Source organism: Nostoc sp., assembly GCF_036918015.1.
Taxonomy (GTDB): Bacteria; Cyanobacteriota; Cyanobacteriia; order Cyanobacteriales; family Nostocaceae; genus Nostoc.
Genome location: NZ_JBALEO010000067.1, coordinates 1 through 57,671 on the forward strand (window position 1 = coordinate 1; position 57,671 = coordinate 57,671).

The following is a 57,671-nucleotide window of genomic DNA, read 5'->3' on the forward strand; positions in this document are numbered from 1 at the left end:
AACCAATCAATCATTGACTCTGAAGGTCGTGTGATTGCAACTTGGGCGGATGTAATCAACCGCGCTAACCTGGGTATGGAAGTAATGCACGAGCGTAACGCTCACAACTTCCCTCTAGATTTGGCTGCTGGCGATTCTGCTCCTGTAGCTCTTACTGCTCCTGCTATCAACGGTTAATTCTGAAGTTTAGCTAAATGAGAGAGCGCCCTCTGGTAACGGAGGGCGCTTTCTCATTTGTACAGGTAAAAGATAGGTTAGATAGCAATCCTAAATGAGTTGTGAAAAATAGTTTTCTAATCGAACCACAGAGGCGCAGAGAACACGGAGAGATAAGAAATAGAGGTTTTAACAAATAATTTAGGAATGCTATACGTCAAACATTCGCAGTGCCAAAGCATATAAATTAACTTTTGCACAAACTCTAGGTAAAATACATAAGCCTCATCCTTTTTCTTTAAGATCATGGGCAACACTTTTGGTCATCTATTTCGCATCACTACTTTTGGCGAATCTCACGGCGGCGGTGTGGGGGTTGTGATTGATGGTTGTCCTCCACAACTAGAAATTTCGGCGGAAGAAATTCAAGTAGAATTAGATAGAAGGCGTCCGGGACAAAGTAAAATTACGACCCCTCGCAAAGAAGCGGATACCTGCGAGATTTTATCAGGTGTATTTGAAGGCAAAACCTTGGGAACGCCTATAGGGATTTTGGTACGGAACAAAGATGCTCGTTCGCAAGATTACGACGAGATGGCCGAGAAGTATCGCCCTTCTCATGCGGATGCAACTTATGATGCAAAATATGGGATTCGCAATTGGCAAGGCGGGGGTAGATCGTCAGCACGTGAGACAATTGGCAGAGTAGCAGCTGGTGCGATCGCAAAAAAAATTCTCCGTCAAGTTGCCAATGTTGAAGTTATCGCTTACGTCAAGCGCATCAAAGACTTGGAAGGTGTAGTCGATCCAAATACTGTCACCTTAGAACAAGTAGAAAGCAACATCGTTCGCTGTCCCGATGCTGAATGTAGCGATCGCATGATTGAATTAATTGAGCAAGTTGGTAGACAAGGTGATTCTATCGGCGGTGTCGTAGAATGTGTAGCGCGTAACGTGCCGAAAGGTTTAGGCGAACCAGTATTTGATAAATTGGAAGCTGATATCGCTAAAGGTGTGATGTCTCTCCCTGCTAGCAAAGGCTTTGAAATCGGTTCCGGTTTTGGGGGGACGGTGTTAACGGGAATTGAGCATAACGACGAATATTATATTGATGAAAATGGTGAAATTCGCACTGTAACTAACCGTTCTGGTGGTATTCAGGGGGGAATTTCCAACGGGGAAAATATAATTTTACGAGTTGCATTTAAGCCGACGGCGACAATTAGAAAAGAGCAAAAGACAGTAACTCGTGAAGGTGAAGAAACCCTATTGGCTGCAAAAGGACGACACGATCCTTGTGTGTTACCTCGCGCAGTTCCAATGGTTGAGGCGATGGTGGCGCTGGTGTTGTGTGACCATTTATTACGGCATCATGGACAGTGTAAGGTGTTGTAGGGATTATACTTGGACTTTCATAAAATATTTATGCTTCGAGGGTGAGTGTCTGACTCGCCCTTTTTTATCTGTATTGCTATAGTAGCGGATAACACATTTAACTACGTGCGATCGCATCTACTATCAATATGGATAAAGAGTCTCAAAATCGCTTAGAACACTTTGCTGCTTTAAAGTCCAAATACCAAGCAACTCAATATGAGGATTCATTACCCCCTAGTTTGCTGTATCTCATACTACGAAAACTTGACTTAGGAATTGAACTCCTTGACTTAGAATCTAATTGGTTGGGAGAATCTCGGCTTGAGGAGACCTTAGAAGCTATCAAGCAAAAGCAGAAATATAAAGTACAAGAATTCGGAAATTTAGAATTTGAATTCTCCAAGTTGAAGTCTAAGTATAAAGCTACAAATTATCACGGTTCCTGGCAATCTAGTCATCTCTATTTCATTCTTTTGAAACTGGAGTCAGGAAATTTCCTTGCTGATTCAGAAGTTCAATGGCTGAGAGGAACTGGTTTATATGAAACAAATCAAATTGCTCAAGAAGTAAAGCGATTTACTCAACTTAAATCTCAGTACAAAGCTACTCAATATCAAGACTCATATCCTGATAGTTTCCTGTATCAAATACTAAAAAAGTTAGAGGTTACAGAACGTTTAAGTAATTCTGAATATAATTGGCTGATCAATAACGAACTATTTGAAACAGCAGAGATTTTTCAACAACAAGAGTCAGTAAAAGAAACTCACTTTGCTCAATTACGAGATAAATACCAAGCTAATAAACACCTGGAATTATCATTGTCGAGTCCACTATATCCAATACTGCAAAACATTGACGCAAAAGATAATTTGAGTGAGTCAGAAATTAACTGGCTAGAACAGCAAGGACTTAACGAAACAATTATCATTGCTCAAGAATTGGAACAAACACGAGAATTTGCTGCCTTGAGAGTTAAGTATAAAGTAACTCATTATGAGGATTCATCGCCTAAAAGTCACCTGTATAAAATTCTCAAAAGGCTTGATTTTTCTAATCAGTTAGGCGAGCAGGATATTAACTTCCTCAAAAAACGCAAGCTGACTGAGATTATAGAAATTGCAAATGAAAAATACGCCTCTACCCTAAAATCTAAGATCGATTTAGGAGAACTACTTAATGAATCAGAAATTGATTGGCTACAAAATAATAGACGTGAAGATATTATTATTCTCGCTCAACAAAAGCACTTCGCTATTCTCAAGAGAAAATATGGATTGATAGATCCTTCACTTCCGCTAGAGCCATTTTACGCGATCATGGTCAAATTAGAGAAAAAAGAACGGCTAGATCCTAAGTTGGTTTTGCAGCTTATGGAAGAGAAACTATTATCTCCTGACGGGAAAATTGCTCTTGCGTATTACAGGCTAGAAGCAGAGTTTTATGAGCAGGAATTTCACCGCACTGGAAATAAATGGGATATTCCCACCGCTAGTAGTTATTGGCGCAAAGCGGATGAACCTGAACAGGCATTAAAACTTACTAACTTAGACTTAAGCCAAATTAGAGACAGCAAGCTAAAGTCAGCAATTTCAGTTACTAGAGGTGCAGCATTCAGAGATAAGGATAACTTAGCTGATGCAGAGATTTGTGCGACAAAAGCTATGGAGTATCACTCTGATAGTCATCAACCTTATACCTTAATGGGTGCTATATATTATGACAAAAGTGACTATCCAAAAGGAGATTATTGGTATGAACAAGCAATAAAACGCGGTGCTAAACCTGAAGATATAGATGATGATAGAAAACGAGTAGTCAGGAGTACAAAAGATGAGAATAAACGACATGAAGCAGCAGAATATTTACTGAAAAAAGATTCACAACGATATGCTTGGGCTAAGTCTTATCTCAAAAAATCGTCAGACAATCGTAAATAAACTGGTTTGCATCATCAAACTACCAACATGACCAGATTCATCCATGACCAATTTGCCAAAGACTACCTCGAACAATTACTCACTCCTTACGGCGAAGTCCAAGCAGCTAGACGAGTCGCAGGAGAAGTTAGACAGATTGATGTTTATTTCATTCCCAAACCACAACCAAGAGACATACCAGGAACACTGGGATTATTAGGTCAAATTATCACTACCCCTTCTCTACTCGAACCATTTCGTAACGCAGCCTCAGCTACAGAAATTTGCGATTGTCTCTTAAAATTATTAGAGGTGCGTGGCGATTTACAACGACAAGCAAATCGGAATAAAACTCGTATTTTAGAATCTGATTTACCAAAATTATGGATTCTTACCCCCACAGCATCAGCGCACCTCTTATCAGGATTTGGTGCTAACCCAAAAGATGACTACCTGCCTGGAATATACTTCATGCCAGAATATTTGCGTACCGCGATAGTAACAATTCATCAGTTGCCATCTATCTCAGAAACCTTATGGCTGAGAATCATCGGTAGGGGAAACGTTCAAAAGCAAGCAATTGACGAACTAGAAGCACTTACTCCTGATAATCCTTTCCGAAAAGCAGCGTTATAATTGCTGTACAACTTGCAACAAAACTTACAAGTCACTCAAAATCAAGACGAGGAAGATAGGGAATTACTTATGCGATTAGCACCACTTTACCAACAAGATCGAGAACAGGCTAAACAACAAGGAATTCAGCAGGGAGAACGCTTGGTGGTAGAAAACTTGCTCAAAGTTCGCTTTGGTGAAATAGATAATGAGCTTCAAGCAATTATTGAACCTTTATTATCGTTACCGCCAGAAGAGTTTACGCCTTTACTGTTGCAGTTGTCTCGTGAAGAATTAATTCATCGGTTTTGCTAGTGTTTATCACATATCCTTTAATGAGTTTTATTTTGTCATGCTAATTGCATTTATAATCGGTTTTTTTGGGGGTTAATATACATAAATTACAATTGTCACCGATTATTCTTGCTAAGAGTGCGATCCATTTTTAGATTAGCGACTTATTCAATAAGTCGCTAATCTTGTTGTTAAGGTATTGTAGCGATCGCTCAACACTGTAAAATGTCTAGTATAGCGTTGCGTTAAGCAGATAAGGGCGATCGCTAATGTATAATATTGCAACTTAATATAAATAATTAAATATGGACTTTCTGACAGTTTTAGGATTAGCTGCCGCCACAATAACCACAATCTCTTTTTTGCCACAGATGTTTAAAACTTGGCAAACAAAATCAGCAAAAGATGTTTCTTTAGTTACGTTAATTACATTCATAAGTGGTATTTTTTTGTGGCTAATCTATGGAATTTATTTACAATCCTTGCCAATTATTCTTGCTAACGCCGTAACATTGGTTTTTAACTTAATTATTCTATGGCTTAAAATTAAATATAGATAAACTTGCCTCTAACAAACACCTGTGACATCATCTGTATTTGACTCTGAACGCCTTCTATTTACACCTACCACCCCAGATACCAATGCTATCCCCATAATCTTCGCTTTTCCCAACGAGTACAGCATAGGTATCACAAGCCTTGGCTATCAGGTAGTGTGGGCAAATTTTGCAATGCGTGATGATGTGCAGGTGAGTCGCCTGTTTACTGATATTCACGAACAACTCCCCAGAACACCGGAAATTGTGGGATTTTCGATTTCGTGGGAACTGGATTATGTGAATATTTTAAATTTGCTGGAATCTTTAGAAATCCCTATTCGGGCAACCTCTCGTGATGATTCTCATCCGATAATTTTTGGTGGTGGCCCCGTTCTTACTGCTAACCCCGAACCTTTTGCAGATTTTTTTGATGTCGTTTTACTGGGAGATGGTGAAATCTTGTTAGGGAATTTTATTGAGGCTTATAAAGAAGTCAGAAATGCCTCAAGACAAACTCAACTAAAAAGACTTGCACAAATACCAGGAATTTATGTACCCAGTTTGTATGAGGTGCAATATCACACAAGAGATGGTGAAGTAAAGTCAATTAAACCAATTTCTCCCGAAATTCCCGCAGTGGTGCAAAAGCAAACTTACCGGGGAAATACTCTATCGGCATCGACTGTAGTCACCGAAAAAGCTGCATGGGAAAATATCTACATGGTGGAAGTGGTGAGAAGTTGTCCAGAAATGTGCCGCTTTTGTTTGGCGAGTTATCTCACACTGCCTTTTAGAACAGCCAGTCTGGAAGATTCATTAATTCCAGCGATCGCAAAAGGTTTAGAAGTCACAAATCGGTTAGGATTATTAGGGGCTTCAGTTACTCAACATCCAGAATTTGAGACTTTGCTAGATTATATTAGTCAGCCAAAGTATGATGATGTCCGTCTCAGTATTGCCTCAGTGCGAACTAATACTGTAACAGTCCAGTTAGCAGAAACTTTGACGAAACGAGACACGCGATCGCTTACCATTGCTGTAGAGAGTGGTTCCGAAAAAATCCGCCAAATCGTCAATAAAAAGCTGCATAACGATGAAATTATTCAAGCAGCCATAAATGCCAAAGCTGGCGGATTAAAAAGCTTGAAACTCTACGGAATGGCAGGAATTCCTGGTGAAGAAGCAGAAGATTTAGAGCAAACCGTGGCGATGATGCGTAATATCAAAAAAGCTGCACCGGGATTGCGCTTAACATACGGATGCAGCACCTTTGTACCCAAAGCACACACACCGTTTCAATGGTTTGGGGTGAATCGCCAAGCCGAAAAGCGGTTGCAGTTTTTGCAAAAACAGCTAAAACCACAGGGGATAGAGTTTCGCCCAGAAAGCTATAATTGGTCAATTATACAGGCTTTATTGTCGAGAGGCGATCGCAGACTCTCCCAACTTCTCGAACTTACTCGTGACTTTGGCGATTCCTTGGGTAGCTACAAACGTGCTTTCAAGCAACTCAAAGGACAAATCCCCGATTTAGATTTCTACGTCCACGCCGAATGGTCAACAGAACAAGTATTACCCTGGAGCCACTTGCAAGGGCCTCTGCCACAGTCTACACTACTAAAGCATTTGGCTGATGCTAAGAGTTATATCAACCCATCTCCAAAGGAATTACAGCCATTGAATTCATAGCTGAAAACTTGATGCAAAACACAGCCGAGTATTACTGCGCCTATTGCGGCGAACCGAACTTAACTTTTATTGATTTGAGTGCTGGAGGACAGCAATCTTACGTTGAAGATTGTCAAGTTTGTTGTAACCCAAATATTTTGTATGTGCGGGTTGATGAAGATACCCTAGATATCGAAATTGATACCGAATCCGAAAGTTGAATTTTAGGTTTTTCTTTCCATGCTGCACTTTAAACATTCCTCAATCATTAACGCCTCACCAGAAGTAGTTTGGAAATTTCACGAAAGGCCAGATATTTTGCAACTGTTGAATCCACCTTGGCAGCCAGTCCAAGTGGTTCGTCGTGAAGGAGGGCTGAACGTGGGCGCTATCACCGAATTTCGCTTGTTTCTCGGCCCATTACCCTTAACTTGGTTAGCGCGTCATACTGAATGTGAAAAATATCGCCTGTTTACCGACGAACAGATATCTGGCCCCTTTGAATCGTGGGTACATCGACATGAATTTGAATCAGAAAATGGCAAAACCAGATTAACTGACGCTATTTCCTTTTCTATGCCTGGTGGAGGAACTGTTGAATTTGTCAGTGGTTGGCTAGTACAAGCGCAATTAGAAGCGATGTTTCGTTACCGCCACTATGTGACTAAACGAGAATGCGAGTAATTATGAGCATTCTCTTGTAGTAAGTGGCTCCAGATTTTGAGCTTACTAGGAGCCATACTTATTATTTTATCTTTGTTAGTTTGGATAATAAAAATCAGTAAATTTTCTAATTGACATTATAAATACTATTTCGCTAACTTCAAAGTGTTTCCTGAAAAACTTGGAAATCTTATCCTTAGAGTTAAAGTTTAATCCTCAGTCTGAACTTTGGAGCGATCGCTTGGCAAAGATCGGTTTTTAGCCTACATTAGTTTGGGATCTCAACGGCTACAGCATCATGCACGAATTACTCCACTTCATTCCCTACTCTTGCCGCTAATTATGTGACCGCCTTTTTCCCAGACTTCGGCTGTTTAAAAAGCCCCATTTTAAAAACACTAGTTATTATAATCACCAAAGCTATCAGTACTATAACTTACATAATCCAACCGCTATACCAAAAACAGTTGTTGGTATGGCGGTTGTATGTGTAATAATAGTTAAAGTATCTTAATATTTCTAAATGTATTAAGTATTGGCACTATCCAATGCAAAACACTGACCACTAATAAAGTTTTCTGGCTGGTGGTTAGTGCTTTTTGTTGTGGCTTATTTTACGAATTTTCACTGGAATACTAGGCGGAGTAAAAGCGTGATTCAATTAGAACAACCACCCAGTCATCAAACAAAACTGACTCCAGTAGTGAAAAGTAAATCTCAGTTTAAAGGACTTTTCATTGCTATTGTCATTGTTAGTGTATGGGTCATTAGCTTGAGTTTATTACTTCCCCTTGACATCTCCAAGTTAAAACTTTGGATGCTATTGCCTAGCATAGCTTGGCAAACATTTTTATATACAGGATTATTTATTACATCTCATGATGCTATGCATGGGGTAGTGTTTCCCCAAAACAGCAAAATTAATCATCTCATTGGGACATTAACCCTATCTCTTTATGGTCTTTTACCATATAAAAAATTATTGAAAAAGCATTGGTTACACCACCACAATCCAGCAACTCAAATAGACCCAGATTTTCATAATGGTAAATACAAAAACTTCTTTGCTTGGTATTTACATTTTATGAAAGGTTACTGGAGTTGGGGACAAATAATTGCTCTTTCCATTATTTATAACTTTGCAAAACATATACTCCATATACCCAGTGATAATTTAAATTATTTCTGGGTATTTCCTTCAATTTTAAGTTCATTCCAATTATTTTATTTTGGTACTTTCCTCCCACATAGTGAACCCAGCGAAGGCTATATTCAGCCTCATTGTGCCCAAACGATTAGCCGTCCAATTTGGTGGTCATTTATTACGTGTTATCATTTCGGCTATCACGAAGAACATCACGAGTATCCTCATATTCCTTGGTGGCAGTTACCAGAAATTTACAAAGCAAAATAGTTTCTGTTTATCTAATAAATAAGTGGGCATGAATAATTAAAGGTTTGTAGTCAGTGTCTCCAGCCCTTAAAATAAATCTTGGGCTGCTTACTAAGAGCAAATTTATTCTGCTTATGCCAATTAATAATTCTCGTCTTGTCACTTATAGCCCTGCTTATACAATCGTTCCCACTTACGAGTGCTTTAATCGGTGTAGTTACTGTAACTTTCGCAGCGAACCGGGTAAAAGTCCCTGGATGAGTCTTTCAGATGCAGACAGTATTTTAAAACCACTTCAAAACGAAAAAGTCTGTGAAATTCTCATACTTAGTGGTGAAGTACATCCCCATTCGCCAAAGCGTCAGGCGTGGTTTGAGCGAATTTATGATTTGTGTGAATTAGCGCTTTCAATGGGGTTTTTACCTCACACAAATGTGGGGCCACTGAGTTTTGAAGAAATGCAAAAGCTCAAGCGTGTAAATGTTTCGATGGGGCTGATGTTGGAACAGTTAACGCCAAGATTGTTAAATAGTGTACATCGGCACGCACCGAGTAAATTACCAGAAGTTCGTTTACAACAATTGCAATGGGCGGGAGAGTTGCAGATTCCCTTTACAACTGGGTTGCTGTTGGGAATTGGGGAAACTGTAGATGATTGGTGGGAAACGTTAACAGCTATATCTCAACTACATCAACGTTATCACCACATTCAAGAAGTTATCTTACAACCTCATAGCCCAGGATATCAGCAAACTTTTGATGCACCACCTTTTGACCCTCATCAGCTACCAGAAGTAATTGCTAAAGCACGTCAGATTTTACCACCAGATATTACTATTCAAATTCCGCCAAATTTAGTTAAAGATGACCGATGGTTACTCGCTTGTATCGAAGCTGGTGCGAGAGATTTAGGTGGAATTGGGCCAAAAGATGAGGTGAATCCTGATTATCCTCATGTTCAGGAACAGGCATTAAGAGAAATTTTACAACCTGCGGGGTGGGAATTGGTAGCCCGTTTGCCAGTTTATCCACAATTTGACAGCTGGTTGTCGGGAGAATTACAAACAGCGGTGAAGCGCTGGCGCAAGACTCTAACCCCAGTTTCTCTTTTGTAAGAATAGGGAAGTAGAGATTTTCCCATCTCGTAGTAGTTTTTTTGCTGACGAGTATTTGAACTGGATGAATCCACCTCTGAACTCCGTTAACGAGTCTTTGAACTGGATTAATCCACCTCTGAACTCCGTTAACGAGTGTTTGAACTGGATTAATCCACCTCTGAACTCCGTTAACGAGTGTTTGAACTGGATGAATCCACCTTTGAACTCCGTTGACGAGTATTTGAACTGGATGAATCCACCTTTGAACTCCGTTGACGAGTATTTGAACTGGATGAATCCACCTTTTATCTCCGTTAACGAGTATTTGAACTGGATGAATCCACCTTTTATCTCCGTTGACGAGTGTTTGAACTGGATGAATCCACCTTTGAACTCCGTTAACGAGTCTTTGAACTGGATTCATCCACCTTTGAACTCCGTTAACGAGTATTTGAACTGGATTCATCTACCTCAATTCTGTATGATCTCAATTATTATGAGCATCATTGCTATATTTTTTACCTATGGTTTATAGTACTGACTTACTTGCAAACCTCTACAACGCCTTTAACCCCTTTGAACCCTTACCCGCAGGTGATCCAAAATATGTAGATTGTCAGGATGTGCGGGGAGATGCCGATATTTTGCAAGAGTTGGGAAATCGGATGCAACTGGCAAATACAAATACTTGCCAATTGTATTCTGGTCATCGGGGTGCGGGGAAGTCTACAGAATTACTTAGGTTAAAGAAATATTTAGAAAATCGGAAATTTTATGTAGTCTATTTTGCGGCTGATGAAGAGGATATCGATTCTGAAGATGCCCAATATACAGATATTCTCCTCGCCTGTACCCGCCGTTTGCTCAAAGATTTAAAAGGAATTGCTAGTCCTCGTCCGATACTCAACTGGTTGAAAGATCGTTGGGTAGATTTAAAAGATTTGGCACTGACTCCTATAGAGTTTGAGAAGATGGCTGTAGAAGTGCAGCTTGCTCAATTCGCCAAGTTGACTGCAAATTTAAGAGCTGTTCCAGAATTACGCCAGAAGATTCGCCAGAAAATCGATCCTCACACCGTCACTTTAATTCAGGTGTTAAATGAGTTTCTGGTGGATGCAAAACAGCACTTACCTAATGGCTACAATAAACTGGCGGTAATTGTCGATAATTTAGACCGGATGGTGTTAGTTAAAGACGGCGACGGCCGCACCAACTATGAGGAAGTCTTTTTAGACCGTAGCGAACAACTCCAAGCTTTAGATTGCCATTTGATTTACACTGTCCCCATTTCAATGGTCTATTCTACCAGGGCAACAGACCTCAGAGATATCTACGGCGACCCCCAAATTTTGCCGATGATTATGGTAAACACTCTCAAGGGGGAAGTTTATCAGCCAGGACTCAAGAAAGTTAAGGAAGTAATTAACAAGCGAGTCCGGCAAATTGCACCGGAACTATCACTAGAAAAGGAAATTTTCGACAGTCCCCAAACCTTAGACAGACTTTGTTTAATGAGTGGAGGTCATGTGAGGAATTTGCTATTGTTAACTCAAGATGCTTTTGGACGCACTGAAGAATTACCTGTTTCAGAAAAGGCGGTACGACGAGCAATTACTCAAGCCAGAGATACCTATCGCCGCGCTGTGGAAAATCATCAATGGTGTCTGTTAGCGGAAGTGTCTTGTTCTAAGCGGATTATTAATGATGACTTGTATCGGAGTTTGATGTATAACCGTTGTCTTTTAGAATACCGCTATTTGGATGATGATGGAGAGATGCAGCGTTGGTATGATATTCATCCATTGATTCAAGGAATTCCAGAATTTAAAGAAGCCGTAGCGAAACTTTCATGAACCCAAATTTAAGTGATTGGGATGATGATTTACCCCCAGAACCAGAAGAAGCTTATCAAGACTTACTTCGCGCACTGAAGCGTAAATCAGGATTTGGTTTATTTTTTGTCCAATGTACACCTGGGGAAGCAGACAAGTTTATTGTCAAACTTCCCCAGGAGATTCCCCAGAAGAAGATTGCAGTTTTGCGCTTTGTTGAGGCGATTGATAATTTATATCAGCCAGTAGCAGAGTTTGTTAAAGACAAGCAAATTGATATTTTATTAATTAAAGGTTTGGAATATTCTTTATATAAATATGAGAAAAGAAATTTTGGGGAAATTACCGAAGGACAATTTAGTAATTTAACCAGTGTACCGCATATTCTAAATCATTTAAACCAGCAGCGAGAACGCTTTAGAGATGATTTCCCGATCACCTTTGTTTTCCTTCTGCGTTCATTTTCAATCAACTATTTTATTCATCGCGCTCCAGATTTTTTTGATTGGCGTTCTGGGGTGTTTGAATTACCCACAACACTAGAGGTGGTAATTGAAGAATCATATCGTATACTTTATGAAGGAGAGGATGAAGAATATGAGCAACTCAATTTGGAACAAAAAATAGAGAAACTTCTGGAGATTCAAGACCTGCTACAACCAAAATTTCAGACCGAAACTCGAAAATCGATTTTACTACTTGAACTCGGAAAATTATTGGTTACTATTAATGAATATGAGGCAGCACTTGCATCTTATAATAAAGCTCTAATAATTCAACCAGATTTCTACAAAGTTTGGCAAGAAAGAGCTTATATTTTTATATTTTTTGCTCGTTATGAAGAAGCAATTATTAACTATAAAAAAGCTTTGGAAATCAACTCTGATTCCTGCGAAGCTTGGTTCTATTGCGGCTTTGCGTTACAAAATTTAGGAAGCCATCAAGAGGCAGCAAAATCCTACTTGCAAGCAGTGAAAATTAAACCTAATTCCTACAAAGCTTGGTACTATCGAGCCTTAGCTCTAATGAGTTTGGGAAACTATAAAAAAGCATTAGTATCCTTGGAGCAAGTTTTGAAAATTAAACCTAATTTTTACAAAGCTTGGTATTCTCGGGGCTTATTGCTAGAGAGATTAGGACAATTTGAAGAAGCGCTTGTGTCCTACGACCAAGCTGTGAAAATTAAACCTAATTTTCTATTAGCTTGGTACTACAAGGGTATTGTACTACGGAATTTAGGACGCTATGAAGACGTACTCATATTTTATGATCGAGCTGCGAAAATCAAACCTAATAACTACGATGATTGGTACTGCCAAGGCATTATACTAGGGAAGTTAGGACGTTATAGAGAAGCGATCACATCCTACAACCAAGCCTTGAAAATTAAACCTACTTCACACGAAGCTTGGTACGAAAGTAGCCATGTACTACGCAAGTTAGGACATTATCAAGAAGCAATCAACTCCTTTGCTCAAGCTGTGAAAAACGACCCTAATTTCTACAAAACTAATTATATCAAAATTATTATATTCCAAATATGCAAATTACTATTAATAGTAGTAAAAATTTTACCTAAACTAATTAATTATTTTAAAATCTTGTTAAAGTTGATGATTTTGAGACGTTGATTTAACAACTTACTATCAGTGTCTGCTATTTAGTTAATATTGAGTAATTTCTTAGTAGCGATCATCGTTACATTTTCAGATTAAATAATAAATTAAACTAAAAGCAATGCCGATAGATACATTACTAAATATAAAGAAAACCCATCTTCAAGAACATAAATACAATGTCAGAAAATGCCAAAGAGCAAAAAAAGCTATCTCTCAAAGAAACTGCTAGCCTATCTTTGGCAGAACGTCACAAAATACTAGAACCTTTCATCGCCGCCACAGCCAAAGATTTTTTAAACGACCCGAAATTAACAGAATTTTCAGTTTTAGATGGTGAAGAGTGGGAAACCGAGAATGACAACATAATTTATATAGAAGAACCCGAAAGCACCCACAGCCATGAGGCTTTTTTAAATGGCTACGCACCAGAAGATGAAGGGCTTTATGACAACTGAAAATTAAATGCGATTATCTTGATAAAAATTATGTCACAACTTAAAATTGACTATCCAGACACTTTACCAGATGCCTTACAGCAAACGCGAGAACAGTTTGAACAAGAAGCAAAAATGGCGATGGCAGTTAAATTATTTGAAACGAAACGTATTTCTTCTGATTTAGCTGCACAATTAGCAGGTATAGATAGGGTAACTTTTTTACTTAATTTACACCGTTATGGTATAGCGATGATTGATTTAACAGAAGAGGAACTTATGTCTGATTTAGCAAATGCTTGAAAGTAATATACTCAATTTGTGAGTTACACCACCAAAATCGCTTCAAATAAATACCCACCGTGAACTAATTCATAACGCATCCCTCAAAGGAGATAGATAGGAGCCTAAACCCTGTTGTAAAATAGACATATAAGGATTCGGGGGGCCATTTAACTGGTCATAAACGCCTATAGAAACTATTTTTGGAAATCTCCAAGGTCTGAAGTCCAGCCAGCTGAAGCAACTACAGCGGCTGTATCACCAGCGCATACCAGGCGATCGCATCACCACGCCTGAGTTTTCCCAGCGCTTGGCAGCAATTAGCACAGAAGTCAATCAGCCTGTGTGTGCCTACGTCAACCGTCGCGGACAAGTGATTCGCGTCGGGGTAGGCACACCGCGCCAAACGCAAATACCACCGATGGAATTGCCCCGCTATGGTGCAGAACGACTCAGTGGTATTCGTTGTATTGCCACCCATCTCAAGCCAGAACCGCCCAATGAAGCGGCACTCACGGCGATGGCACTGCAACGCTTAGATGCCCTAGTTGTCCTAAATATTACCGGAACGGGATTTACACGGCGGGGAGGCGGTGCGACTGGGTATGTGAAAGAAGCTTATCTAGCTCATCTGACACCCCAAGACTCTCGCACCCTGATTCCTAGTCCTGCTGCTGTCAAAGTAGAGGAAAGCCAATTCGGCTTCGCTCACTCTAAGCAAATCCAATCCCCAAGTTGGAATATATCACCACCTTTGGATTTGGACGATCTGGCAGACCAGGATTTAGTAGACTTGGTAGAAAATCTGGAAGCGGAATTCCAGCGCGAATTTATCGCCCAGGAAGTAGATGCTGACCACGATCGCGTGCTGATTGTGGGGCTGATGACCAGTGAGATGACTCCCCTACAATTCCAAGATACCCTAGTAGAATTGGCACGTTTAGTTGATACCGCTGGGGGAGATGTATTACAGACAATACAACAAAAGCGATCGCGCGTTCATCCCCAAACCGTAGTTGGCGAAGGTAAGGTGCAAGAAATTGCCCTAACAGCCCAAACACTAGGAGTCAACCTCGTTGTCTTCGACCGCGACCTCTCACCCTCCCAAGTCCGCAACTTAGAAATGCAAATTGGTATCCGGGTAGTTGACCGCACCGAAGTGATTTTGGATATCTTTGCCCAACGCGCCCAGTCTCGTGCCGGTAAATTGCAAGTAGAACTAGCACAACTAGAATACATGCAACCGCGACTGGCTGGTAGAGGTCGCACCATGTCCCGATTGGGTGGTGGTATTGGGACTCGTGGCCCTGGTGAAACCAAACTGGAAACAGAACGCCGTGCCATTGGGCAGCGCATTTCCCGATTGCAAAAAGAAGTAACCCAGTTGCAAGCCCATCGTTCGCGGTTACGGCAACGACGACAGCATCGGGAAGTTCCTTCAGTGGCTTTAGTTGGATATACCAATGCTGGTAAGTCCACTTTGCTGAATGCTCTCACTAATGCAGAAGTTTATACAGCCGACCAGTTATTTGCCACTCTCGATCCTACCACCCGCCGTCTGGCTATTCCTTATGGCGAAACCAATGAACATCAGGAAATTCTGATTACAGATACAGTAGGGTTTATACACGAACTGCCTGCATCGTTAATGGATGCCTTCCGCGCCACCTTGGAGGAAGTCACAGAAGCCGATGCCCTACTCCACTTGGTAGATTTGTCTCATCCAGCTTGGTTGCGTCATATTCGCTCAGTCAGAGAAATTTTGGCACAAATGCCAATAACTCCTGGCCCGGCGCTAGTGATTTTTAACAAGATCGATCAAGCCAATAGTGAGACACTGGCTCTAGCTAGAGAAGAATTCCCTCTCGCTGTGTTTATTTCTGCGAGTCAGCGCTTGGGATTAGAAACCCTACGTCAGCGCCTTGCCAAGCTGATTGAATACGCCGTTGATTCCCAGTAAATACTGAAATAAGTTTTTAATTTATAGTTGAAAATGCCGTAGTTAATAGTAACTATGGCATTTTTTATTGAAAATAATAGATATTTCTACTTTACTAAAGCTTTATCGGGCTATGTGGAATTTGCTGAATGACAATATTATAAAAGACGTGCTAGAACAATTGATTAATGGTATTTGTCTGTTTATAACTGATACAGGAATTGAATTTATTCACAAAATCAATTCAATTATAGCGTTTCCTAATCACATGAGGTACATCTTAGCCCCCTCCTTGCTTGCGGGGAGGGGGTTGGGGGTGGAGTTCTTGTACCTCACTCAACCGAGAACCGCTATATGTATAAAGATTTAAGCATTGAACTTGTTCTTAATTAATTTTCTACAGCAGAATTCAGAATGGGCTGCGCCCCGCTGCACTAACAGGAGTAAAACACACTTTTTATCTGGGTAACAGACTTAGCTTGTGTACCTTACAACTTCAAATCTGCTGTAAGTAATGTATTAACCTTTCAGAATGACTTTTAGAGTTATCTCATTTATCAACATTATATAAAGAAAGGTATATGCAATTAGCTTCACAGCCATTTGAGTCGAAAGATGTCAAAGTACAGCTTCTTTTAACTGGAGGACATCAATATACCGTTTATTTAAAATCGGATGCACCTTTACTGCATAGCCTTTTAACAACAGTTGTGGCTCGTGCTTACAAACAAGAATCTGAGTTACAGAATTTATTCCAAATTCCCATCAATGAAGGTCGCTCGGTTTTGTGTTTTCCTAGCGAACATCTTATAGGGGTGGTTACAGAACCCCCAATCTTTGTACAGCAATCAGAGAAAGTAGAATTGCAAAATGATTATATTTTGGATTCTGATTATATACAAATAGATAATTTTCTTAAACCAGAAGAACACAAACACTTACTCAAATATGTCCTAGAGAAAGAGTCGGAATTCTTGCCAAGCAATACTTCTACAAAGGATATTAACTATCGTCAATCAATGGTTATCTATTCATTCCCTGAATTTTCTGAACTGATATTAAAGAGAATTCAAGCAATGATTCCTGATATCATGAGCAAATTAAACTTACCATTATTTTCTGTATCACAAGTTGAAAGCCAACTAACTGCACATAATGATGGGAACTATTACAAACTTCATAATGACAATGGTAGTCCAGATACTGCTACTAGAGAATTAACATACGTTTATTATTTTTATCAAGAACCAAAATCATTTTCTGGTGGTGAGTTGTTGATATACGACAGCAAAATTGAAAATAACGTATATGTAAATGCTGAGACATTCAAAACAGTCGAACCTCGCAACAACAGCATTGTATTTTTCCTCAGCCGTTATATGCACGAAGTACTGCCTGTGAATTGCCCCTCTCAAGCTTTTGGAGATAGTCGATTTACTATCAATGGCTGGGTGCGTAGATAAGTAACTTCAGTATAATCACTGTAGGCTGCCACCATGAATATTTAATTTTAGGTAAGGCGATCGCCTTACCTAATTTATTGCAAACTCATATCCAATCGACTTTCTGAGTAATATCTTTCATTGCATTATAAATATTCTATTAATCTTACTTAATCAATTTATTTATAAGTTTGAAATAAAGATTTAGTTCGCCAATTAAAACTAGAAATATTACGTAATCCAACAAAAATGATTTTCATAGTATAAACACTTAACGCTCGTAATTTGATCGCGTAAACGTCATTTATTTATGCTCTATTAAATTTTTGATAAAGCTTAAATAAAACAGTAATATATCTCTTTTTTTGTGGCAATTTAGATCAGCGAATGATGTCAATGATGCTCGTATAAACATCATTATTAGGAAGCTTTTCCATATCTTGTTTAAGACAAAGAGGTTTGATTTACATGTCTCAAGCATATTCAAAAAAAGTAATTGGTTATATAAGTTGTGGTCTATTATCATTCACCTTAGCTTTAGGATCACAAATACCTCAAGCACAGGCCGGTAACGGTAACGGTAACGGTAACGGCAACGGCAACGGCAACAAAAATACACCAGCACCTGCGCCAGCGCCTGTACCAGCGCCTGCGCCAGCGCCTGTACCAGCGCCTGTACCAGCGCCTGCGCCAGCGCCCGTACCAGCGCCTGTACCAGCACCTGCGCCAGCGCCTGTACCAGCGCCTGTACCAGCACCTGCTCCAGCGCCTGCGCCAGCACCCAAGAGTTTAGGGTCTATAAGTTTTTCAGCTACAGGAACCAATACCTACGACAAATCCAATGATCCTCTGGCAGCGTCAGTCCTCTTTAATTTCCTAGACAATGGTTTATTGTCACTGACCCTGACTAACAAATCTTCTGTAGGAATCTCAAACCCTTCTGATGTTCTGACATCAGTCTTCTGGGACTATGCTGGTTCTGCCCTAAACAATTTATCGCTGGTTTCGGCTTTAGCTCCGACAGTGACCTCAAGCGCAGGTTCCACCACTACAAATAATGTTGATCTTCTAGCTCTAAAAGAATGGAAATTGCCAAACACGAGTAATACTGGAGGACTTCCTGGCATTGACCAACACTACGGTCTGGGTACAGCTGGGTTAGGCATTTTCCAAGGTGGTGGTGGACAGCAATTTAATTACGGCATCATCAGTGGCTACGCTAATGATGCAAATCCAGCCGTGAGTTCGGGGACTTTTATTCAAGGTTCAGCTACTTTCCTGCTATCAGGGCTAACCTCCGACTTTGACATCACTAAGATTGGCAACATCCGTTTTCAGTACGGTACATCACTAGACGAAACTAGTATAAAACCTGCGCCAGCACCTGCACCTGCGCCAGCGCCAGCGCCAGCACCTGCACCTGCGCCAGCACCTGCACCAGCACCTGCACCTGCGCCAGCACCTGCGCCAGCACCTGCGCCTGCACCTGCACCAGCACCTGCACCTGCACCAGCACCTGCACCAGCGCCAGCACCAGCGCCAGCACCAGCGCCAGCGCCAGCGCCAGCGCCAGTACCCGCGCCAGCACCAGCGCCAGCGCCAGTACCCGCGCCAGCACCTGCACCTGCGCCAGCACCTGCACCCTCAGTACCGCCTTACTATCAACCCCCTGCACCTCAACCGAAAAAAGTACCTGAACCTAGTACAACCGCAGCGTTAGGATTATTAGGCTTGGGTGTTTTCGGACTCCAGAAGAAAAACAAAAAAAATCTTCCCTAAACTTAAACCGCACAGCTAAGTTTTAGTAGGAAGGGTCTTAAATACATGGGTTTAGAGGAGCATAAGCACTTCTAAACCCATATTTGTTAGAAATAAGAAATGCGAAATTAAAACTCGCCTAGAAAATTCCTGCTTTTTAACTAGCGCTTAGTACTCAAAAAAAAGTTGAATGATAGAAACAATCTCAATACAATTACTGGTATTCCCAGCATTTAAACTGAAATATTATTAGTTTTTTAAGTCGGATAAAAAATAACAACACTCTACATATTTGGCTAGCATTAACTTTGCAGTCCACATTCACTGCTTCTGTAAATTAGGTTATGAAGGGATAAAGCAGCCACAGTCAGTGGCAAAGCTCTAAAATTAAAAAGTATTAAATCAAGTTGAGGACATCATGGCTGCAAAAGTAGAAATTTACACTTGGAGGACTTGCCCGTTTTGTGTTCGTGCCAAAAGTTTGCTGAAAAACAAGGGTGTTGAATTTATCGAATACAGTATTGATGGAGATGAAGCAGCCAGAAATAAAATGGCTCAAAGGGCAAATGGACGGCGCTCTTTACCGCAAATTTTCATCAATGATAATCATGTAGGTGGTTGTGATGATATCCACGCTTTAGACAGTCAAGGCAAGCTGGATGAGTTACTAACTTCTAGCAATAGCGTATAGATTCAGAAGGTATGGCACTAGCGACAAGCCGCTGCAAATTACACGGCAGTCGCTACAACTATAGAAAAACAACGTGCTGCCTTGTCTACGGGCTTTTTCCCGACAAAACCGATATCTGTCCACAAGACTTTACCCTCCAGTTGTACTCAGTAGTACAGATGTACATCAATTGCTAAGATCATCAAGGGATAATAATTGAATAACGATTTAATTTCTTGGTGATTGAGGTATAAAGGGTGAAACTGGCTTTTATCATTGATTCCATCCATCTACTTGACCCGTGTCATGATACCAGTGTTGCCCTAATTGAAGCAGCGCAAATTCTGGGACATGAAGTTTGGGTGACTCAGGCAAATCTGCTGAGTGTAGTGGAGGGCAAAGCTTGGGCTGTTTTACAGCGAGTCGAACTTGTACCAGTGCAGTTGGTGGAGGGACGCTGGGTAGCGGCGAATCCTTGGTATAAGTTGAGCGATTCCTTCTTAACTTCTTTAGAGATAATGGACGCCGTATTTATGCGGACAGATCCACCTGTCAATGATTCCTATTTATATGCTACCTACATTCTGGATTACATTGACCAAAATAAAACCCTGGTGATTAACAGTCCCAGTGGCATCCGAGGGGCAAATGAAAAAATGTATGCCCTCCAGTTTACCAAAGCGATTCCAGAAACGATTGTCAGTGCTGATAAGCAATTTATCCGGCAATTTGTGGAAGCAAAAGGGGCAGGGGTTCTCAAACCACTGGGTAATAAAGCTGGCGAAGGAATTTTGTTTTTGCAATCAGGCGATCGCAATTTTAACTCTATTGTTGAACTCAGTACCCTCCAAGGTAAAGTGCCAGTAATGGTACAAACCTATTTACCAGAGGCAAAAGAAGGAGATAAGCGAATCATCTTGCTCAATGGTGAACCAATTGGCGCGCTCAATCGCCTCTCTAGTGGAACTGATTTTCGCAATAATATGGCAACTGGTGGTACAGTCGCTCAAACTGAAATTACCCCAAGAGAGTATGAAATTTGTACCCAACTAGCCGAACGCTTACGCCAAGACGGCTTAATTTTTGTGGGTATTGACGTTATCGGTGGCTATCTAACTGAAGTTAACGTCACTAGTCCTACCGGCATTCGTGAGATTGACCGCCTAGATGGTACTCGCCTTGGTCATCAGGTTATTCAATGGATTGAACAGGCACTAAAAATTCAAAAATAATTTACATTTATTTTTTTTGTTTGATGTCCTATTCTCCAGCAAACAGACTTCTTTCGGACACTTGCGTAGGCTGGTTCCCTAAGCTATTTGTTTTAAGTAAATATACTTGCTTATACGAAATATAAGTTTAGTGGATCGCGAAGGGTAGATGCATTCATTTCTATGATTGGCTGTGACGCTAGTGACGCTCGATGACTCGCTCTAAGCGTTCGCGCTAGCGTCTCGTAGAGAAGCCATGCTGTTGTCGTTCGCGTAGCGTCTCCCTTTCGGAGAAGAGAAGGCTTTACGCTGCTTGGCATCTCCCTCTGGGAGAAGACTCTAACACTGTGCTATCGGTGATGCATCCATAGTTGGGCAGGTATTTCTATTGTTTTGTTCTGAAAGCATAGCTGGACATGCAAGCCAGTAGACTCCTGCCCAAATTAATTCTATAAAGTAGCGTTGACAAGTTTTTTTACCAATTGGCAAAATTGGGTATGGCAAAAGATTGCTTATCCCTGTCCTTGGTAAAACCCTGGTGGAAGTAGCAGATTTTATACAGCGTTCAGTCTGACCTGAGACTGCTAAGTTAATCTAAAATCCCAAATCCCAAATCTTTTAATTCCTTGGTGTACGTCGGTTTCTTAGAAAATCAGGTATATCTAATCCAGGTTTTTCTTTTGGTTCTGGAATTGGAGTTGGGGTTGGAGTTGAACTTGGAGTTGAGGTTGGAGGATTAACTGTCGGTTGCTGTGTTGTTGGACGCTTCGAGGTATTAGGTGCTACTCGAACGTTAGCCACACTTTGTTGTACCGCAGCTTGCACTTCACCTGTAAATCCGGTGGCAATTACAGTAATTCTTACCTCTCCTTGAAGCCTGTCATCAATTACAGCCCCAAAAATAATATTGGCGTTGGGATCGACTACTTCATAGATTGCTTCTGCGGCTGCATTCACCTCATGCAAAGTCAGGTCTGTACCACCTGTGATATTAAATACAACTCCTCTAGCACCTTCAATAGAACACTCTAGTAATGGTGAAGAAATAGCTGCGATCGCAGCTTCTCTAGCTCTAGATTTTCCAGAACTAACGCCAATTCCCATCAATGCCGATCCCGCATCTGCCATAACTGCTCGGACATCAGCAAAGTCAACGTTTACTAAACCGGGGATCGTGATGATATCAGAAATACCTTGCACCCCTTGACGCAGTACATCATCTGCATAACGAAAAGCTTCTTGCACAGGCGTTTGTTCAGGGATCACTTCCAGCAGTTTGTTGTTGGGGATAATGATCAGTGTATCTACTCTACTTTTTAGTCCTTCAATACCTTGTTCCGCTTGACTAGTGCGGCGGCGTCCCTCAAAAACAAATGGACGTGTGACTACACCAACAGTGAGAGCGCCCATTTCTTTGGCCACTTCTGCCACGATTGGTGCTGCACCCGTCCCAGTACCACCCCCCATACCAGCAGTGATAAATACTAAATCTGCACCCTCTAAAGCCGTAGCAATTTCGTCCCGTGATTCCTCAGCTGCCTTTTGACCGATCGCAGGATTACCACCTGCTCCTAAACCCCGTGTTAGCTTCTGACCAATTTGCAATCGACTTGGAGCGCCAGCTAAGGTAAGAGCTTGGGCATCAGTGTTAATTGACCAAAACTCTACCCCAGATACATCAGACTCGATCATGCGGTTAACAGCATTGCCACCGCCACCACCGACACCAATAACTTTGATGTTGGCGACCCGACCAGGAACAATCTCGCCAATTCGGCTATTTTCTGGAGAAATTTTCTTATTATCGTGATTTTGCCCGAAGTTCAGCCCAGAATTATTAAAGGGATTGGTCGAGTTAACTGCCAGAGAGAACCCCGGCTGTCCCGTAGATTGGGAATTTTTATAGTTAAGTCCTTGGTTATTATCAAGTGTCATTGGATTTGTGAAAGGGTAGATAAACGACTTTTTCAGGTGTTATTCACCTAAGAGTCAACTTTAGTTTGACAATGCCACAATATTATGGCGTTGTTCTTTATTGTTTTCACTACTGCCAAGCCTAACAGAATTGGCAGTGCGAAAATTTGCTATGGGATAAGCTTTTAACACAGCCGATCGCACAGCCAATTCTAGAGAAGTATACCTATATTTATCTAAAACTGACCTGTATAACTTCAACCAGACATTAATCTCTTCATTATTTTCAGCAGCGAGCATAACTTGTAAAGACACACTACAGCGTATCTTCTCTGCCTCAATAATAATATTGTTAATAGGTTTCACCATTGGGGATGATTGCAACTTTAGACACAAAATTTACCTTCTACTTACTTATGCTTAAGTTAAACTAAGCAAGAATTTACTTGTCAGACTATACCTGATTGATTTGTTCTTTGGGTGGTCTTAATGGACACTTTGTTGGAGTAATAGTCCATCCTACAAGAACCGTCACTAGTGCGGCCAACAAATCAAGATTTCCTAAGAAGTTCGTCACCTAATAGGAATTACGGCACAGATTAGTCCAAACTTATTGCCCAGAAACAATGCTTACGCAACTTTGGGCGGATCGTTACAGATTGAAACTTCGGTAAACTGTCTTTGGAAGTGTCCTCAACAGACCAAAGCCAGAGCCTTTTTGCCTCTGCACTTGGATGACGGCATAAACCGTTCTCATCAGTGACCTCTGTTCACTAGTCTGAATCTGAATGAAAAGCTCAAGCAACTTTCTCTTTTTTGCACTGGGTTTAGTCAAAGAATGTATGGGCAGAAGGCGTTTTGTACGCTACAGACCATCATTAGACTGTCTGACATCTTGCACCCTACTATTAGATGTTAGGGTAACAATTGAGAGTCTGTTACTCGCAATAGAGATTTTATGATTGATCTTCTCATTTTAATTAGAAGTTAATGCCGATTTTCGGGCCATTTGCTGGAAAACTGAAAATAATAAATATATTTATCAGCATAAAGCTTCTTAATTTACTAAGAGCTATCAAAATAATAAACATACTAAATGTTTCTAGGGATTTTGGGAGTTAATTTTTGGTCTTTTTGGTTCATCTGTACTAATGGGAATTCGGGATTTTTCAAATCGATATACTCTATTTGACTGGAATTAAATTTTGTTGCTAAATGGCGCATTTGGGCGAGTACCTTAATTTGTTCAGATAACTGGGGGCCTGGAACACCAAGATGCACATTTCCTAATTCTGTTTTCAAAATTAAATTTGTTGGATTTTGGCAATCAATTTCCATCACTTTCACGGGACTTTGGCTCACAGCTTCATGGAGTTGAGTCCAGTAGAGGCAGTATTGATTTGGCGAACCAATTACTCTGAGATTGGGTAATTTTCTGTTGGGATTCAGTGATGTGTATTTTTCTAAAGGCATCCAGGCCCCACTTGCATCTAGCAAGCCGATTATTACTTTTTTGTTGCCACGTGTTTGAGTTACCGCGACAGGTACTCGTTCTTGGATTTCGATGTTTAATCCAGGAGGAAATAGGCGGCGTCTGACGATCGCTTGGGCAATAGTTGGTTGTTTCTTCAAAGAGTTAGCGATCGCAGACGGTTCAATCCGCCACAAAGACTGAGGGTAAGACAGCACCAACAATGACTGAGTTGTTTGATCCGACAGCAATTTATTGCCTGATTTCATCACTATTTGTTTGGGAGCCTTTAGCATCCACACGGGTTGGACTGCCACCCACAACAATCCACCCGCCAAACCAGTAATGGCAAAGGTTCGCCAAATAGCTTGAATAATTCTCATCTGCCGCTGCCGACGCAATTTCTGACGACGCTGGGCTAGATGCGTGCGGGAAACTGATATTATGCCAGCCATTCACACCCCTTTTTGATTGCAATCTAAATTCCTTGACAAGCTCGTATCATTATTAATTTCAGTAAACACTGTTCGCATCTTTGAGCCGCTCTCCTCAAGACTTTTTTTATTTTTAGTAACACTTTACAGTAACTACACAATGATTATGGCGCTAGTCATTATTCCTATTAAAGTTTCCGGTGTCCATTTTTAACTGACTGTAGTCTTTTTGACAAGTTATTTTTGAAGATTTTTCCTTAAAGATTACAAAATATTAATTGAGAGATGTGGGATTTTGCTTTCTTGACAAATAGAATGTGAAATGATACACAAGTATTCCTGGATCTCTGTATACATTGCTATAATTCATACCAGTCAGACTCATCAGCTATCTAAACTGAGAACAATGAAAAATTGTAGCTTTTTTTACTTACTCCCTCAGCCATATAATTTTGTGGCAGGTCAAACAGAAGGGAGAGATTGTCAAAACCTCAATAGCAGGTGTAAAAAGGACAGATATGCTTAAGACCTGACGGGTCGAATGGCACGAATCAAAGATGAAACCCTTGCCAGGTATAGATATAGGGGATAGGGTGTAGGTTCTGAAAAAATCAAGAAAAGTAAAAATAAGTGCGAACATAAATAAAGTTATTCGTCACTATACCCCACACCCTACACCCCACACCCAAAAGCTTTGTAGATAATGGGTTTGCATTATCTTAGTGCCATTCGCTATTAGGATCAATTAAATCTCTACCATATTACTGACAGTAATCTGGAAAAAAGTGCTGTCTTTTGCAAGACACTGCCACCTTGTGAGTCAATCCTGTATCTACATCCTAGATAGGGATTAATTGTATAAAAAATTCAAACTAAACTGCATCTACATAAACCTCTACATACATGAAAACGACATTAAATTTGTCACGTTTTTATAAAGCATGTAACCCTAGCTACACGCTAAATATAAGTAACGTACTAGATCGGCAGTATTACATAGATTTTGCTGATGTACGTGGTTGCAAGATTGTCGAAGAATTGCAACGGACTATCGTTCGGATTTCTCCTGATGAGCCAACCTGTCAGTTATTTACGGGTCATATTGGCTGCGGTAAGTCAACGGAATTGCAGCGCCTCAAGACAGAACTAGAATTGGCAGGATTCCATGTGGTTTATTTTGAGTCCAGTCAAGACTTAGACATGGCGGATATTGATATCACCGATATTTTGCTGAGTGTAGCCCGTCAAGTCAGTGCCAGTTTAGAAAGTATTAGCATCAAACTCAAACCTGGTTACTTTACCAATTTATTTAAAGAAGTAGGCGATTTTTTGCAAAGCCCCATAGAGCTTTCTGGACAAGCAGAGCTGTCCTTGGGTATTGCCAAAATTACCGCCAAAACCAAAGATAGCACCCAGATGCGGAATCAACTAAGACAATATTTGGAACCGCGAACCAATAGTATTTTGCAAGCGATTAACGAAGAGATTTTAGAAAAGGCTGTTGAACAGCTAAAGCTAAGGGGTCAAAAAGGACTGGTAGTGATTGTAGATAATTTGGATCGAGTGGATATGCGTCCCTTAGCATCCGGGCGATCGCAACCAGAATATCTCTTCATTGACCGAGGCGAACAGTTACGCCGACTTAAATGCCACCTAGTTTACACAATTCCCCTAACATTAATTTTCTCCAATGAGTATGAGACGCTGAAAAATCGTCTGGGGGGAGGGATTGCACCAAAAGTACTGCCGATGGTATTAGTGCGGCAAAGAGATGGCAGTGACTACGAACCAGGAATGTCACTAGTACGCCAGTTAGTTCTAGCTAGAGCTTTTCCAGAAGTTCCTTTGAATAGCAGACTTTTATTAATTACAGAATTATTCGATCGCTCCCAAACCTTGGATCGTCTATGTCGCGTTAGTGGTGGTCACATTCGTAACTTATTGGGCTTACTTTATAGCTGCCTGCAACGACAAGATCCGCCTTTTTCTAGGGACTGCTTAGAAGCCGTGATTAAGGATTACCGTGACGATCTGCTATTAGCTATTGATGAGTCCCAGTGGGAATTATTGTTTGAAGTAGTACAGCAGCAGAGAGTTAAAGGTGAGTCTGACTATCAGAGCTTACTAAGAAGTATGTATCTGTTTGAATATCGCGATCCTGTGGGGCGCTGGTTTGGCATCAGTCCAGCTTTGGCAGAAACAGAAAAAGTTTTGGCTTGGCAACAAAACAAGTAACAGTCAATTGTCATTTGTTATTGGTCATTCGTTGGTGAACTAATGACCAATGCCCCATATCCAATACCTAATGCCCCATATCCAATGAGTAATGACAAACAGCTACGTGTCTACACCAAAGAAAATCAGCATACTTTGCAAAGACTGATTAGAGCGATCGCACTTTCCGAAGGTCAATTTGCTCTGATTTTAGTTCGATGCAACTATGGGCGATTACGCGAGCAAATGTTAGAGAATATTCGCTCGAACACCAAAGAAATTAATATCAGAGAAATCGTTCTCAATCCATCAACTACTTCTTTACACAGCACAATAATCTCAGAACTATATTTAGATAATCCTGCCGTCCTTACAGACTCTTTACCGTCTGCTGTGATGGTTTTCGGTATTGAGTCAACTACCGACCTAGAAAACTTACTTACAGGTATCAACCAAGCACGAGATATCTATGCTGCGACTTTTCCATTTCCAGTGGTGTTGTGGCTACAGGATGAAGTAGCATCATTGCTTTCAAGATTAGCGCCTGATTTCAAAAGCTGGGCTGCAACCACTATTAAATTTGAAATGGCCAAAGCAGATTTAATTGCTTTGATCTCTCAAGAGGAAGAATCTCTATTTGCCAAAGTTTTAGAAGCAGGTGCTGAAACATTTTTATCTAACGCCTTTCTAGATTTAGATCCTAAGTCGCAACACCGCCACGAAATAGAATCAGCACGTAATGATTTACTACGCCTGTATGGCATTAAATTAACACCAGGATTAGAAGCTAGTTTAGAATTTGTGTTGGGGCGAGATAAATACGCCAACGATCAAATTAATGGTGCGTTAGCCAATTATCAGAGAAGCCTTGCATTATGGCAGCAGGAAGCAAGGAGAGTAGCAGAGTGGGAGAGTAATTCTTCTTTGCCTCTCTCATGTCATCAACCTATGTCCCCCTCATCTTTACTCAAGCAAGCAATAGTACTATTCCACCTGGGGCTTTGTTATCACCGAATGGCAGACTTATACCAGAATACTAGTAGCTATTGCGAACATGCTCTGTCGTGGTTTAAACAATGCTTGGAGCTATTGGAGGAGGTACAAAGAGAAGACTTAGTTGCTAAATTCATTTTGCCTGCTTGTGAAATGCTGCAACGCTTACAAAACTGGGATGAATTAAAAGAATTAGCTCAAAAGTCATTACACCTACATAAAACTTATGGAACTCCCGCACAAGTTGCTCAAAATTATGGTTTTTTGGCAAATGTGGCGGCTTCAGAATCGAATTGGGTACTGGCTCATGAATTAGCAAATACAGCGCTTTCTATCTCCGAAGAAGTAACACAAGTTTCTTTGCGAGACGCTTTGCGAAGACGACGACAAGAAAGTTGGTATCTTCTCTTGCTAGCACGCACACAACGGCATTTGGGTGAGTGCGAGGAAGCTATCAATAACTTGGAATGGGCGAGGGTAGTTTGTGAGCTACAACATCAGCCATTACTGTACTTAGAGATTTTAGAGGAACTGCGATCGCTTTACTTTTTTGAGTGTCATAACTATACAGAAGCCTTTAAGCTGAAGCAAGAAAAAATTAAAATAGAACATCAGTATGGCTTTCGTGCCTTTATCGGGGCAAGTCAATTACAGCCACAACGCCCTAGAATTAACCCAGTACTAGAACCTCACAAAATACCGTTTATTCCTGAAGAAATTGCTCAAGAAATATCTGCTTCTGGACGGCAACAAGATGTAAATCGTTTAATTGAAAGAATTGCCCGCGCTGACTACAAACTCACAGTTATTTATGGCCCATCTGGTGTAGGTAAAAGTTCAATTCTCAAAGCTGGTTTAGTCCCAGCACTCAAGGGTAAAGTTATCGGTGAACGCATTCCTATACCGATTGTTTTGTCTGTTTATACTGATTGGATAACAATCTTGAGCAGCAGTATTAACCAAGCATTAGCATACACAGGAATATCGGTTAATATTGACTCTACACCCACCATAATACTAGAAAGAATTCGGCTAGCATCTGAACGCAATTATACAATAGTTATCATATTAGACCAGTTTGAAGAATTTTTCTTTATTAGTAATCCTCCTACACAAAGAATAGAATTCTATAAATTTTTTAGTGAATGTTTAAATATTTCTTATGTAAAAATTATTCTTTCATTACGAGAAGATTACTTACATCATTTATTAGAGTTTGAACGTTTGAGTCAGAAAAATAGTACTGGCTTATATGATTTAGGAGTAATTAATAAAAATATTCTTGATAAAGATATTCGCTACTATTTAGGAAAATTCTCTAGCCGAGATGCTAAAGCTATAATTCACAGTCTTACTCAACGTTCACATTATGAACTAAGTGAGGAATTAATTAACCGATTAGTCCAGGATTTGACAGGAGAACTAGACGAAGTACATCCAATTGAATTACAAATAGTCGGTGCTCAACTACAAATAGAAAACATTACGACACTTGCGGAATATAAGCTTTGTGGTGGCTCGGCAAAATTGGTGGAACGCTGGTTAGGGGAAGTTATCAAAGACTGTGGTCAAGAGAACGAAGAGTTAAGTTGGAAATTATTATTTGAGTTAACAGATGAAAAGGGGACGCGACCTTTAAAAACTAAAGCTGATTTAGCGGCCGCATTAGTTAATAATTATGATATAGATACGATATCAAGCTTTGACAAAGTTGGAGAACTGATTTTAGAAATATTGGTGGGTTCAGGCTTGGTATTGCGAGTTAGAGAAGAGTTAGGCGATCGCTACCAGTTGGTTCACGATTATTTAGTTGAACCAATTCGCCAAAAGAACAACTATGGTATGCTCGCCGAATTAGAAAAAATCAAACTTGAAAAAACTAGAGCGGAAGCAGCCCAACAACTTAGTCAAAAGCAACTAAATTTGGTATTGCAACGACGACTGCGGGAAGCGCGGATAGCAGGTGTAATCCTAGCAATTATGGGGGGAACAATAGCAGCGTTATGGTGGCAAGCCGACTTACAAAAAAGAGCAGCAGTCCGCCAAACTCTACGAGCTGAACGTAGTGAAACCAACTTGCGAATTAGTGCGATCACTGCTGCTAGCGAAGCTCTGTTTGCATCTAATAAAGAATTTGATGCCCTCTTAGAAAGTTTGCGGGCTTGGAGAGGACTTAAACAAGCAGATGGAGTTCAGCCAGATACCCGAATGCGGGTGGTAACAGCCTTGCAACAAGCAGTTTATGGGGTAACTGAGGTTAACCGCCTGGAAGGGCACACTGATATTGTCTGGGGAGTAACTTTCAGCCCAGATGGTCAGTTGATAGCATCAGGTAGCCGAGATCAGACAGTGAAACTTTGGCATCCTGACGGTACTTTACTCCAAACCCTCAAAGGTCACACTGATGCTGTTACCTGTGTAAGTTTTAGCCCTGATGGTCAAACCCTAGCCTCCGCTAGCCTCGACAAAACAGTGAGAATTTGGCGCAAAAACTCGGTTACAGGTGAATTTGACCCCAAACCATATAAAATCCTGAGAGGACATGAAGATTGGGTTTATAGCGTCGATTTTAGTCCTGATGGTGAGTTATTAGTTACTGGCAGTAAGGATAAAACCATAAAACTCTGGCGCAAAGACGGTAGTTTAGTAAAAATACTGAGAGGACATCAAGGGTGGGTTAACTGGGTAAACTTCAGTCCTGATGGTCAATTCATCGCCTCAGCTAGCGATGACAAAACAGTGAAAATCTGGCGGCGGGACGGTAGCCTCGTTACAACTTTGCAGGGACATAAGCAAGGCGTGATTGTGTCTATTTTCAGCCCAGACGGTAAATTCCTAGCGTCAGCAGGTCGAGATCAGACAGTGAAACTTTGGCGGTGGGAGAGTAGCAACACTAAAGAGGGTTTTGACTTTTTTCCTTACAAAACTTTACGGCAGCATAACGGTACGGTGTGGAGTTTGAGCTTTAGTTCGGATAGTAAAAAGTTAGCTTCCGCAGGCGAAGACAATACCATAAACCTCTGGAGTATCACTGGTAATTTACTCAAAACCTTCAAAGGACACAGTGATGCTGTCGTTAGCATCGCTTTCAGTCCAAAAAACAAATTGTTAGCTTCAGGAAGTTTCGACAAAAGCGTGAAACTATGGAGTTTAGATGCTCCAAGACCGTCTATGCTTCAAGGGCATCGAGATCGAGTTTTGAGCGTTGCTTGGAGTCCTGACGGTCAGATGCTAGCTTCTGGTAGTAGCGATCGCACTGTCAAACTTTGGCAGCGATACACCAGTAGTGGCGAGATCAAAACTCGACTTTACAAAACTTTGGTGGGACACACAAATAAAGTTCCTAGTGTCAGTTTTGACCCAAAAGGTGAAATGCTGGCTTCAGGAAGTTATGACAAAACTGTGAAACTTTGGCGGCTTGACGGTACTTTAATCATGACTCTCCACGGACATAGCGATAGTGTCATGAGCGTCAATTTCAGCCCTGATGGTCAGTTTTTAGCATCAGCTAGCAAAGATAAAACAGTGAAACTTTGGAACCGTGAGGGCAAGTTGCTCAAAACCTTAGTGGGACATCAGGGTTGGGTAAATAGCGTCAATTTCAGCCCTGATGGTCAGGTTTTAGCCTCTGCCAGTGACGATCAAACTGTGAAACTTTGGCGGCGGGATGGTACTTTGCTCAAAACTTTCTCGCCTCATGATAGCTGGGTATTGGGTGTCAGCTTTAGTCCCACTGACGAGTTGCTGGCTTCTGCTAGCTGGGATAACACCGTGAAACTGTGGCGACGGGATGGGACGTTGTTAAAAACTTTATTAAAGGGGTACAGTGATAGCGTCAATGCCGTGACTTTCAGCCCCAATGGTGAATTACTCGCCGCCGCTAGTTGGGACAGTACAGTGAAACTCTGGAGCCGTGATGGCAAATTAATTAAAAGTCTCAATGGGCATCGCGCTCCGGTATTAAGTGTCAGTTTTAGCCCAGATGGTCAAACACTAGCATCAGCTAGTGATGACAACACGATAATTCTGTGGAATTTACATCTTGACGATCTGCTTGTTCGTGGTTGCGATTGGGTGGGTGATTACCTTAAGCACAACCACAATCTTGAAGAGCGCGATCGCCTTCTTTGTGATGGGATAACCCGCACAAACCCTTTTTAATTACGAATTATAAATTAGGTTGAAGCCTCAATGAGCAACCGCTCTTGGTTTAGCGGTTGATGAGGCGATCGGAGTTATTAATTCAGAACTCGAAATTTATTTCTAGCTAATCAGCCAAAGGAGCGATCGCTCTCCAAAAGTTCATGGCTATTTTCTTCGGGAGCCTCTTGTGGCAAATTCGCTAAAAAGGCTTGTAGCCTCATCCGCTCAATATAGGGCCAGCCTCCCTCAGACTCAATATCTTTCAGCAGTGAGTAAAGTTGGCGACGGTTAACAGGTAAACTCTCTTGGAAAACCCCATCCCGGATCTCTCGGTGTAACTGCTCTAATTGCCGCAGCAAAGCTAAAAGAGCTACAGTATCGCCTTCACAAGCTGTAGCGGCATCATACACCACAGTTGCGATCGCTTGCAGTTTACCAGACAACTTCTCTGATTCAATATTTTTGTGATCGTTCATGCCACCTTTTCCGTATAAATGAGGTCAACTCAAATTTACCGGAGATTTTTAATTTTCCCTAGTTTGTCAGTTGTCTCCCTGTTATCCCATCTCCTCACTTGCCCTAGTTAGCGGTGAATATAACTAGATTTGTATCTTTATCAAAAGCAATTGCGATCGCTCCAAAAAGAGCGTAGTAACCTTTAGCATAGGCTTTACAGAAGCTAGATGCGATCGGGACGAGACTTTCTTGGATTTTGAGAACTTTGATTTTGAGTTAAAAAAAATCGTATGATCTGGCTGATTTACCCATCTAACAATGGGCTGTATGTAGTGGCGTCACATACATGATACAAAAAGACTTGGGCGACGCCGCTTTTGCGATCGGCAAAAGCAAAGTGCGAAGCAGAAACCACTGTTCGCATTTTTCAAGGCACAAGCATTTATGCTTCTCTGTGTGAGGCTTACTCATACACTCGCCCAACTCTAAACAAATGCCACCAACAGTAAAACTGCTGGTTTTTTGCTCCCCTAGTGACACACATCCAAAATGGATGCAGTGTGCTACTTAGTCTGGGGTCTACACCCCAAGCTCAAGATAGCGACACGTTTAACTACGTTTAGCAGAGAAAAGTTTGAGCAGCGTCTGATAACTAGACACCCGAACACTTGCTTCAACTCTCTTAATCAGAGCAAAGCCGTGTTCAAACAAAGGTAGCTTTTCGCAGAGTAGCGGCTTCTCATTAGAGATAAAAGCTTCGATGCAGTTTTACAACTTAGATATTAATTTTTGAGATTGAGGTTGACCATGAGGTATCGCGCTTTAATTGTTGCATTCTTGGCTTTGTGCCTGGGGCTAATAACCGCTTGTAGTGATGCTCCTGCTAGCAGTAGTGGTAGAGATGTACTGACTTACGATCAAATTCGCGGCACTGGCTTGGCTAACAAATGCCCCCAACTAGCAGAAACAAGCCGTGGTTCCCTTCCCATTGATTCTAGCCAGTCTTATACCATCAAAGAACTTTGCTTGGAACCAACTAGCTTCTTCATTAAAGAAGAACCTGCTAATAAACGGCAAGAAGCAGAATTTGTTGCTGGCAAATTGTTGACCAGATACACTTCCACCATTGACCAGGTACAAGGTAATCTGAAAGTCAACGCAGATAATAGCCTGACTTTTACGGAAACTGATGGTCTTGACTTCCAAGCCATCACTGTGCAACTTCCTGGTGGTGAACGAGTACCTTTCCTCTTCACCATCAAAAATTTGGTTGCTCAAAGCCAACCCAGCTTGACTAGTATTAACACCTCCACGGACTTTGAAGGCAGCTTTAAAGTTCCTTCCTATCGTGGTGCTGCCTTCCTAGATCCCAAAGGTCGTGGTGTAGTCAGTGGCTACGATAATGCCGTAGCTCTCCCCGCCCAAGCAGATGATGAAGAACTTACCCGCACTAACGTCAAGCGTGCTGAAAATCTCAATGGCAAGATTTCTCTGCAAATCGCTAAAATAGACAGTTCTAGCGGTGAAATTGCTGGCACTTTCGAGAGTGAACAGCCATCTGATACAGATTTAGGTGCTGGCGAACCTAAAGAAGTCAAGATTCGTGGTCTATTTTATGGACGGGTTGAATCGACTCGTGGTTAAATCCTCGAAAGTAAGGCAACTGACTGACACTCAAAACGACAATTCTGTAAGTATCAGACTTGATCGCAAAAGTTAAACTATCCACCCTCTTTAAAAAAGAGGGTGGATAAATTTTTTACAAAAATGAGAAAAAGTTAAATCTGAGTAAAACTGGGGGCAAAATAGCCCTGATAATTGGGAAAATTATTATCCCTCAGTCTTATGGGTGACTTGATTCATCCCTTTAACTTTTTCCCTTTCATTAAAACACCATAGACTTAAGTACAAAAAAGGGTGAGACGCCCTTTTTTTATTGGCTTGCGTAAATATACATAAGATTTTTTTAAATTATTAGTAATTTTTAACTATTGGATAATTTTTAGGGGAATGAATACGTAATTTTACTGTAAATACAACTTTTGCTTGTCAAACAAAGGCTCGACTACTGTTGTTTCGTTTCTCTAAATTAACTTCATCATTAATTAATTCAAGTTAAGTACAATCTCGGTTTGATATTTAGTGATTAATTTTATATTTTATTTCTATGTGGTTCTAAAAAAGCTACAGGTCATACCAAAGATAAATAACCAACTAAATAACGATTTCGCCCATTTAAATTTTGCTCGATTGTCAAGTAACCTATGGAATTTTAATAGAAAGTCTTTATTATCTACCATAGTATTTGCTAGGAAATATAGCGCAATATTTCATTTGATATCGTGCGATCGCAGCTTAATTTAAAAGCGAATAATTGATTCTTTATTTGCTCAATAAACCCGGTGCTATGCCTACCACAGTCACCAATGAACTAAAGCACGAAATTTGGCAGTTGTTGCGAGAATATCAGCAATCTCCGTCAGAAAACATCCGCAATCAACTGGTAAAACTCAATTTTGGACTTGTGAGAAAAGAAGCTCACTACTGGACAAATCAATGTCATGAAACCTACGATGATTTGCTCCAAGTTGGATGTTTGGGTTTAATCAGAGCTATTGAAAGATTTGAAATTTCCAAGGGACATGCCTTCAGTTCCTACGCTCTTCCCTATATTCGGGGTGAAATTCAACATTATCTCCGAGATAAAGGTGTCACCGTGCGAATTCCTCGGAGATGGTTAGCGCTCCAACAGCAAGCAATAGGAGTATCACGTTCTTGGCGTGAAAAACACAATCGTCAACCAACCGACTCGGAATTAGCAGCAGCACTGGAAATTTCTCCAAACGAATGGCAAGAAATTAAATTAGCATGGGTCAATCGCGCTCCCTTGAGTCTTGATGTGCCAATCCAAGATGGAGAAGAAGGTTCTACCTGCTTGGGAGAATTGGTTCCAGATCCTCACTATCGCAGCTTTCAACTGGCACAAGAAGACCAACTTCGCTTACAACAAGCGTTGGTTCAGCTAGAAAAACGCACCCGCGACGTGTTGGAATGTGTGTTTTTGCAAGATTTGACCCAAAAACAAGTTGCAGAACATCTGGGCATCAGTGTAGTAACGGTTTCCCGTAGAGTCAAGAAAGGACTGGATTTGATGAAAGAGCTTATGGGTGTGGCAGAAGATTGACTGCAAACAAACAACAGACCGCACTTATACTGGGTATGCAGTGCTAAAAATAACCCTTGAAATGTGAAAAATTAGGTTATAAAGGGAACATACTTTGCCTTTAATCCAAATTCTAGGCATTGTTTATTTCCACTTTTCAATTTTCCAATGGCTTTTGAGAAAGGCTCATGGGCATAACTTCAAAAATTACAATTGCAGCTATTCTAACTTTGGCGATCGCCGGATGTGCTTCTGAAGATACACCACAAGCTATCAATCCTGTGCCAGTTCCCAAAATAGCAAAAAAGTCGCCACCAGCGGCTCAATCCTTTAAGAATCCAGTGATACCGGGTAAACAGGTCTCACAAGTTAATCTTGCATCTGTTAGCTTGATTCAATCCACTAATGCTACAGAGCGGACACGGGAACTTGTGGTATCAAAAGCTCGAAGCGATCCTTTTGCACAACTTTTCGGGCAGACTTTTCCCGGAATGTCTAAAACATCTGGAAGACCAGTTCCCGTGGTTCCTAAGCTACCTACTGCATCACTAACAGTACGAAAACTTCCAACACGCAGCATCGCTTTAAATCCAAAGAAAAATAACGTTTCTTCTCTACCAAAAAAAGTCAATCCTACAAAAGTCAATCCTACCTTGACTTCAGTGTTGCCTAAAGTTTTGCCTCAAGTTGTCTCCAACCCTACTTTAGTCTCTGTATTGCCACCGCCAGCACAGCCTGAGTTAGCAAGGGCAGTGGTTGTGACTGGTGTAGTTCTAATTAGTAAAGAACCACAGGCAATTATCAAAGTACCGGATGAGCCGACAAGTCGGTATGTACAGGCGGGACAGCGATTAGCAAATGGCGTACTGATTAAACGTATTGAAATGAATCAGGGCTACAACCCGATCGTGATTTTGGAACAATATGGTATTGAAGTTGCCAAAATGGTAGGGGAAGGGACTGTCAAATCAACGTCGTCGGCTGCATCTGCTACCGGCAATGCTATTTCAGTGACAATGCCCCTCCAAAATACCTTTAATGTGGGAGCTTCATAAAGATGGAGACTAAGGAAAAAGTTGAATTCGCTGGTTTGCCTTTAGCTGTTTATAGAGAAATAGCAGCTCATTTACGTCAAGTCGAAGGGGTGGAAGTGGATTTAATTCCTCAGTCATCCCAACAGTTTGATTACAATCAAAGTCAAGTTGCTGGCTTGAGCCTCTCGTGGACACCAAACTCTAGCTTAGAAAATCGGCAACGAGTTAACCAGATTTTGGCTTACTATCAAAATCGCTATATGAATCCTATTTGATTTTTTGATTTGTGAGAATTGCAACCCGCAGAACCCCGACTTATTAAAGAAGTTGGGGTTCTTGTTGTTCGCGAATCATTCTGAAGTTGATTCCACACAGCGATGTCTCCGACGGTCACTGAGCGCAGCCGAAGTGCGGGCTACGCCTACGCAGTAAGCATTATTTAACATAGGTTCATAAAGAATACTGTCTAACGACCTCACAACACCCAGAAAGGTGAGGATTTCAAAAAGCAACGTTATGATAATTAATGCATTAATCGAGCTTGGGTCTAATAATAAATAAGTTGGCACAAATAAACCTCCAGAGTACGGAGACGATTAATTGCCTCTGTACAGCAGTCAAAAACTATTGCTCTTGACTGTATATTTAGGTGCTGCGTCCAAGCAAAATCAGCCGTTGTACAAATTTCCATAAGGATAATTCAAGTGACTAGGACTAATTCAGACTTTCTTTCTTCCAGCGATCCGGCGATCGCAGGGTTAATCAACGACGAACTACAGCGTCAACGAGATCACTTGGAGTTGATTGCTAGTGAAAACTTTACGTCTGCTGCTGTACTGGCGGCTCAAGGTTCGGTACTGACAAATAAATATGCTGAGGGTTTACCTGGCAAACGCTACTATGGCGGTTGTGAGTTTATCGACAAAATAGAGCAACTAGCGATCAATCGCGCTAAACAGATATTTGGGGCTGCTCATGCGAATGTGCAACCTCATTCTGGCGCACAAGCCAATTTTGCTGTGTTCCTGTCTCTGTTGGAACCAGGGGACAAAATTATGGGGATGGATTTGTCTCATGGGGGACATCTTACCCACGGTTCTCCTGTCAATTTCTCAGGTAAGTGGTTCCAAGTTAGTCATTACGGTGTCAGTCAACAAACAGAACAACTTGACTACGACCAAATTCGCGAGCTGGCGCTGAGGGAGCGTCCTAAGCTCTTGATTTGTGGTTATTCGGCTTATCCCCGTGTAATTGACTTTGAAAAGTTCCGTAGTATTGCTGATGAAATCGGCGCTTACTTACTTGCCGATATTGCTCACATTGCTGGTTTAGTTGCCACTGGTCTTCATCCCGATCCCATTCCTCACTGTCACGTAGTAACAACAACTACCCATAAAACTCTACGCGGCCCTAGAGGTGGTTTAATCTTGACTGGCGACGCAGAACTAGGTAAAAAGCTAGATAAATCTGTTTTTCCTGGCAGCCAAGGCGGGCCATTAGAACACGTTATTGCTGCCAAGGCAGTAGCTTTTGGAGAAGCCCTCAAGCCTGAGTTTAAAACTTATTCTGCCCAAGTGATTGAAAATGCTCGTGCTTTGGCCGAACAACTCCAAAACCGTGGTTTAAAGTTAGTATCTAACGGCACTGATAATCATTTAATCTTAGTAGATTTACGCTCTGTAAGTCTAACTGGTAAGCAGGCAGATCAGCTAGTCAGTACCGTGAATATTACTGCTAACAAGAATACTATTCCCTTTGATCCGCAGTCGCCATTTGTTACCAGCGGTCTGAGGTTAGGTTCGCCAGCAATGACCACACGAGGCTTAGGAGTAGCAGAATTTACCGAGATTGCCAATATTATTAGCGATCGCTTACTTTCTCCAGATTCCGACGTAGTAACCCAAGATTGTCGGCAACGGGTAGCGGCATTGTGCGATCGCTTCCCCTTATATCCTCACCTGGAAATTCCTGTACCAGCATTAGCCTGACATGATAGTTAGGAGTTAAGAATTAGGAGTGATGAGTTTTAAATATTGAACTCCTAATACCAATTCAATTAATGATTGCAACACATCCTTGGGTAAAGACGCGATGAATCGCGTCTCTACAAATGGTCTATTTGTCGCATTCTTTTTTCAAATTGGTATAACTCCTAACTTCTAACTCCTAACTTTTAACTTCTAACTCCTAACTATTTTTCCAATGAGTGCAGAAATTATTTGTGTTGGTACTGAACTATTGCTAGGAGATATCCTCAATGGCAATGCTCAATTTTTGGCGCAACAATTAGCGCAATTAGGTATTCCCCACTACTATCAAACAGTGGTTGGGGATAATCCAGAACGGTTGAAGCAAGTTATAGAAATTGCTATTTCCAGAGCGCAAATTCTCATTTTTACTGGTGGACTCGGCCCAACACCAGACGATCTCACCTGCGAAACTATCGCCGATTTTTTTAAAGTCCCGTTGGTAGAACGTTCTGACATCATCGAAGACATAACCCAGAAATTCGCCCAACGTGGTCGGGTTATGTCACCAAGTAACCGCAAACAGGCTTTGATTCCCCAAGGTGCAGAAATTCTACCCAACCCCACCGGAACAGCACCCGGCATCATTTGGCAACCCCGTCCTGAAGTCACGATTTTTACCTTTCCCGGTGTTCCCAGTGAAATGCACGCGATGTGGGAAGAAACGGCTGTGCCATTTCTCAAAAGTCAAGGTTGGGGTAAAGAAATTATTTACAGCCGCAGTTTAAAGTTTTGGGGTATTGGTGAATCTGCTTTAGCGGAAAAGGTTGCTTCCTATTTAAAGTTGCCAAATCCCACAGTCGCCCCTTATGCAGGTAAAGGGGAAGTAAGATTGCGAGTTTCTGCAAAAGCAAATTCAGATGCAGCCGCAGAAACCTTGATTGCGCCCATTGAAAAACAACTTAAAGAAATTGCCGGACTGGATTTTTACGGCGTTAATAATGATACTCTAGCTTCCGTAGTCGGTCAGTTGTTGCGGGCATCAAAAGAAACGCTTTCAGTGGCAGAATCTTGCACAGGTGGCGGTTTAGGGCAAATGTTGACTGAGATTTCTGGAAGTTCTGATTACTTTTGGGGTGGAGTAATTTCTTATGACAATTCGGTGAAGGTTAGGCTCTTGGGGGTTAACCAGGAAGATTTAGATAAATTTGGGGCGGTAAGTGCTACTGTTGCAGAGCAAATGGCTGTTGGAGTCAAAACCCGCCTTGCAACAACTTGGGGACTAAGTATTACTGGAATTGCTGGCCCAACCGGAGGGACAGATACGAAGCCAGTGGGTTTAGTTTACATTGGTTTAGCCGGGCCAAAGGATGAAGTGACAAGTTTTGAGTATCAGTTTGGTACTGTGCGAGGACGCGCTTTAATTCGTCATGTGAGTGCGAATGCAGCGTTGGATAATTTGCGCCGGAAGTTGTTGACGAGGTAGCAGGTATATTATGTTATCGAACAGAATTCAGGAGTCAGGAGTCAGAATGGGCTAAACCTTAGCTATCCGCTAACAGCAATGTGTTTCTGACCGAAAAAGCGAATAGCGCCGGCGGCAAGCGAGTCCGCGTTCGCTTTTAGCGTCTCGTAGAGAGCGTCTGAATAATCGGCGTTTTTGCACCCCCACAAGGGGAGACGCCAAGGGCGAACGAGCGTCACGAGCGTCTTGATTCTGACTCCTGAATTCTGACTTCTGAATTCTTCTCCAATTCTGTGATTTCTGCACCTCGCTTCCAAGGGATTTCTAATTGAAACTCAACATTGGCTTTGTAGTAGGTGTAGCACTCATCAGATGTTGGATTGAAGAAAAAATCAGAACGTAAACGCCCCAATTGTAAAAAGTCAGTTGGGATGGCGTAACCGCCCACTGGAAGCGATCGCAAGTTAATTAACGGCGATCGCTAACTTTTCCTGGGTTCTATCGCTCATTTCCAAAGTCTGTAAACTGTTTAATTCCACCTTTGACGATCAGAAAATAATCTTTACTCAAAATTCAATCTATCAAAATAGTGAATTCGTTTCATAACTATTGATGCCAAAACTTCTATCTAGGGATCGATATGGCAAATAAGCTAAATGAAGTAGAAATAGTATACTAAATCACATGAGATTGTATTGTATGAAATCCAATTATGTTGCAAAACAGCTTTCCACCGTAAAACGCTGGATGACCACTGCGCTGTTTTGTATGTTAGCGATCGCTTTCGTTTGGCAAGGTGCATTTTTCTCGAACACCTCAGCAATGGCCGATCCTGCTGCAACCTTGATTGCATCCTCAGACGCAGGCGATCGCGCTCAAGATAAAGCTAGTAGAGATGCTGGACGAACCAAAAATTTCATTGATGATGCGGCAGATAAAGTTAAGGACGCTGCCAAGAGCAATGCCAGTAAAGTTGACCAATCAACAGACAATGGTAGTTTTATTGGGCGCAAAGCCAAGAATGATGCCGCTACAATTCAGAAGAGAGCAAATGAAGATGCATCTCGGACTAAAGAAGCAGTAGACAACACAAAGAATGTTGTTGAACGTACTGTTGATAACATCAAAGATGCTTTTGGTAAATAGAGATATAGATATAGCAATCCTATTGGATTTGTAAAAATCGAAAGCTTTAAATTTCCGACTTCTTTAAGAAGTCGGAAATATTGTTGTTTACGAATAATTTTGAAAAGTCTCAGGTTATGTGAATATTATTACAGCAATTTACAGGTATTTAACCATTATGGTAGGGTAACACAGCTAGCTCTGCTTCACTACAGGGAATTATAGTTAAAATCTACTAATTACCCAGACATGATATTTATATAAACTAATCGAGTAGCTTTAGATACATATTTTCATAGCTATAGGAACTTGCGATCGCTGATAAAATTAGCTGTTGTCACCGCACAAGAGAAGCAACTATTGTTAAATATTTACCAGCAATTATGCTAGATATATAGTTATAAATAAAATATTTGACTTTCTTTTGTACTAACTTAAGATGGCAAAATTGAGTAATATGCTTAGGGAACTACCGCAAACTACTCCTAACAAAATTGTTTTTCTATACGGACTAAAAACAATTTTTAAGTAGCATTACTTATTGCCAAATGTGTTATAACATTAACTGATTGCAATTTAATTTGACGAATTGTTAATGTATAACAAACTTTTCGCCATTAACAATTAAGAAGTTATACTTTCCACTACAACTTAGTAACAATGTAAGAGTTTGATTCTGTGGACAACCCGACCGTGGGAAAATCAAAATACCGAGACTCGAAGTTAGAGAGGAAAACCTTATAATATGCATCTGAGCGAAATCACCCATCCTAATCAGTTGCACGGTTTATCTGTTCGCCAACTGCAACAGATTGCCCGTCAGATTCGAGATAAGCATCTTCAAACAGTAGCAGTTAATGGTGGACACTTAGGGCCAGGGTTGGGTGTTGTCGAATTAACACTAGGACTTTACCAAACACTGGACTTAGATCGGGATAAAGTGATTTGGGATGTAGGACACCAAGCTTATCCCCACAAACTGCTTACAGGACGTTACGATCGCTTCCACACCCTTAGACAAAAGGATGGAGTTGCAGGTTATCTCAAGCGGGGTGAAAACAAGTTCGATCACTTTGGGGCTGGACACGCTTCTACAAGTATTTCAGCAGCATTGGGCATGGCTTTAGCGCGAGACTTGAAAGGGGAAAAATTTAAAGCTGTTGCTGTGATTGGGGATGGCGCACTGACTGGAGGTATGGCTTTAGAAGCCATCAACCATGCCGGACACATGCCGAAAACTAACCTGTTGGTTGTTCTCAACGACAACGATATGTCCATATCTCGCAACGTCGGCGCGATTCCTCGCTATCTCAACAAAATGCGCCTCAGCCAACCGGTGCAATTTATTAAAGATAATCTTGAGGAACAGTTTAAGCAAATTCCTTTCGTGGGTGAATCCCTGTCACCCGAACTCGGACGCATCAAAGAAGGTATGAAGCGCTTGGCTGTTCCGAAGGTAGGTGCAGTTTTTGAAGAACTCGGCTTTACCTACATTGGGCCAGTGGATGGGCATAATCTCGAAGAATTGATTGCCACTTTCCAACAAGCACATCAGATCATAGGCCCAGTCTTGGTACACGTGGCAACAGTAAAAGGCAAAGGTTATGAAATTGCCGAACTAGATCAAGTTGGCTACCACGCCCAAAGCCCCTTCAACGTCGCAACTGGCAAAGCCATTCCTTCTAATAAACCCAAACCCCCAGCTTATGCCAAAGTCTTTTCTCACACTCTGGTAAAACTTGCCGAACAAAACCCCAAAATTGTCGGCATTACCGCGGCTATGGCAACAGGGACAGGTTTAGATAAGCTTCAAGCAAAACTGCCGAATCAATATATAGATGTCGGTATTGCGGAACAACACGCGATTACTCTAGCAGCAGGACTTGCAACTGAAGGGATGCGCCCCGTTGCGGTTATTTATTCTACCTTCCTGCAACGCGCCTACGACCAAATAATTCACGATGTCTGCATCCAAAACCTGCCAGTATTTTTCTGCTTGGATCGGGCAGGAATTGTCGGTGCTGATGGCCCCACTCACCAAGGTATGTATGACATTGCCTATCTGCGTTGCATTCCCAACATAGCAATAATGGCCCCCAAAGACGAAGCAGAACTGCAAAGCATGATAGTAACTGGTGTTAACCATACCAGTGGCCCCATCGCAATGCGTTATCCTCGTGGCAATGGCTACGGTGTTCCCTTGATGGAAGAAGGTTGGGAACCTTTGGAAATCGGCAAAGGCGAGATTCTGCGTACAGGCGATGATGTATTAATTGTTGCTTATGGCACAATGGTCTATCCAGGAATGCAAGCTGCTGAAATTCTCAGCGAACATGGCATTGAAGCAACTGTAATTAATGCCCGTTTTGTTAAGCCGTTGGATACCGAGTTGATTTTACCTTTAGCGAAGAAAATCGGCCGGGTTGTCACATTAGAAGAAGGGTGTGTAATGGGTGGCTTTGGTTCTGCGATCGCGGAAGCTTTACTAGATGCAGATATTCTTGTTCCTGTCAAGCGATTCGGTGTACCAGATGTCTTGGTAGATCATGCTGAACCCAATGAATCTAAGACAGAACTAGGTTTAACTAGTCATCAAATAGCAGAGAGAGTATTGCAAGCTTTCTTTAAGCAGCAAGTATCTGCATCTGCTGTGGTTTAGTTTACTTATCAACAGTATTATCTAAAAATAACCCCTGTTATAGGGGTTATTTTTATGAGAATATTAGCGATCGCTATTTCTATTCACTCTTCACCAATTGCAATAATTTGATAATTACATCGTTTCCTGTGTCTGGGGATTGAACATCAAATCTTTCCCCACCTTGTTTTGTTTCAGACGCAAATAATAGCTGATTTTATGATAGGGGCAATTCATGAATTGCCCCTACTAGTGGTCTGTCCCATTAATTTTGAGGGATAAAAGAACGAACCGCAAAGGACGCAAAGAGCGCAAAGGAAGAAAAGTTAAGAAGGAGTTCACCCATTATTTCACCCATTATATTTAATGGGACAGACTACTACCTGGCTGGAAAAATTTTTTACTTATATAACAGATGTACGAAATATTTATCGAGTTTTAAATAATGCCCCGGATTTTTGACAACATTGATTTATCATTGCTACCCATTTTACGAGAAACCCTCAAAATCTCTTATCGGGCAGATTTTTGCGTTGGCTACTTCAACCTCAGAGGTTGGCGAAAAATTGATGATTTAATTGAACAGTATGTTGGTAGTGAAAATGCTTGTTGTCGTTTGCTAATAGGGATGCAAAGCTTGCCCAGTGATGAAGTTCACGCAGCATTTTCTCTTAGTAATGGTGATGGACGGATTGACAATAGTAGCATCGTGCGGTTTAAAAAACGTATGGCGGCGGAATTTCGCCAGCAATTGACTATCGGTGCGCCGACTAATCAAGATGAAGCGGGGTTGCGGCGGTTAAGTCATCAGTTAAGAACTCAGAAACTAATTATTAAACTGTTTTTGCGCCATTCTCTCCACGCCAAATTATATCTTGTGCATCGTCATGACCCTAACACTCCTACAGTGGGATTTTTGGGTAGTAGTAATTTAACCCTTCCGGGACTGGCGAAACAAGGGGAGTTGAATGTTGATATTTTAGACCACGATGCTTGTAATAAACTACAAAAGTGGTTTAGCGATCGCTGGCAAGATTACGGTTGTGTAGATATATCCCAAGAATTAGCGGAAATTATCGATCAGAGTTGGGCTAGGCAAGATTTAGTCTCACCTTACTACATCTACCTGAAGATAGCTTACCACTTATCCCATGAAGCGATCGCCGGACTTTCAGAATTCCGCATCCCCCGCGAATTTAACAACTTGTTTGACTTCCAAAAAGCCGCCGTACAGCTAGCAGCACGTCATGTAACTAGGCGTGGCGGCGTATTAGTAGGTGATGTGGTCGGTTTGGGTAAAACTTTAGTTGGAACCGCCCTCGCCAAGATTTTGCAAGAAGATTGTTTTTTAGAAACACTAATTATTTGCCCAAAAAACTTAGTGCCAATGTGGCAAGAATATAAAGATAACTATCGACTACTTGCCGAAGTTATGCCAATTAGTCAAGTACAAAATAAATTACCAACACTCCGGCGTTATCGAGTTGTGTTAATTGATGAAAGTCACAATTTACGTAACCGCGAAGGCAAACGTTATCGAGCAATTACAGAATATATTGCAGCTAACGAAAGTAAATGTATTTTATTATCAGCTACTCCTTACAATAAAAGTTATCTAGACCTTTCCGCGCAACTGCGGCTATTTGTGCCAGAAGACCAAGATTTAGGATTAAGACCAGAAGCTTTAATTAATGAACTTGGCGGCAGTTCTATAGGAGAATTAGAGTTTAATAGAAAGCATCAATGCTTTGTCCGTTCTTTAGCTGCCTTTGAGAAAAGCGAACACCCTGATGATTGGCGAGAATTGATGAAGCGTTACATGGTGCGACGCACTCGTTCTTTTATTAAAGATAATTATGCCCACACAGATGAAACCGGGCGGAAATATTTAGAATTTGCTGATGGGAGACGTTCTTATTTTCCTCAGCGTCTACCTCGTAGTCTCAAATTTCCTTTAGAAGGTTCTAGCAGTGACTTTTATGCTCGTCTTTACTCTGAGTTAGTCGTAGAAGTAATTAATCAACTTAACTTACCTCGTTATGGACTAGGAAATTACGTTATTGCTAAACCCAAACTGCCGCCTACAGACACCGAGCAACGGTTTATTAATAGCTTATTTCGTGGTGGCAGGAGGTTAATGGGTTTTTCTCGCACTAATTTATTTAAACGTTTAGAAAGTAGTGGTGTTGCTTTTATCCAATCAATTCAACGCCATATATTACGGAATTTCATTTATTTATATGCCTTAGAGCAAGGACTTGATATTCCCATTGGAACTCAGGAAGCTGAGTTATTAGATACAAGTAATAATGATGAAGATGCTGATTCTGTAGCAGCAGCTTTGTTTGATACAGAAACCGAAGAAGATGATTCTGACAATTCAAGTCATCTAGAAAAACTAACGCAGAACCTAACCCCCCAGCCCCCTTCCCTAGCAGGGAAGGGGGAGAATTCAAAGCCTCTCTCCTTGCAGGAGAGAGGTTTGGAGAGAGGTTTTCCAGATGAGGATGAGAAAGCATTTAAAACAGAAAAAGTATTTCGTCAAAGAGCAGAATCAATTTATCAAGAATATACAACCCGATATCAACGTAGATTTAAGTGGTTGCGGTCTACACTTTTTGATATTAAAAAATTGAAGCGAGATTTGTTAGAAGATGCCAAAGCGCTGATTAATATACTCCAACAGTGTGGTGAATGGAATCCTCAAAAAGATGAAAAGCTGGCTGCTTTAATCAAACTCTTAACAGAAACTCACCCCAAGGATAAAGTATTAATTTTCACACAATTTGCCGATACAGTCCGCTACCTTGCAGAGAATTTGCAGTCGAGTCGTATTACTAATGTCGCTGGAGTAACAGGTCAATCTAAAGACCCGACAGTAATGACGGGAAGATTTAGCCCTGTGAGTAATGGAAAACGAGAGCAAATTTCATCATCAGATGAGTTGCGTATTTTAATCGCCACAGATGTTTTGAGTGAAGGTCATAATTTGCAAGACTGTGCAATTATCGTCAATTGGGATTTACCTTGGGCAATTATTCGCTTAATTCAACGTGCGGGAAGAGTAGACCGCATTGGCCAAAATGCTGATAAAATTCTCTGTTATTCTTTTTTACCAGCCGAGGGAGTAGAACGGATTATTAATTTGCGGGGACGACTCCGTAAACGACTGCAAGAAAATGCTGAAGTGGTGGGAACTGATGAAGCTTTTTTTGAAGATGATGATGCACGGGTAATTCTCGACCTCTACAACGAGAAATCTGGAGTTTTAGATGGTGAAGAAGATACAGAAGTTGATTTGACATCAGAAGCATTTCAAATTTGGAAAAAAGCCACTGATGGTAATCCGGGCTTGAAAAAGACGATTGAAGAAATGGAAAATGTAGTTTATTCTACCCGCGCTCATACTCCGCAACCTGTGCAACCAGAGGGGGTATTGCTTTATATGAAAACCACAGAAGGGAATGATTCTTTAATTTATGTTGACCGCGATGGAAATAGTGTTACTCAATCACAATTAGCGGTTCTGCGAGTAGCGGCGTGTGAAGAATCTACCCCAGCGATAGCGAGAGATAAACAACATCACGAGTTAGTAAAAAAGGGTGCTGAATTAATTGCTGAAGAAGAGAAAAATGCAGGCGGTCAATTAGGGCGACCATCAGGTGCAAGGTTCCGCAGTTATGAACGACTGAAAAGTTATGTTCAAGAAATGAAGGGAACACTATTTGTTAGCGAAGAACTTTTAAAAGCAATTGATGAAATTTACCGTTATCCTTTGCGACAGTCAGCCATTGATAGTCTTAATCGTCAACTGAGAAGTGGTATTAATAATCAACAGTTAGCTGAGTTAGTTGTGGCGTTACGGATGGATGACCGTTTGTGTATTGTGACAGAAGAACTAGAGAAACGAGAACCTCAGATTATTTGTTCTCTGGGATTATTTTCTAATTCGTAATTAAGGCAGAAGACGCGATGAATCGCCATCTCTACAAAGGGTTAATTATTGTAGAGACGGCGATTTATCGCGTCTTTGTTATGTTGCGGAAAATACCGAAATTAGAAAGCAAACTGGGGTTTGAGAAAGTAAACACAGCTTTTGCTTGCGGAAAACACCAAAATGAGTAAGCAAACTGGGGTTTGAGAAAGCAAACTCTGCTTTTGCTTGCGGAAAACACCGAAATGAGTAAACAAACTGGAGTTTGAGAAAGCAAACACAGCTTTTGCTTGCGGAAAACACCGAAATGAGTAAGCAAACTGGAGTTTGAGAAAGCAAACTCTGCTTTTTAGAAAGCATTTCAGTGTTTTGAGAAAGTAAACAGACCTTTTTATAAAGCAATTAGCCATTTTGATAAAGTAATCAGCAAATATACTTGACAATTAAAAATCATGGCTGCATAAATAAAGCCGACGTTTAGAGAAATTGATAACTTTTACGTATAATTTCTCAGCCTAATTAAATGTAAAGGATTTATAAAGTATAAAAAGCATGGTAAAAATTTAACTCCTATAAACAGGGTTTCTTAAAGTCCGCCAGCGCAGACTTAATTTTTAAAGCCACAGATTTATTTTCTGAATGGCAAATTTACCATGCTTGGTTTTTATTTTCCAAGCATGGTAAATTATGTCACTCGATTTTCAACGAACACGCGATTTACTCTCTAAGTTCAAATTTAGTGATTTATTTATAGAAGAATTAGGTTGGTCTAAACCCTCAAGACAAAAACCTGAAACCTTAAAGATTGATAACAAGACGTATGAATATCAGAAAATTGCTGAATTTTCAGGTGTTGCAATCTTTGAAGTCAACGCAGCAGATGGGAACATACCAGAAGCTAAAGTTAGATTTGCTATTCATCAAAAAATTACTAAACTAATAGCTGAAAATCTCCTCATTTTCGTTAACGAAGAACGCACACGTAGTCTTTGGTACTGGGTAAAAAGAGAAGGAAGCAAAACCTTTGTTCGTGATCATTTATATGTGAAAGGTCAACCCGGAGACTTATTTTTAAGCAAACTTGGTTCTGTAGTAATTGATATTACTGAATTAGAACATGGGGAACCTACTGTTGTAGAAATTGCTTATAAACTACAACGCGGTTTCGATGTGGAAGCAGTAACTAAGAAGTTTTACAATAAATTTCAAGAGCTACACCAGAAGTTTTTGCTGTTTGTTAAAGGAATTGATAATGAGATAGATAGACGTTGGTATACATCGGTAATTTTGAATCGCCTGATGTTTGTTTATTTTCTCCAGTGTAAGCGTTTTATTGATAATGAAGATTTAAAGTATCTGCAAAACAAGCTTAAGCAAAGTAAGCAAAAAGGTGAAAATCATTTTTATGATGAATTTCTCAAGGCTTTGTTTTTTGAAAGCTTTGCTAAACTTCGCTGTCTGATAAGTATAAGCCATTTGAGGGACAAGAACCCCACCCCCAACCCCCTCCCCGCAAGCGAGGAGGGGGCTATGATGTACCTTGTATGGTTAGTAAACGGTATGAGACTTTTGAGGATATCAATGAACTTCTGATTAAGTTGGATGTAAATGTTTGTCGTCTACTAATGGATGATATTCTTCCTAATTTATCAATTCTTGACCCAGCTTGCGGTTCTGGTGCTTTTCTTGTGGCGGCGATGAAAACGCTAATTCAAGTTTACAGTGCGGTGTTTAGAACAATTAAATTGATGGATGATGGTATTCTCAAAAATAAGCTTGAAGATATCGAAAATTCTCACCCGTCACTACCTTATTTTATTAAAAAGCGGATTGTCTCTGATAACCTCTATGGTATAGATATCATGGAGGAAGCTACAGAAATTGCTAAACTGCGTCTTTTCTTAGCTTTGGTTTCTTCTGCTAATGATGTGGAAGAGTTAGAGCCTTTGCCTAATATTGATTTTAATATTATGGCGGGTAATTCGCTGATTGGATTGATTAAGGTAGATGATACTGCTTTTGATGCGGTGGGAAATTCACTACAAGGAAATCTCTTACAGTCTTTAGCCGCAGATAAATATAAGAAGATTTTAGAAGACAAGAATAAATCTGTTAAATCGTATAAAGAACACGCTTTTATTCCTGGAAAAGAACAACTTCCTGGCGAAATAGAGGGAACCGAACAAAAATCTCGGTTGCAGATGTTACGCACTGACATTGAAAAACTCAACAAAGAATCGCAGGAAAAGTTAAATCTTTTGCTGTTGGATGAGTTTAGTAAGCGTTTGGGTATCAGGTATGAAGAAGTTCAGTTAACTGGAAAATCACAGAAGCGGTTTTTGGAGGTTGAGGATATTGCAGCTTTGAAGCCGTTTCACTGGGGTTATCATTTTAACGAGGTTTTAGAACGCGGTGGTTTTGATGCGATTATCACTAATCCGCCTTGGGAAATATTTAAGCCACAGGCGAAAGAGTTCTTTGCACAGCATAATGATTTGGTGACAAAGAACAAGATGGATATTAAGGATTTTGAGAAAGAACAGAATAAACTATTACAAAATCCAATAATTGCCAGTACTTGGTTAGAATATCAAAGTCAATATCCTTATGTCAGTGCTTATTATCGTTCATCTGAACAGTATAAAAATCAGATTTCTGTAGTGAATGGTAAAAAAGCAGGTACGGATATTAATCTCTATAAGCTGTTTACAGAACAGTGTTTTAATCTTTTGCGTTCAGGCGGTGAGTGTGGAATTGTAATTCCTAGTGGGATTTACACTGATTTGGGGACTAAGCAATTGCGAGAAATGTTGTTTAGTCAAACTAAAGTTACTGGTTTATTCTGCTTTGAGAACCGCAAAACCATTTTTGAAGAAGTTGATAGCCGTTTTAAGTTTGTTGTCCTTACTTTTGTTAAAGGTAGTACAACAACAGAATTTCCATCTGCGTTTATGCGTCATAATGTGCAGGAACTTCAAAGATTTCCTAGTGATGATAGCTTGCAGATTAGTGTTGATATGGTGCGTCAACTCTCACCCGAAAGTTTAGGAATAGTTGAATTTACAAATAAATATGATTTATTGATAGCAGAAAAAGTATCTAAATCTCCACTTTTAGGTGAAAGACTCAATGAAACTTGGAACATCAGCCTACAAAGTGAATTTCACATGACGAATGATAGTTATCTGTTTAAAAAAGAATTAAAACAATTAATGTTGCCTTTATATGAAGGTAAGATGATTCACCAATTTAACCATCAGTTTGATAAATCCCGGTACTGGATTGTGGAGAAAGAGGGAAGATTAGCTGTACTTGGACGCAAAGAAGATAGAGGACAAAAGCTTGACTATCAAGATTACCGACTTGGGTTTCGTAAAATTGCAAGTAGTACAAATGCGAGGACAATGATTTCGACAATCATTCCTGGAAACTTTCATTCAGAAAGTTTTCAATCTGTTCGCACATACGATAATGAAGAAAATCGTCAAATCAGCTATGATGTGATGTTTTATCTTTGCGGAGTTTGGAACAGCTTTATTTTAGATTATTTATTACGTCTAAGAGTAACTGCCAATGTAAATTTCTTTTATGTTTACCAGCTACCCGTACCACGTTTAACAAAAAACGATCGCAACTTCAACGATATTGTACAACGCGCCGCCAAACTCATCTGCACCACACCAGAATTTGACGAACTTGCGCAAGAAGTCGGTCTAGGTTCCCATCAACAAGGCGTTACCGACGAAACAGAACGCGCTAAACTCCGTGCAGAACTCGATGGAATGGTAGCACACCTTTACGGCTTAACCGAAGATGAATTTAGCTACATCCTCACTACCTTTCCAATTGTGAATGCAACGGTTAAAGAAGCAGCGTTGTCAGCTTATCGTAACTTTGTGCCAATGTTTGGAGAATCGGAAACACTAGCATTAATTCATTAAGGTCAAACAATTTTAGATTTTGCTTAGTTGAGTTCAATATAGACCTAACCCCCTACCCCTTCCCTACGAGCGTTGGGGAGTAAGATTCAAAGCCTCTCTCCTAAAAGGAGAGAGGTTTGGAGAGAGGTCAAAATCTATTGCATACAAGGGAGCGTTATATTTATTGCTTCAAACTATAAAAAGCCAAACATATTATTTCTAAATTTCTAAATTTCTTAAATTTAAATTTAAATTTATATTTATATTTATGAAAATTCTCTGGTGCAAATTCAAAAACTGAATTTCTTAATAATTTATTTAAAATTCCCCGTAGAGGTTGACTAGTATTAACTTCCGTTAAAATTGAAGTGCTGCTATAAATACAATAATGTATTTACACAAAGTGTAATAAATTACCATATAAATCCGGCAGCATTTACCTAGTCGTAATTTTAGAACCGTGCAAATTCATCCTCACTCCGAATTTAACCATAGCCGCGATCGCCCTGAACAGGGGTTGCAAAATTTGCTTGAGCGCCTTGTCAGGTCAATAGAGCAAAATGAGTTAGTCCGGCAGACAACCAATCAACTCAGAGAATCGCTTCAGGTCGATCGGGTGGTGTTGTATTATTTTTACGGGCAGTGGCAAGGACAGGTGACTTTTGAATCTTTAAGTTCTCAAGAATTCTCAATACTGGGTTCCACTGGCCCAGATGATTGTTTTAATAACGAGTATGCTGCTTTATACTTAGCAGGACGGGTAAAGGCGATCGCTGATATTGAATTAGAGCCAATCGAGGCTTGTCACCGAGACTTTCTCCGCAGTATGCAGGTTCGTGCAAACTTGGTTGCACCAATTGTCACACCTAAAGGATTATGGGGATTACTAGTAGCACACCACTGTCAAGGGCCTCATGATTGGTTGCCATCAGATATAGAAATGATGCAAATAGGGGCACAAACTCTAGCAACAGATCGAAATATTCTGGAGAGCTAAAACAATTCGTAATTCGTAATTCGTAATTCGTAGTTAAAAGGGCGGTTAGAAACCACGTCTACACAAGGCTTTACCCACCTCCGTGGGTTTCAAACCCTCAATTTTTTCTTAGTCCGCGGAGGCGGGCTTTGCTTGTATAGTCACGAATTTCATTCGCCCTGGCTCTTACCAGCACTCATTTTTCTAGATAAGGAGAAAGAATTATGAAATTTGGTTACACGGTAATCTGGGTAGACGATGTAGTTAAAACAGTTGAGTTTTACGAAAAAGCCTTTGGTTTAGTTCGTCGTACTCTCCAGGATAAAGGACAATCTATCTGGGCAGAAATCGAAACCGGAAACACTACGCTAGCTTTCTCTTCTAGTAGCGAAGCACAGAAGTTATTTCCTGGGGGCTTTCATGCCAACGATCTCACACAACCACCGCCATTAATCCAGATATCATTTATCACACCCGATGTTGGCAGCGCTTACATGAGAGCGCTCGGGGCTGGTGCAAAAACACTAGATGCTCCTAAATCTCAGCCTGGGGGAAAAACTATTGCTCGTGTCCGCGATCCCAATGGTGTGCTGGTGTCGTTGATGAGTGCCTAAGTAGCAAATTACCTTAAACGTGATTAATTGGGCTGAGGATTGCGATCGCTAAAGTTAAAATCAACACCTAAAATACTATTTATAAAATAAATCTTCAGTAGGGTGTGTTACGGCTTTAGCTTAACGCACCGCTTTCTATAGCGGTGTATTAGGCACTTTAATTATGTTTTTGTTGAGAAATCATATTGAAATATACGCCCAACACAACTTACAGTATTTTTATTTTTACTTGCTAAATAACCTCTGATTTTCCTACGCGAGAGCCGATTACTGGCAATTAAGAATTGCTAGATTATTAAACTTACTATTATAAATAAAATTCTTTTTATTTAATTTGCCTTTAACAGGGTTGGAGCAGACAGACAAAATTCTTGCTATATCTTGCTCCCTACTACAATGTATGACCATATATAAAATATGTATAGTTTATTTACACAGCCCTATCTTCCAAAAGATGAAATATGGGTAGAATTGCTGCATAAATCTCTTACCTAAGTCCGATAAGTTAACACAGGTTTCCATTAGAGATACCTGGTTTGATATTTCCATTCTGGAATAGCCAATAGGCTTTACCATAAACAGGACTTTAATCATGACACAACAAATAATTCGTGAAGCGCCTGCTCCTGAACCGTTAGAAGGTCAACAGGCAAACTCATTCTTCTACGTCCCTGCGCCTAATGAGCCTATTCTCAATGTCAACAATATTCAAGGCAACATTCTAGGTGGGTTCAATAAAGACTACCAAGCCCTCTTGTTCCTTGAAATTGAAAATCCAAATGCCTTTAAGCACTGGCTGAAGTCACAAATTAATTTTATTGCCACCGCTTCAGAAGTTATTGCCTTTAACCGCCTATTTAAGTCCGCAAGACAACGACGAGGCCGCGAAGGTACTGTTAAGGCAACCTGGGTGAATGTAGCTTTCTCCTTTGAGGGGCTGAAGAAACTAACCAATGATGCCGACTCATTTAAGGATGAATCCTTTAAAGCTGGACTAGCAGCACGCGCAGCCGATCTGAACGACCCAGTAGACAAAAATGGTAAGCCTATTGGCTGGGTTGTGGGTGGGCCGGATAATGGCAAAGTTGATGTGGTTTTCATTATTGCCAGCGACGAACGCGCAGACTTGTTAGCAGAAATCTCGCGGATTTTAGAAAGTATTGTGGCATTTACAGATGGGAAAGGCAACGCTAAGAGCAGCGGAGCCAGAATTACCTTCTTGGAAGAGGGAGCCAACTTACCCGCACCCCTGTCTGGACATGAGCATTTCGGCAACCTGGATGGAATATCACAACCTGGTATTCGTGGCCGGGTTGCTGATAATCCTAAAGACCTTCTGACTCCTCGGCAGAATCCAGAGAATAAAAACCAGGGCAAACCAGGACAGGATCTTCTGTGGCCAGGAGAGTTTGTTTTTGGCTATGAAGGTCAGGACAATGATGCTAAAAAGTTAGAACATAGCAAAGGTCAGGTTGTGTCGGCAGGACTACACTGGGCGAATGATGGCTCTTACCTTGTATTCCGGCGATTGCGTCAAGATGTGTATAAGTTCCACAAGTTCTTAAACGATATTGCTGTTGACCTAGACACCGATGCTCGAAAGGTGAGTGCAAAGCTGATTGGTCGCTGGCCCAGTGGTGCTCCCACTGTCCGCACGCCGGAGGAAGATGCCCCAAGTTTGGGTAATGATGACAATGCCAACAATGATTTTGAATTCAACGGTGACGATCCACCAGATGGAAAATTCTTCAAAAACGACGTAGTTCCTCCTTCCAAAGATGCAACGGGTCTGCGCTGCCCGTTTATTGCCCATACCCGTAAGACTTATCCACGCAATGACAAAACACCAGGAGGTGGAGGCCCAGGGCCAGAAGAGATTGACCGCAGTGAAGTGACTACTCAAACACACCGCTTGCTCCGTCGCGGTATTCCCTATGGCCCGGTGTCTCCTTCAAGGCCGAACAATCCGCTACAAGACGCGAACTTTGTCGATCGCGGTCTCCACTTTTTGGCTTATCAGACTTCGATTGTAGAGCAGTTTGAGTTTGTCACTAAGTTCTGGGCTAACAATCCAAACTTTAGTGAGGAGGCTGCTAAAGGCCACGAGTTTGAAGGTAAATTAACTCTTGGTCACGATCCAATTATTGGTCAAAGTGAAAATAATAAACCAAATGGCGATCGCACACGCAAGTTCTTTATCCACCTTGAGGATGACCAAAATCAACCTCAAACTAAGGAGTTGACTGCACCTGAAGACTGGGTCATCCCTACTGGTGGCGGCTACTTCTTTGCACCCTCGATTTCTGCTTTGAAGGAAGTATTGACAAAATAAGGATTTTAGGTAAAGAGGGGCAGAACCATTTGGTAGCATCGCATCGAACTGCAAACTTCCCAAGTTTTGTCTGTCAATAAATGCCAGCACTTATACCACAGTGGTCGATATCATGGGGTTTGTAGACCATTAGGGAAATAATGAATTATGAATTTTGTTTTGCATCATTCATAATTCATTTATTTTTCTCTATTCCCCAATCTCAAACCTCAAATTTATGGATTCAAATCCAGCATTGTGTGCAGCGATCGCCAATTACATTACCACCAATCCTCAAAAACGAATTACTTTCGCCCAATTCATGGATTTGGCATTATACCACCCTGAATACGGCTACTATTCTAGCGATGCACTCAAAATTGGCTTTAAAGGTGGTGATTTTTTCACTTCTCCTAACCTCTGCTCTGACTTTGGTGAGTTACTCGCAGAACAATTTTTGCAAATGTGGGAGATTTTAGGAAAACCCATACCATTTTCTTTGGTAGAAATGGGAGCAGGTCAAGGATTGCTAGCTTTGCATATCCTTAAATATCATCAGCTACACTACCCAGATTTTTTTACCGCCCTAGAGTACATCATTGTTGAAAAGTCTCCAACTTTAAGACAAGAACAGCAGCAACGCTTGCAAGATTTCCCTGTGCGTTGGTGTAATTTAGAAGAGATACCACCAAATGCGATCGCAGGTTGCTTTTTCTCTAACGAGTTAGTAGATGCCTTCCCCGTGCATCAATTCATCCTAGAAACGGGAGAACTCCGAGAAATTTATGTAACCACATCACAAAACCTAACCCTCCAATCCTCTTCAGGTGAGTCTTCCTCCCCTCCCCTCATGGGGGAGAGGTCAAATTTTGCATTTGTAGAAGTCACAGGGGAACCTTCAACGCCCCAACTAGCTGAATATTTAAACTTAGTGGAAATGAACTTTACCCAAAGTGCATATCCCGATGGCTACCGTAGTGAAATTAATTTAGCTGCTTTAGACTGGTTGAGTATAGTAGCAGACCGCTTGCAGCGCGGCTATGTGTTAACAATTGATTATGGCTACCCCGCCAGCCGTTACTATAATCCCAGGCGATCGCAAGGAACGTTACAGTGCTATTATCACCACCGCTTCCATGACAATCCTTATATTAATATTGGGCGACAAGATATAACTGCCCATGTTGACTTTACAGCTTTGGAACGCTGGGGCCAGAAGTGTAACTTAAAGAATGTTGGTTTTATCCAGCAGGGATTATTTTTGATGGCGTTGGGATTAGGCGATCGTATTGCAGCCCTTTCCGAGCAAAAGCAACCTCTCTCGCAGTTACTACAGCATCGGGACGCACTACACCAACTTCTAGATCCCACAGGACTCGGCGGCTTTGGAGTCTTAATTCAGAGCAAAGGTCTGGACAAGACAGAAATCTCTCAACCGTTAAAAGGATTGATCCTGCCAGAGTAAGCGTAAAGTTGAAAAGTTAAAACTCTATTTAAGAATGCAGTATCAGTCTTATTTGGACTAGCATAACAGTGATTACAGTAAAGTTAAACACACTACCAAAGTAATAATTATGTCCACTCATGACCTGTTAATGCTAGTAACACTACTTACCCCTGGTATATTACTTTCAGTGATAATTATGTTAACTTTTGCTGCCGGTGGTTGATTGCCAGAGTTAGGAAGTAAGAAAACTGGGATTTAGGACTGTATTTTAAATTTCAAATAACTACTTCCCAACTAAATTTGAATCAAACAATGCGCTGTTCGCGATAGGCTATAACGCTCAATGACTCGCTCTAAGCGTTAGCGTAGCCTCTCTAAGAGTTGCTATGTCAAAAAAAGCTTTACGCAACGCTTACGGTGATGCTGTACTAAAGGAACGTAAAAAATGAAGGTGGCATTTCTGGGAATTGGACTGATGGGACTACCAATGGCTCAAAGGTTATTAGCCGCAGATATACAGCTAGTTGTCTACAATCGTACCCCA

44 protein-coding genes and 2 pseudogenes (1 of these 46 running past the window's edge) are annotated in these 57,671 nt (G+C 40.9%); 39 read left to right on the top strand and 7 right to left on the bottom strand.

The window, feature by feature from the left end:
• The 4 genes and pseudogenes from V7K61_RS16370 to V7K61_RS16385 form a co-directional block, all read left to right on the top strand.
• Positions 1–177: pseudogene (locus tag V7K61_RS16370) on the top strand (photosystem II q(b) protein); the annotation flags it as partial.
• 285 nt (positions 178–462) lie between these two features.
• Entirely contained in the window at positions 463–1,551 is a 1,089-nt protein-coding gene (gene aroC, locus V7K61_RS16375) for a chorismate synthase (protein WP_335054664.1), read from the top strand.
• Positions 1,552–1,679: 128 nt separating this feature from the next.
• A complete protein-coding gene (locus V7K61_RS16380) occupies positions 1,680–3,473 on the top strand; it encodes a hypothetical protein (RefSeq protein ID WP_335054666.1) in 1,794 nt (597 codons plus the stop codon).
• Positions 3,474–3,500: 27 nt separating this feature from the next.
• A pseudogene (locus tag V7K61_RS16385) lies at positions 3,501–4,382 on the top strand (hypothetical protein).
• Between the two features lie 147 nt (positions 4,383–4,529).
• Here V7K61_RS16385 and V7K61_RS16390 read toward each other — a convergent pair.
• Positions 4,530–4,730 (bottom strand): hypothetical protein, encoded by a 201-nt coding sequence (locus V7K61_RS16390; RefSeq protein WP_335054758.1) that lies wholly within the window; start codon positions 4,728–4,730, stop codon positions 4,530–4,532.
• Between V7K61_RS16390 and V7K61_RS16395 the strand changes: the two genes are divergently transcribed.
• From V7K61_RS16395 to V7K61_RS16455, 13 genes are all read left to right on the top strand, one after another.
• A complete protein-coding gene (locus V7K61_RS16395; RefSeq protein ID WP_335054668.1) occupies positions 4,667–4,921 on the top strand; it encodes a SemiSWEET transporter in 255 nt (84 codons plus the stop codon). The two genes, V7K61_RS16390 and V7K61_RS16395, sit on opposite strands and share 64 nt — an antisense overlap.
• Before the next feature lie 21 nt (positions 4,922–4,942).
• Positions 4,943–6,589, top strand: a complete 1,647-nt coding sequence (locus tag V7K61_RS16400; protein ID WP_335054670.1) for a B12-binding domain-containing radical SAM protein — start codon at positions 4,943–4,945, stop codon at positions 6,587–6,589.
• Between the two features lie 11 nt (positions 6,590–6,600).
• A complete protein-coding gene (locus V7K61_RS16405) occupies positions 6,601–6,789 on the top strand; it encodes a CPXCG motif-containing cysteine-rich protein (protein ID WP_012411100.1) in 189 nt (62 codons plus the stop codon).
• A 19-nt stretch (positions 6,790–6,808) separates the two neighbouring features.
• Positions 6,809–7,252, top strand: a complete 444-nt coding sequence (locus tag V7K61_RS16410; protein WP_335054672.1) for an SRPBCC family protein — start codon at positions 6,809–6,811, stop codon at positions 7,250–7,252.
• A gap of 631 nt (positions 7,253–7,883) precedes the next feature.
• A complete protein-coding gene (gene crtW, locus V7K61_RS16415; RefSeq protein WP_335054674.1) occupies positions 7,884–8,645 on the top strand; it encodes a beta-carotene ketolase CrtW in 762 nt (253 codons plus the stop codon).
• Positions 8,646–8,758: 113 nt separating this feature from the next.
• Entirely contained in the window at positions 8,759–9,739 is a 981-nt protein-coding gene (gene cofG / locus V7K61_RS16420; protein WP_335054677.1) for a 7,8-didemethyl-8-hydroxy-5-deazariboflavin synthase subunit CofG, read from the top strand.
• A gap of 64 nt (positions 9,740–9,803) precedes the next feature.
• Complete coding sequence (locus V7K61_RS16425) at positions 9,804–10,256, top strand: hypothetical protein (protein WP_335054679.1); 453 nt, start codon at positions 9,804–9,806, stop codon at positions 10,254–10,256.
• A complete protein-coding gene (locus V7K61_RS16430) occupies positions 10,246–11,574 on the top strand; it encodes an ATP-binding protein (RefSeq protein WP_335054681.1) in 1,329 nt (442 codons plus the stop codon). Before V7K61_RS16425 ends, V7K61_RS16430 begins: the two co-directional genes overlap by 11 nt.
• Positions 11,571–13,184 (top strand): tetratricopeptide repeat protein, encoded by a 1,614-nt coding sequence (locus tag V7K61_RS16435; protein ID WP_335054683.1) that lies wholly within the window; start codon positions 11,571–11,573, stop codon positions 13,182–13,184. Before V7K61_RS16430 ends, V7K61_RS16435 begins: the two co-directional genes overlap by 4 nt.
• A gap of 164 nt (positions 13,185–13,348) precedes the next feature.
• Positions 13,349–13,627, top strand: coding sequence for a hypothetical protein (locus V7K61_RS16440; protein WP_335054685.1), 279 nt, complete (start codon positions 13,349–13,351; stop codon positions 13,625–13,627).
• Positions 13,628–13,654: 27 nt separating this feature from the next.
• The gene (locus tag V7K61_RS16445) at positions 13,655–13,909 is read left to right on the top strand and encodes a UPF0175 family protein (RefSeq protein ID WP_335054750.1); all 255 of its coding nucleotides are present in this window, start codon (positions 13,655–13,657) and stop codon (positions 13,907–13,909) included.
• A gap of 169 nt (positions 13,910–14,078) precedes the next feature.
• A complete protein-coding gene (hflX, locus tag V7K61_RS16450; RefSeq protein ID WP_335054752.1) occupies positions 14,079–15,848 on the top strand; it encodes a GTPase HflX in 1,770 nt (589 codons plus the stop codon).
• 560 nt (positions 15,849–16,408) lie between these two features.
• On the top strand, positions 16,409–17,290 hold the full coding sequence (locus tag V7K61_RS16455; protein WP_335054687.1) for a 2OG-Fe(II) oxygenase: 882 nt from the start codon (positions 16,409–16,411) through the stop codon (positions 17,288–17,290).
• 533 nt (positions 17,291–17,823) lie between these two features.
• On the opposite strand, the gene V7K61_RS16460 is transcribed toward V7K61_RS16455, so the two are convergent.
• Entirely contained in the window at positions 17,824–18,093 is a 270-nt protein-coding gene (locus V7K61_RS16460) for a hypothetical protein (protein WP_335054760.1), read from the bottom strand.
• Here V7K61_RS16460 and V7K61_RS16465 point away from each other — a divergent pair.
• The 3 genes from V7K61_RS16465 to gshB all read left to right on the top strand — a co-directional run bounded on the left by V7K61_RS16465 (position 18,068) and on the right by gshB (position 20,929).
• Positions 18,068–19,048 carry an XDD4 family exosortase-dependent surface protein gene (locus V7K61_RS16465; RefSeq protein ID WP_335054754.1) on the top strand — a complete coding sequence of 327 codons (981 nt, stop codon included), beginning with the start codon at positions 18,068–18,070 and terminating at the stop codon, positions 19,046–19,048. The genes V7K61_RS16460 and V7K61_RS16465 overlap by 26 nt on opposite strands.
• Positions 19,049–19,445: 397 nt before the next feature.
• Entirely contained in the window at positions 19,446–19,718 is a 273-nt protein-coding gene (gene grxC, locus V7K61_RS16470) for a glutaredoxin 3 (protein WP_094350067.1), read from the top strand.
• A 236-nt stretch (positions 19,719–19,954) separates the two neighbouring features.
• Positions 19,955–20,929, top strand: a complete 975-nt coding sequence (gene gshB / locus V7K61_RS16475; RefSeq protein WP_335054689.1) for a glutathione synthase — start codon at positions 19,955–19,957, stop codon at positions 20,927–20,929.
• Between the two features lie 597 nt (positions 20,930–21,526).
• Here the strand turns inward: gshB and ftsZ are convergent.
• From ftsZ to V7K61_RS16490, 3 genes are all read right to left on the bottom strand, one after another.
• The gene (gene ftsZ, locus V7K61_RS16480; protein ID WP_194043065.1) at positions 21,527–22,843 is read right to left on the bottom strand and encodes a cell division protein FtsZ; all 1,317 of its coding nucleotides are present in this window, start codon (positions 22,841–22,843) and stop codon (positions 21,527–21,529) included.
• Positions 22,844–22,903: 60 nt separating this feature from the next.
• Positions 22,904–23,191 (bottom strand): hypothetical protein, encoded by a 288-nt coding sequence (locus V7K61_RS16485; RefSeq protein WP_335054692.1) that lies wholly within the window; start codon positions 23,189–23,191, stop codon positions 22,904–22,906.
• Between the two features lie 723 nt (positions 23,192–23,914).
• Positions 23,915–24,748 (bottom strand): cell division protein FtsQ/DivIB, encoded by an 834-nt coding sequence (locus tag V7K61_RS16490; RefSeq protein ID WP_335054694.1) that lies wholly within the window; start codon positions 24,746–24,748, stop codon positions 23,915–23,917.
• Between the two features lie 882 nt (positions 24,749–25,630).
• Here V7K61_RS16490 and V7K61_RS16495 point away from each other — a divergent pair.
• A complete protein-coding gene (locus V7K61_RS16495; RefSeq protein ID WP_335054696.1) occupies positions 25,631–26,962 on the top strand; it encodes a P-loop NTPase fold protein in 1,332 nt (443 codons plus the stop codon).
• An 84-nt stretch (positions 26,963–27,046) separates the two neighbouring features.
• Positions 27,047–32,095, top strand: a complete 5,049-nt coding sequence (locus V7K61_RS16500) for an nSTAND1 domain-containing NTPase (RefSeq protein ID WP_335054756.1) — start codon at positions 27,047–27,049, stop codon at positions 32,093–32,095.
• Positions 32,096–32,205: 110 nt separating this feature from the next.
• Here V7K61_RS16500 and V7K61_RS16505 read toward each other — a convergent pair whose 3' ends face one another.
• Positions 32,206–32,553, bottom strand: coding sequence for a hypothetical protein (locus V7K61_RS16505; protein WP_335054698.1), 348 nt, complete (start codon positions 32,551–32,553; stop codon positions 32,206–32,208).
• Positions 32,554–33,340: 787 nt separating this feature from the next.
• Here V7K61_RS16505 and V7K61_RS16510 point away from each other — a divergent pair.
• The 6 genes from V7K61_RS16510 to V7K61_RS16535 all read left to right on the top strand — a co-directional run bounded on the left by V7K61_RS16510 (position 33,341) and on the right by V7K61_RS16535 (position 40,183).
• A complete protein-coding gene (locus V7K61_RS16510; protein ID WP_334721044.1) occupies positions 33,341–34,177 on the top strand; it encodes a photosystem II manganese-stabilizing polypeptide in 837 nt (278 codons plus the stop codon).
• 763 nt (positions 34,178–34,940) lie between these two features.
• A complete protein-coding gene (locus V7K61_RS16515) occupies positions 34,941–35,717 on the top strand; it encodes an RNA polymerase sigma factor SigF (RefSeq protein ID WP_292729987.1) in 777 nt (258 codons plus the stop codon).
• A 167-nt stretch (positions 35,718–35,884) separates the two neighbouring features.
• Positions 35,885–36,751 carry a hypothetical protein gene (locus V7K61_RS16520; protein WP_335054700.1) on the top strand — a complete coding sequence of 289 codons (867 nt, stop codon included), beginning with the start codon at positions 35,885–35,887 and terminating at the stop codon, positions 36,749–36,751.
• A gap of 2 nt (positions 36,752–36,753) precedes the next feature.
• Complete coding sequence (locus V7K61_RS16525) at positions 36,754–37,005, top strand: hypothetical protein (protein WP_335054702.1); 252 nt, start codon at positions 36,754–36,756, stop codon at positions 37,003–37,005.
• Positions 37,006–37,434: 429 nt separating this feature from the next.
• A complete protein-coding gene (gene glyA / locus V7K61_RS16530; protein ID WP_335054704.1) occupies positions 37,435–38,718 on the top strand; it encodes a serine hydroxymethyltransferase in 1,284 nt (427 codons plus the stop codon).
• 214 nt (positions 38,719–38,932) lie between these two features.
• Complete coding sequence (locus tag V7K61_RS16535; RefSeq protein ID WP_335054706.1) at positions 38,933–40,183, top strand: competence/damage-inducible protein A; 1,251 nt, start codon at positions 38,933–38,935, stop codon at positions 40,181–40,183.
• A 214-nt stretch (positions 40,184–40,397) separates the two neighbouring features.
• Here the strand turns inward: V7K61_RS16535 and V7K61_RS16540 are convergent, their stop codons facing one another.
• Positions 40,398–40,625: a hypothetical protein gene (locus V7K61_RS16540; RefSeq protein WP_335054708.1), complete on the bottom strand. Its 228-nt coding sequence runs from the start codon at positions 40,623–40,625 to the stop codon at positions 40,398–40,400.
• A 236-nt stretch (positions 40,626–40,861) separates the two neighbouring features.
• On the opposite strand from V7K61_RS16540, the gene V7K61_RS16545 reads away from it, so the two are divergent.
• The 11 genes from V7K61_RS16545 to V7K61_RS16595 all read left to right on the top strand — a co-directional run.
• Positions 40,862–41,308 (top strand): hypothetical protein, encoded by a 447-nt coding sequence (locus V7K61_RS16545; protein ID WP_335054710.1) that lies wholly within the window; start codon positions 40,862–40,864, stop codon positions 41,306–41,308.
• Positions 41,309–42,032: 724 nt separating this feature from the next.
• Positions 42,033–43,946 (top strand): 1-deoxy-D-xylulose-5-phosphate synthase, encoded by a 1,914-nt coding sequence (gene dxs, locus V7K61_RS16550; RefSeq protein ID WP_335054712.1) that lies wholly within the window; start codon positions 42,033–42,035, stop codon positions 43,944–43,946.
• Between the two features lie 424 nt (positions 43,947–44,370).
• On the top strand, positions 44,371–47,880 hold the full coding sequence (locus tag V7K61_RS16555) for a helicase-related protein (protein ID WP_335054714.1): 3,510 nt from the start codon (positions 44,371–44,373) through the stop codon (positions 47,878–47,880).
• 17 nt (positions 47,881–47,897) lie between these two features.
• Positions 47,898–48,050, top strand: coding sequence for a hypothetical protein (locus V7K61_RS16560; protein ID WP_335054716.1), 153 nt, complete (start codon positions 47,898–47,900; stop codon positions 48,048–48,050).
• A gap of 496 nt (positions 48,051–48,546) precedes the next feature.
• Entirely contained in the window at positions 48,547–49,452 is a 906-nt protein-coding gene (locus tag V7K61_RS16565; RefSeq protein ID WP_335054718.1) for a hypothetical protein, read from the top strand.
• Positions 49,404–51,800 (top strand): Eco57I restriction-modification methylase domain-containing protein, encoded by a 2,397-nt coding sequence (locus V7K61_RS16570; RefSeq protein WP_335054720.1) that lies wholly within the window; start codon positions 49,404–49,406, stop codon positions 51,798–51,800. Before V7K61_RS16565 ends, V7K61_RS16570 begins: the two co-directional genes overlap by 49 nt.
• Positions 51,801–52,239: 439 nt before the next feature.
• Positions 52,240–52,776, top strand: coding sequence for a GAF domain-containing protein (locus tag V7K61_RS16575; protein ID WP_335054722.1), 537 nt, complete (start codon positions 52,240–52,242; stop codon positions 52,774–52,776).
• Between the two features lie 203 nt (positions 52,777–52,979).
• Positions 52,980–53,369, top strand: a complete 390-nt coding sequence (locus tag V7K61_RS16580) for a VOC family protein (protein ID WP_335054724.1) — start codon at positions 52,980–52,982, stop codon at positions 53,367–53,369.
• 592 nt (positions 53,370–53,961) lie between these two features.
• Positions 53,962–55,701, top strand: a complete 1,740-nt coding sequence (locus V7K61_RS16585; RefSeq protein WP_335054726.1) for a Dyp-type peroxidase — start codon at positions 53,962–53,964, stop codon at positions 55,699–55,701.
• A 217-nt stretch (positions 55,702–55,918) separates the two neighbouring features.
• A complete protein-coding gene (locus V7K61_RS16590) occupies positions 55,919–57,145 on the top strand; it encodes a class I SAM-dependent methyltransferase (protein ID WP_335054728.1) in 1,227 nt (408 codons plus the stop codon).
• Positions 57,146–57,572: 427 nt separating this feature from the next.
• A protein-coding gene (locus V7K61_RS16595) for an NAD(P)-dependent oxidoreductase (protein WP_335054729.1) crosses the window boundary here: on the top strand, positions 57,573–57,671 show its 5' portion. It continues 780 nt past the right edge of the window; only the first 99 of its 879 coding nucleotides appear in the window; its start codon is at positions 57,573–57,575; its stop codon lies beyond the right edge, outside the window.

What these genes read in the sequence shown, in the direction of transcription:
- V7K61_RS16590 (WP_335054728.1), top strand. Translation starts at nt 55,919, where the DNA reads ATGGATTCAAATCCAGCATTGTGTGCAGCGATCGCCAATTACATTACC.
- V7K61_RS16425 (WP_335054679.1), top strand. Translation starts at nt 9,804, where the DNA reads ATGAATCCACCTCTGAACTCCGTTAACGAGTCTTTGAACTGGATTAAT.
- V7K61_RS16495 (WP_335054696.1), top strand. Translation starts at nt 25,631, where the DNA reads ATGAAAACGACATTAAATTTGTCACGTTTTTATAAAGCATGTAACCCT.
- V7K61_RS16440 (WP_335054685.1), top strand. Translation starts at nt 13,349, where the DNA reads ATGTCAGAAAATGCCAAAGAGCAAAAAAAGCTATCTCTCAAAGAAACT.
- dxs (WP_335054712.1), top strand. Translation starts at nt 42,033, where the DNA reads ATGCATCTGAGCGAAATCACCCATCCTAATCAGTTGCACGGTTTATCT.
- V7K61_RS16380 (WP_335054666.1), top strand. Translation starts at nt 1,680, where the DNA reads ATGGATAAAGAGTCTCAAAATCGCTTAGAACACTTTGCTGCTTTAAAG.
- grxC (WP_094350067.1), top strand. Translation starts at nt 19,446, where the DNA reads ATGGCTGCAAAAGTAGAAATTTACACTTGGAGGACTTGCCCGTTTTGT.
- V7K61_RS16580 (WP_335054724.1), top strand. Translation starts at nt 52,980, where the DNA reads ATGAAATTTGGTTACACGGTAATCTGGGTAGACGATGTAGTTAAAACA.
- V7K61_RS16455 (WP_335054687.1), top strand. Translation starts at nt 16,409, where the DNA reads ATGCAATTAGCTTCACAGCCATTTGAGTCGAAAGATGTCAAAGTACAG.
- V7K61_RS16395 (WP_335054668.1), top strand. Translation starts at nt 4,667, where the DNA reads ATGGACTTTCTGACAGTTTTAGGATTAGCTGCCGCCACAATAACCACA.
- V7K61_RS16405 (WP_012411100.1), top strand. Translation starts at nt 6,601, where the DNA reads ATGCAAAACACAGCCGAGTATTACTGCGCCTATTGCGGCGAACCGAAC.
- V7K61_RS16555 (WP_335054714.1), top strand. Translation starts at nt 44,371, where the DNA reads ATGCCCCGGATTTTTGACAACATTGATTTATCATTGCTACCCATTTTA.
- V7K61_RS16515 (WP_292729987.1), top strand. Translation starts at nt 34,941, where the DNA reads ATGCCTACCACAGTCACCAATGAACTAAAGCACGAAATTTGGCAGTTG.
- V7K61_RS16570 (WP_335054720.1), top strand. Translation starts at nt 49,404, where the DNA reads ATGGTTAGTAAACGGTATGAGACTTTTGAGGATATCAATGAACTTCTG.
- V7K61_RS16410 (WP_335054672.1), top strand. Translation starts at nt 6,809, where the DNA reads ATGCTGCACTTTAAACATTCCTCAATCATTAACGCCTCACCAGAAGTA.
- cofG (WP_335054677.1), top strand. Translation starts at nt 8,759, where the DNA reads ATGCCAATTAATAATTCTCGTCTTGTCACTTATAGCCCTGCTTATACA.
- V7K61_RS16585 (WP_335054726.1), top strand. Translation starts at nt 53,962, where the DNA reads ATGACACAACAAATAATTCGTGAAGCGCCTGCTCCTGAACCGTTAGAA.
- V7K61_RS16545 (WP_335054710.1), top strand. Translation starts at nt 40,862, where the DNA reads ATGAAATCCAATTATGTTGCAAAACAGCTTTCCACCGTAAAACGCTGG.
- V7K61_RS16525 (WP_335054702.1), top strand. Translation starts at nt 36,754, where the DNA reads ATGGAGACTAAGGAAAAAGTTGAATTCGCTGGTTTGCCTTTAGCTGTT.
- V7K61_RS16520 (WP_335054700.1), top strand. Translation starts at nt 35,885, where the DNA reads ATGGGCATAACTTCAAAAATTACAATTGCAGCTATTCTAACTTTGGCG.
- V7K61_RS16560 (WP_335054716.1), top strand. Translation starts at nt 47,898, where the DNA reads ATGAATCGCCATCTCTACAAAGGGTTAATTATTGTAGAGACGGCGATT.
- V7K61_RS16485 (WP_335054692.1), bottom strand. Translation starts at nt 23,191, where the DNA reads ATGGTGAAACCTATTAACAATATTATTATTGAGGCAGAGAAGATACGC.
- V7K61_RS16500 (WP_335054756.1), top strand. Translation starts at nt 27,047, where the DNA reads ATGAGTAATGACAAACAGCTACGTGTCTACACCAAAGAAAATCAGCAT.
- V7K61_RS16565 (WP_335054718.1), top strand. Translation starts at nt 48,547, where the DNA reads ATGTCACTCGATTTTCAACGAACACGCGATTTACTCTCTAAGTTCAAA.
- V7K61_RS16535 (WP_335054706.1), top strand. Translation starts at nt 38,933, where the DNA reads ATGAGTGCAGAAATTATTTGTGTTGGTACTGAACTATTGCTAGGAGAT.
- V7K61_RS16510 (WP_334721044.1), top strand. Translation starts at nt 33,341, where the DNA reads ATGAGGTATCGCGCTTTAATTGTTGCATTCTTGGCTTTGTGCCTGGGG.
- V7K61_RS16430 (WP_335054681.1), top strand. Translation starts at nt 10,246, where the DNA reads ATGGTTTATAGTACTGACTTACTTGCAAACCTCTACAACGCCTTTAAC.
- V7K61_RS16505 (WP_335054698.1), bottom strand. Translation starts at nt 32,553, where the DNA reads ATGAACGATCACAAAAATATTGAATCAGAGAAGTTGTCTGGTAAACTG.
- V7K61_RS16435 (WP_335054683.1), top strand. Translation starts at nt 11,571, where the DNA reads ATGAACCCAAATTTAAGTGATTGGGATGATGATTTACCCCCAGAACCA.
- V7K61_RS16490 (WP_335054694.1), bottom strand. Translation starts at nt 24,748, where the DNA reads ATGGCTGGCATAATATCAGTTTCCCGCACGCATCTAGCCCAGCGTCGT.
- aroC (WP_335054664.1), top strand. Translation starts at nt 463, where the DNA reads ATGGGCAACACTTTTGGTCATCTATTTCGCATCACTACTTTTGGCGAA.
- ftsZ (WP_194043065.1), bottom strand. Translation starts at nt 22,843, where the DNA reads ATGACACTTGATAATAACCAAGGACTTAACTATAAAAATTCCCAATCT.